This is a genomic window from Blastopirellula marina (assembly GCF_002967715.1).
GTDB lineage: Bacteria > Planctomycetota > Planctomycetia > Pirellulales > Pirellulaceae > Bremerella > Bremerella marina_B.
Genome location: NZ_PUIA01000057.1, coordinates 115,343 through 173,013, shown reverse-complemented (window position 1 = coordinate 173,013; position 57,671 = coordinate 115,343). Strand labels below are relative to the sequence as shown.

Genomic DNA, 57,671 nt, shown 5'->3' with positions numbered 1-57,671 from the left:
ATGGCCCAGGCGGGATGGCAATCGAGTGCGTAGGGCCGATCGAAAATCGGCGAAAGGTGAACGTCCATATTTCGTCCTTCTTGACCAACTTACCGAGGGTCATCCAGGGAAGCGTACCACCAAAGGATGCAAATGCCGTAAGTCGTTTTGAATCAGGTTCCACCTTGTCAGAGCGGAAGAGAATGACGTCGCCAGCCAGGCGAAAGCCGAGAAGCATTGTGCGTAACGATCGCTCGAAAGTAATCAGGGATACGATCAATATGGGGAGAGCAATTATGCCCCCCAGAGCAGGATGGATCCAGCACGCAACATACATGACCAGTAACACACCGATACGACTGACGCGTAGGAACGTGTCGACCAGCGGGAATGGGTTGATGAGGATCAGTACTTCAAAGACGTTGCTCAGCACCCAGACACTGGTATAGAAGGCAAACATGAGAATGATAATGGCGACCGTCAATATGGTGCCTAGCGGGCCACTGTCTGCCGCAAGGTTGATATCCAGAAAATGGTAGATGAGTCGGAAGCCAAGCAGAAAACCCATCAGGTGGAATAGTATGCCTAAGATATCCAAAGGCATCTTCAGATAGCTGGCAAATGTTAGCACCGTGTCCTTAAATGCCATCAGGAGCGTTATCAGGATAATAGGGATGAAGAACCACGGTTGGTAAAGGAAGATCAACTCTTGACGCCGGTCTGCTTCGGTCATGAAGTAAACCACAGGAGAGGCAATTGAAAGCACCATCAACGGCGACAGGCCTGTGGCTGTGATGCCAACCAGGTCTTCCAGCCCGTTCACCACCATGCCGGCTCGACGCTTTCCGAAGAAGTCTGCCAAGATACTTTGGGGAGACGTATAGACTTTGTCACGTGCATCATCATCCAGCGAATCAACCGGCACGGAGTAATGATCGCCATCCGCTTCCTGGGCGGCGGCCAGGGGGAGTTGATCGAAAAGGCCCCAGCCAGCTACGAGAACTAACAGGCAGCCAATCCAGTTTCCGGAGTTACGATGCGTGAGATACGTCATGTGAGTTGGCTTGGATTCACATTGTTGTCAGTCTTTATCTGGCCCATCATAGCGTTATTGTGTGGTCGAAATTGAATATTGAGGGGAGTACGCAAAAAAATGGATTTCGCCGACTGTCGACTCGTGCGATATGGCCGATCAATCGTTCTAACCCCGGCAAGTGGGCTTCATCCCGTTGACATAAATCCCGCGGCCCGTTAGCGTTAACGAAGATAAGAGGAGGCGAGCCGAATTGGTTAGGGAGCGGATTTGAAATCCGTCGCCGGTTACGCCGGTTGCAGGTTCGAGTCCTGTCGCCTCCGCTGTGTCACAAGATGACACGTGATGACAGACAGCGTCAAAATCGACGCTGTCTAAGGGTTTACGAGAAGTGGCAATCGTCTTCTCGTCGTCCTCTTCCAAAATGTTGTCGTATGCCACATTGGCAGGCGATGACACGAAATGACCCAGAATGTCATCCTCCATGGGCCAGTTTTGGGCCAGTGGCGGTAGCAAGTTCACGGCTTGCGCCTGATCTTCCATGTTGCTGTGCGTGTAGTTCTGCATGGTCAACTTGATGTCACAGTGACGCGCCAACTTCTGAGCCGTTCGGGGATGAACACCTGCCTTGGCAAGCCCCGTCACGTACTGCGATCGCAGCGCGTGAAAGTCGGCTGTCCCATCCTTCGTTGTTGGTTGCAAGAAGGTCGATTTGCTACGCTCTTCCTGTTGCTCGTCGTCCTCTGCTTCCTTGATCCAAGTTGCACGTGCCACGGCCATATCACGTTGAAGAATCTCGGCTGCCTTGTTGTTCCAAGAGCCGGGCCAGAGTTCACCCTCTGGCAGTTGAAGTAATGGGACAATCCAATCGGGCAGGGGAATAGTATCTAGCTTGCGATGCTTGGAAGACTTGGCCTCCACGGTCACCGTGGGTGGCGATGACGTGAGGTTGAAGCTATGGCCAGTGAGAGAACGCAACTCAGACGCGCGAAGTCCGGTAACGCTTGCGACAAGATAGAGCAGGGCACGTTGCACGCCGGTCAACTTGCGAATGGTTTTCCCGGTTCGGGCAGCTTCGATCAGTAGCGTGAACTCTTCAGACGTGAGAACTCGCCTCTGGACTCTGACGTCCACTTCGGCATTGAGTGGTTCAAGATGGGCTACCGGATTATCCGCTGCACGTTTGTTACGAACCATCCACCGGCAAAGCTGCTTGATCGCACCCAAGTAGTAGTTGCTTGTCTTGATGCCGCATTCTGGGCCGCGCTGGTTCGCTAACCATTGCTCCACTTTGACCGGGTCAATATCTCGATAGAAAGTAAATTCGCAGCCCTCAATGATTCCATTGATTCGGGTGAGCGTCTGCCCGATGTGGTTGTCCGCGCGGTCTTTGGCTTCCAGCGAAGCACGGAAGTCGGCAACGTGTTCGGAAAGCGGACGTTTCATCTGCCTAGCGAACTTGTCGGGGCCTTCGGCTGCTTTGGCTTCAAGTTGAGCCGCGAGAGTCCTTGTCTTTTCTTTGGTGGTATATCCTTTGACCCTGACTTCCTTGCCGTCACCGTCGCGATACTTGATGTAATAAACCTTGGTGAGTTTCTTCTGACCGGTCTTGTCTTTGTACGAACGTCGATAGATAGAAGCCATTTAGAGCAACCTTTCGATTTCTTTTCGATCCCATCGCACGGTGCGACCAATGCGACGGCCCTCTGGTATTCTACTTTGAGCTTCCCAACGCCAAAGCGATCTCAAGGAACAGCCAAGTAGTTTTGCTGTCTCTTCCGGGGTGAGTGAGTCCAGGGGGTCGGTTTCCACTTCGATTCTATTTGCAGCCCCCAGGCAAGCCGCCAAGATACGACGGGCAAGCCCGATGCCTATGCCGCCCTCCCGTATCTGGCAGGCTTCTACAGCCGATGGCAGCCCGGCAGATGCCGCGCGGGCTTCGGCCTCTCGGATCATCTCGCGTAGGTCGTCGGCCTCAATAGGTCCGAAGTCGAGATTATCTAATTCTCCAAGGCGTTGCTTAATCCAAGTCTTCATAGCTTCTACCATAAAACAGCCCCGGCCCCAGGGAACTGCAAGAAGGGGGACCGGGGCTGCGGTCATGTCATTACTTCGATTCCCACGATCGACTGGGCAAAAATCCCAGAAATTTTTCCGGCCTAGTTTGCACTCACCATCTAGCTAGATTCACTTTGGCAACGGTCCGGTGATCGCAGCACCGCGCAAGATGAACTAGCAAGTCATGTAGCAAGTTCGTCGCTAGTTCCCGTTGCCGTTATGGTTGATTTTGCCACTTGCCAAGGTCGGAACTTGGAGCATGCTTCGAGTAGATCACCACTTCACCCGGAGCAATCACCAATGACTGACGAACAACTCTACACCGCTGGAAACCTGGAAGCACTAAAAGCCCGTTACACCCCTTGTCTGGTCGATTGGGCGACAACCAAGGCCACGCCTGAAGTTGTCGAAAGGATCATCAAACGAACTTGGGCAGCCATTGAAAGGAACACCCTGCCAGACGGAAGGCCCTTCAAGGTGTGGCTGTTCTTAATCGCTGCCGAGATCGTCAAGGAGATCGCACCACATACACCGGAAACGCTTACCGTCATCGGTGCTATGGTGGCCACGGGCAACACCCACTTTGAAGGCGATATTGTGGAGGTCGCCCAATTCTTGGAAGGTTACCACCGAGAGGAAGAACCGTACCACCCCGCGCTGGCGTCGATCAACTGGGAGCGGGTCGATTGGTTCGACGTTGCCGAAGCGGTCGGCGCATGAAAAAACGGCAAGGTTTTACCCTTGCCGTTTTCCCTATTCAAAACAGCCTTCCGGCTGGTTAAGCCACAAGTCTTGACGCGCGGACAGCGTCCTATTCTGGACGCTATCCCCGTCCTGTTCTCTGATCATCCGTGCGATGTGTGCGCGGCATTGCTGCTTGCACTCTTCCCGGCTGATCAAGTCGCTTTCGATAAACTCGGTCCAATCGATTAGGCAACGATAGCCCCGTCGTAGTCCCCGCTTAATGGGTGTGATAAAGCGATCCATTTTCTATCTCAATCTGCCGGTCCCCCGGCGTAGCTCGCGGTTTAGTTTGTCGAGAACAGCCCGCCCGGTAGATTCCGGGTCGCGTGCTGCGTGAATGTGCAGATCGCCCACGCTGTTGTTGATCACTGTCCCGCCTGTTTCACGGTAGGTTTGTCCGGCGTTCATCGCCTGCAACTGCGAAAAGAACTTGCGGGACGAGGCCGCATTCACCACGAACTCACCCGGCGAGAGCATAGCCGGGACGCTGTCGGTCCCTCTCGCAACGCCACCGGCGGCCCGATAGGCAACACCACCGAAAGCCCGCCCCAAGTCAGGGCGTTTGCTTGCGGCAGCCGCAGCCCGCTCCAGGCTATCGGCGTAGCTCTTGGCATGGCCTGCCGTGGATGACATGAGTTGATCTAATCCAACCAGTTCGGCCTTTAGTTCCACTGCGTTGCTCGCGGGTAGCTGCGCGACTTCCCCGAACTTGGCGAAAATCTCGGACAGGTCATTCAGCGTAGAACGGAAGCCAAGTTGCCCCGGCGTGTTGCTGTTGGCGACGTTGTCCGCGAACTGCTGGAGGATCGGCTGAAGGCTGTTGACCTCGTCAACCGTCAAGGTTGCATCGCTCCGCAGCCGCTCCAGGAAGCCGCTGATAGATTGAAACTGACTTTGCAGTTCGCCAACCTCAGCACCACCGAATAGGTTTCGGCTGCCCTCATGGGAGTCTAGCTGCGTGAACAGTTGGTCTAGTTCTGCTGTGAGAGTGACCCGCTTTTGATCTGCCACGGCTGCGGCGTCGATCTGTGAGCGGATTTCGGCTTGCCGTTCCGCAACCTTATTCATCGCCTGCAATAGCTGATCGGGGTCCCCAATCTTGCCACCGGTGAAGGCTTCCAGGCCGCCAAGGTCAAAGCCCGTGCGGCCGCGCAGTTGCTCGAAAGCTCCCTTAACGTCGGAGAAAATTTTACTAGTGTCGATGTCTAGCTTGATGCCGGACAGGCTGCGAATTTCGTCCAGGGCACCGGCGAGACGCTCACCCCGTAACGCTAGGTCCGTATCGGAAAACAGTGAGTTCCCGTCAAACGCGCTCACGGACTCGGAAGCGATCTGAACTTGCTTTTCTAGTAGCCCCAGAATGCGTTCCTGCTTCTTGATTGCCTCATCTAGGACCGGTCCGCGTTCGGTCTGGAGCTTGGCGAGTTCCTTTTCTGCTGCGATCTGCTTGGAGTCGATTGCGTCTAAGGCTGCGGACGCACGCGACTCGGCAGCCCGATTCCCAGAAGCCAGGCTGCCAGCTTGATCGGCGAGCCCTCGCGCCCGCTCGAATTGCTTTAGGGCTTCCTGGATCGATTCCGGCGTGACTGCATTGGCCAGCTTGGCAGCGGCTTCCGCTGCGATCTGCTGCGCCCGCTCGGCTAGTTTGACGGCCTGCGCGGAATCGTCGAAGCCTGCTACCGATCGGGAGAACTGCCGGTCTTCACGGTCTGCGGTGAGATCGGCAATCCGGCGTTGTGAATCCTCAATGATATCCACGGAAGATTCAGCCGCTTGGCGTAGCTGGTCGATAGCCTTCTTGCGTTGATCGACAACACGCTTGAGAGCATCCTTTGAACTCTTCACGAACGCATCGTTCGCGCTCTTGGCGTTGTCAACGTCTGCCAAATAGGTCCGGTTCAATTGACGGACAACTTCACCCGCAGCCTGGAGCCGTTCGCGGTTTGATTGCGAAATGAGATCGCGCTCGGTTCCGAGTCGTTTCTCCAGAGCATCGACAACGGATTGGTTATCCCGCTCCAAGCGTCGGAGGTCAACGAACTGGGCTTCGTTCAGTTGCTCGCCAATGTAGGAACCGATGGAATTTCCGAGACCGGCGGCCAAGGGGATAGCGGACAGCAAGCCAAGGGAACGCCCAAGGGTGAGGGCTCCGGCATTGGTCGCTAGGATCGAACCCCGAAGCGTAACGAACGAGGCAGCAAGCCCAAGGACTGCGGGTCCGGCGGCCTGCGAAATCTTAATGACTTCATCAGCGCCGCCCACGAAGTCAGAGAGATCGACAGCCGACTTGAGGACCGATTGCCCCAGGTCCACCGTGAAAGCGTTGGAAAGCTTGTTGATTTCTTTGGTTAGTCGCTCGGCATCCGTTGCCGTGGCTTGGAGGAATTTCTCCTGAGAGAAGTCTCGCGCGGCCTGGGTCATCGCCTGGGTGTTTTTAATGAGAGTATCGAACTCATCGGAAGCGAGAGACGAAACGCCGGACAATGCACGGACATTCGGGAAGAGCTTTGCTAGTGCTTCGGAGCTTCCCCCGGTCTTATCCTTCAGGGCTTGGAGCGTGCCCGACAGGCCCAACGTCTGGATAGCAGTTTGGGCACTGCTGAAACCTAGCCCTTTCAAAGTGGCTTCCATTGCATCGGAAGGCTTTTGCAGAGCGGTAAGAGTCGCGCGGAACTGGGTAAGAGCTTCGCTAGTTTTCGTACCGCGAACCGAGATAGCCGCAAGGGTGGAAGCTGTTTCTTCAAGACTGACGCCCAAGTCGGCTGCGATCGTGTTGACTCGTCCAAAACTATTGGCAAGCTCGCTCGCGGTGATACGGCCCTTGTCGATCGCAGAAAAGAAGATCGACGAAACCCGGTCGGTATCATCGACGGACAAGCCGTAACCAATGATGGCAGCGGACAGGAGGTCTACCGAGTCCGCCAAGCTACTGTTTGTGGCTTTGCTGAACTGGGCAGCCTTGGCGGTAAACGTGAGACTTTCGCCAAGGTTTCCAACCTGGTTGGACAAGGCTTGATAGACGCCCGCTCCGGCATCGTCCAAGCTCACGTTGAAGCTGTCCGAGAGATTGCGAACGCTGGTAGCCAGCTTGTCGAAGCTCGCGCCGCTGTTGTCGATCGTCCGAATCAATGCGACTTGACGCTGGAATCTTACAGCCGCTTCCCCGGTTTCCTCAAACGTCCTACGCATCTGTGAGAGTGCGCGAACGATCAATTGAGTTGTAACGATTCGAGCCATGAGGCCCCACGACACGGTCAGGCGTTCGACAGCCTGCGTGGCCTGGGGAATGTCTCGCTTGAATGCCGCGCCAACAGCCTTGGAGCCGTTCGCCACGTTCTTCATTGCCGAGACGGTCCGGCCTGCGTTCTTGTTGAAGAGGCTCATCCGCTGGTAAACGGAGTCAAGACGCTTTTCAAAGGTCTGGAACCCGGCGTCTAGTTTGGCGAGAGCTTCGAGCGCCTTGGTTGCGTCGATCCCAATTTCTTGGGTAATTTTGTCAGTCATTGGAGATCACGGCGCAGCGTGCGCCGGAAGAGAAGAGAGAAGAGCGCCGTAGAGTGCGCCGTAAATAGAAAGACCCCTCGGAGCGAAGTACAGAAAGCTCGGAGGGGTCAACCCAACAACTATTTTTGTTCGGGTGGTTGTCTTCGTTCGGCTAACTCAAGCAAAAGCTTGTCGTTCTGCCAAGCCTGGAGGAAGACTCGCTTCTTGCGGCTGTCAGTCTCGGCTAAATATCGCTGAAAGGCAGCTTCGGCTTGGGATCGTAGATAATCAATGTTCATTTTGGATTGCTTGAGAGAGTGTTTTTCGCGTGCTTCGGTCGATCGGGTGCCACCGTTTGCGTGGCGATTCAGAGGGGCGACCGGCGCGAATGGAGAGGGGATGGACGCACCACCAGCCGGGAGCCGGAACAGATTCCTCTAACCCCGTCATGCCCTTGGGAAGTGTCCAGATTCGGCAGCGCCCGTAGTCGGTCCGACTGTACGCAACGAGTAGACGACCGGGAAACGAGTTCGGCGTGAATTCGGTGTGTGTTCCGCTCGCTGTTTCGTGCAACCAGGTTGCACGCTTGAACTCTGGTAGAAGCCAGACAATTTCCGTTTCTTGTTCGGCGACATGGTGGAGGATGTCGCTTGCGTGCGCGCGTCGCTTCGGTCCCGGTTCGGCGTGGATGATATCCGACATTTGCCAAAACTTTTGGAAAGTATCGTGATAGAACTGGGATTGCTGGCAAACGTCATCCGTTGGAATGCGTTTCGGATATCGACTTGGGTGCATGGCCCCTATCCCAACGTCCAATCGTGGGAAGACGGCATCCTCGGGAATGTCGTCAACCTCGCACCCTTCCGGCCTTGGTTGCATCACATTGCGGTAGAGAATCCGGCTCACCTTCTGCGGTGTGTAGACACCGTGAACTTCGTACGCTCGCGAGATGCTGAAAGCGACGATCTGCGAGCCATGCCAAGTCGTAGGCGTGACTTGCATCTCGGTATCAACAGTCAAGCAACGGACCCACGCCCATTGGCGCGCAGGCTCATGGAGCCAGCGCACTTTGGTTTCGTAGAAAAGCTCACTCATGGCCGCCACCCGGCAAGGACTCGCGGCGTTGCTTGGCTTCGGCGGCCTGAAGCTCTGCCTTAGTGGCCTCAGCTTCCAGGCGGTTCGCTTCAAGACGCTTGTCGCTGGCTTCCTGGTTGGCTCGCTTGATCTCGGCTTCCTCAACCTCACCAAGCAGTGAGAAGAACTCAGAACCGAACGAGTCCGGGTCTGGGTATTCGTGGCGAACATCCGCCATCGAGATCAGCCGGTCTAGCTGTTCCTGAGTGGCCCCCGGATACAGTGCCCGGCCAGACTTCTTGATGAGGTCGATTGAAGTCATCGCGTTTTGAGCCGATTGGCTGCGGTCGAAGTCGGCTTGCCACTTTGCTTGGGATTGCTCGGCTTCCCATTTCTCTTGAGCGGGCTCAAGCATTGCCAGACGGCGGTTGATGCCTTCACGATCTGCGGGTGTCGCGTACTTCTTTTGCGCCTTGAGTTCTGCAATCCGCTTTTCGTAGGGGGAAGCTTTCGCGGCGTCTCGCTGCCGTGCTTCGTCCGCTGCCTTCTTGGCACGCGAGCGGTTCAGGTCGCGCTGATCACGATACGCTTGCCGCTCGGCTGAAGTTTTGGCTGTTCCGTCAGGATGGAAAAATTCGTTTCGGTCGTAGCTCATTATCGCTGCCCTCGCTGATAGGCTTCGTTACGGGCCTGGAGCATCTGACGGACTCGCGCCAACGCATTGGCGTTAAAGCCGCGCGATGCGAGATCGTCAAGGACAGCCTGGTAGGGGTTTCCATTGGCGGAAACGCCGAAGCCTTCGCCGAGAACCAAGACGCCGTGAAGCCAGGCAAGTTCGTTGTGTTGGCTATGGGGATCGACGAAGAGGTCGGAGAGTACGTAGGAGTAGGGATTCATAGCGTTGGGTTTCCTTGGTAGGAGGTTGAAAAAGCCCGCTGCCCTTGCTGGAAGAGGGCAGCGGGGAAACGATGGCGGATGTCTTAAACCGCCAAAGTGATTTGCAAAACTGGTCCCCACGTCGCTGACGTTCCGCGACGTGGGGCCAGGGCGCCGCCGGATTCTTTCTTCTCAAGGAAAGAATCTCACGTGAGACTTTCGCCTCAGTGATCGGTGGACCGCTCCCCCATCAAGAAAAGGGAGCGGTCCAGAGCCTCAACCCGAAGGGAGGCGAGCCACCTGCGGTGGTTGTGCGAAAGCCGATCAGCCATGGACTTACTGACCGGCTCGCCTGGGTCGGTGGCAGTACACCGATCCTGGTAGATGGGACCCAGGACACGAGTCCTGGGAAGACCGCTGCCACTACACTAGCGGTGTGCGGGGACGAGACGACCGGAGTCGTCTACAGTGAGGGATTTTGGTGTTAGGCTGAGGTTGCCAACGGCTAGTTGCGTCGAAGTTCGTCCGACTGGATAGCCAAGTCCACGGATGGCTGACAGGATCGCTCGGCGTCTGGGGGCAGTGCGGCTTCGGTCGCGGCACCATTGGCGAACCGCTCCCACGAAGTCGGACGCGGTCACGGTTGAGCCGGGAACCGTGTGGCCATGTTCAGCCAGAAAGGTTTGGATGAGTGAGTCGGTTTGCATATTGGTTCTCGCATCGGGTGCGCATGATTGTCTTACCCTCTTAGTATCCGCCAGAATACGGGCAAAATTCAGAATTCTTGTATTGTCCAGAATATATCTGGCATGCGCCGCGTTATTATCTTTCTAGTTTGGTGTCGATGCCAGAATCTTGCAACCTGTCATCGACAGCACCCCTCCAGACGCCTCAGATTGCCCCAGGATCGCCCGTTACTGAAAATTCGACCCGGAGGCCCGTTCTCGTCGCGAGGCTGTTAAATCGCCTCTCAGGAGCTTGCTGTAATATGGCCGCAATCCACTTGTGGGCAGGGAGTTAGGGCTTCTTGAGGTCGCCCAAAAGGCTAATGGCGAACGCAGGACACGCAAGTCGTTTCTTGGTCACGACTTAGGCTCTTACGATTTGACAAGAGTTAGCAGTTTAGCCAATTAGTGTTCTTCTTGGTTTAGTTTTATATTTAGAACAATGAAGAAACTCATCTATAGGGTGTCAGTCTGTAGATTAACTCACTAACTCGCTAACGTTATCATTCTCTTTCTCTATTTTTTTAACTAAGCTCTCTCTCTCTCTCTCTCTCTAACTTTAAAAACAAACTACTACTAGATTTAGAGCGTGCGCGTCCCTTATTGCGGGCCGACGCGGTGGACCCCGTTTTGCGAGTTAATGGCGGAAAAATAAGGCTATCTCTGAGGTAGTAGTCCTAACTGAAATCGGCCAAATCAGCCAAAATGGACGATCAGCCATGGCCCTGTCCGCGTTAATCGGGTGCCGCATTTACTCAGGCGCGACCCCATTGCGGCGTTGGTCAACGCGGACGAGTACGCCGCAATTGCTCTACCTTCGAGCCATCTTCCGCGAAAGCTCCCTCATTCGTGCCGCAATATTCTCGCGGATTTGGCCAGGATCACGCCAAACCAGTCCCGAAACGACATCGCCCCTCACGGTAGAGACACCATCCTTGGAGTAAGGGCAGGGCTTTTGGCTGAAGATCGCTTCGCAGATCGTATATTTCCGAGAAATGATCTCACGGAACCGGTGAATGTTGGGCATTTCCAGGTGCTTGCCATACATCACCGATTCCCCACGCACCCACTCAGCAAACTCGGTAGTCATCTCATCGACCTTGATACGGTCATCATTGTGGCACTCGGGGAACTCCCTGGTCATCTCGCGAAGGAACCAATCTGTATAGCTCGCGCCGTCTGCATGCCTCCAGCCGTACCCGTGGTGCTGTTGAGCTTCCCCTGCGAGGCAGCGGTGAACGGACTTTCTGACGTGGCCAGCTTCGGCGAGTGCGGTGAAACTGTCGAAGACCTGGATAGGCCAGAGCGTTGTCGGGTCGAAGGCTTCGAGTGGGATTCTTTTGCGCCCCATTGGTGGTTCCTGGGTACGGGTGACTTGATCGGTAGTATTTATTCGATCTTTGGTGGTGGTTGGGCACTTACTACGACTCGATTCTTTCGCTGGGCAATCAAATCGGCACCGATCCGCGCGCGGTTGAATACTTGTTTAAACAAGTATGCTTTGTGAAAGTCGCCACAATCCCTACACCCCATCGACCGCGTCAATCAGCACAATCGGAACAGCCCGCACGACCAACTCAACCGCGTTAATAGGCACAATCGGACCTATCGCCTGCCAGATGCCTGAGCCTGCCTGCCAGACGCCCGAATCTCGATTCTGTCAATTCTGAGTATTCGCGACCGAACCGGTCGTAAGTCGTTTATTTTTGGGGCTCCAGGCTGCCAAGAATGTGGAAACTTTAGGCTAAAGCCTAGACTTGACAACTGCTAGGCGTGAAGCATGCTTGAGGTAGGAGACAAGCACCATGAAGTACGTCGCAATCTACGTCCGAGTCAGCACCAACAAGCAAGACACCCGCTCCCAGGAAGCGGACCTCAAGCGATGGGCCGAAGCTCAGGAAGAACCGGTAAAAATCTATCGGGACAAGTTCACCGGCAAGTCAATGGAACGCCCCGGCTGGGAGAAGCTTCAGGAAGCCCTAGAACGGGGCGAAGTCTCCAAGGTGGTCGTCTGGCGTCTGGATCGACTAGGACGCACAGCAAAGGGGCTGACGGCCTTGTTTGACGATCTAGTCAGGCGTGGTGTCTCTCTGATCTCCCTGAAGGACGGCGTCGATCTAAGCACCCCTGCCGGGCGCATGCTGGCCAATGTGCTGGCCAGTGTCGCGCAGTTCGAGACCGAAGTCAGGGCAGAACGGGTTCTGGCAGGCCAGCAAGCCGCCAAAGCCAAGGGAAAGCAGATTGGAGGCCGTCAGACTGGAGCAAGAGGACAGAAGGTCCGCGAGCATGAGGACACAATCAGGACCCTCCACGCCGCTGGTAAGTCGGTCTCGTCGATCGCTCGAACCCTCAACCTCTCGCGACCGACGATCTACTCCGTCCTGCGGACGGCGTGAAGCCTGCGCAATCTCGCAACGAACGATGCAAGGTTGGATTGTATCGATTGTCCGGGTGGGGAGGGTCAAATCGAGCACCCCGCAGAACCGGCACAACCCGCGCAACCGGCAGCCCTTTCGGCTGTGTGCGCGGTTCCGGCGTAGAGGCGCGCCGCGTCCAAATCTATGCCCCAGGAGCCCCGCTCGTCTTCTCGGTCCATTGCTTCTGGAGTTCGTCGTGAATCTTGGTGGCTTCCTCATCACCCGCCACCACACTGAGCATCAGACGAATGAATAGCATGTTGCCCGATTCAATCTCGTTCTCGTCGATGTCGCCAATATCAAGCTCGTAGTTGATCAACCACCAACGGTCGATCTTGGCGACCAACTCAAACAGCTTGATGAACAGATTGACATCCACTTCGTAGCCGGCAGACAGGAACTGTGGCAACTTGTGCCCGATATCGTTTCGGTGCCCCCTCAATTCGTCGGCCAAGTCAAGGTCCGCCTGACTTAAGGCTCCCATCTCCTGGAACCATAGCAATGAGGAGCGAAAAGGGCTCTTGTGACGATCTAGGACGCGAGTCTTGTATTCCGGGCTGATCTTGTCACCCTTCTCGTCGAACCCCATGACGTAGAACCCCTTCAGGTGCTCAATCACTGAGTTTTTGAGGATTTCCCAGGCAGCCAAGTACATAGAGCAAGCTATCAAGTTCGCTCGCAGGGAATCGGGATTGAGGAACTTCATCCACCCGTCGATCGCTGCCTGTTGCTGCTTGTCCATCCTGTTACCCTGATTAGTCCTTGGGCCGGAACTGCGGGAACTCATTGAGTCCGTCTTCGTGCTCCAGACAATATAACTCTTTCAGAAGTTCGTCCGCTCGCGCAACTGGATCACCATTTTCAGGCGTGAGGTCGATTCCATCCAATTCGGTGAACCTGCCAATCTTGGTAAAGATTACGCAGTTTGTCCCAAATTGATTAGCCAATTACTGCCAAATAGGCAGGTGCTTACACCCAAGAGCAGTGAAAATCCAGGATTTAGGGTGTTTACAGAATAATTTTGGTTTGGCGCGCCTCTTGCGTAGCGAATGCTGACACCAATCCAGGTGGGTTGATGTCACCACACTAGTAGTTTCGCAAGGCTGACTAGCGTGGAATTCAAAGTTGGGCAAGGAAGCGACGAATGTTCCCTGGGTTTTATTCGCTGCCGGGCCGCGTGTCAATCACTTCTACCCGGGGAGAAACGGATTTTTTTTATGGCAGTCAAGGAAGTCGATGACGTAATCATCGCGGTCTACGTGATGGTTGACGTCCCAGCGGATCAGGTCGTTGCGGACCATGATGTAGCAGAACGCTTCTTGAGTGAAGTGAACAGCCGCCTAAGCGGGGCTCTTCACCTGGACCAGAAAGCTCTCAACAAGCGGCTGATTAACCTTCGTCGACGAGGCGAAGACAACGGCGGTCTCCCCCGGCTGCGTAACAACTACCACGGGCGAGGCCCAAACCGGCCACGATAGCCGCGATCTAGTTCCAGCCCCACGAATGCGTGGGGCTGGTTATTTCATCAACCTGAAGTCTGTTACGAGCAAATTCCTCCGTGAAACGTGGGCGATCGTAACAACGCCTCTGCAGCTTTTCCGCAACATGGTCTAGCCCTAGGATTACCCATGGGATTGTTATTTTCACAGCATTACAAAATCGGACTTACGCAGCAGGATTTGGATTTTGTCGACATCCCATTGGATACCGACATTCGACTCTACGTCGACCCCTACGCTTTCAAAATCAACAATCATGACTGGTACGTCGACTGCAATAATTTGGTCGTTGACTTCTTTCAAACTTTGATCGGACACATTCGCGATGGAAACCATGTGACCGGTCGGATGTTACTTCAAAATTGCGGCGAGCCCAACGAAACACATCTTGGCCAATCCAGCGGTCCACCTCGCGGGCGTGGCGTAGGGGAACTGAAAGGCAGGATTTTGTACGGACGCCTACAAACCAGCGAAGCGGCCAAGACGGGGTTCTTGAAAGACCTTAGTGACTGCGTTTTGATGATTCCAAATTTTGGACCAGACACTATTTCCGACATTACGATCAATGTCGTTCGCGGGAAACTCATTGAATTTACCCAGCAACAGTGCAAAGCACTCGGGGTCCCGATGAGGAAAGTCGCTGCTGGCAAGGTTTGGAACGATTCGACCTCACAATGGGAAAGCAAGTTCGCGGAACTACCTGTGTATAACGGCGCTCCCCTGCTGCTTGTTCCCAGAGATATCGTCCGAATGTCCTTAGCGGTTGATCCTCAATCCTATTATCAGAACGACGTCTTGGATTACCTTGTCCAGGAGCACATGAACTCGAATACCGCGCTCGTGACCGTGCTGAAGGGAGGCAAGCGGAAGGTTTACAAGAAAGACGTCGAGGCTGCTGAGACCAAGCATCGTAAGAAGGGACTGAAGGAGTACCTTTATGACTTCTCGAAAGATCACCTCGACGTTCTTCATCGGTACAAGTCAAAGGCGGAAAAGGGAAGCCTCCCGATTCCAACGGAAAAGTTAACCATTATCCTCAATAAGCACACGGAGAAGACCGTAATCATGAACGGAAACAATTCCAATTATGTCGGTGGCGATAACATCGGGGGCGTTGTCGGTTCCGGCACGATCAATGCCCGAGAGATCACTGCATTTAAAGGCCACTTGCAAAAGTCCCAGCTTGACGACACGGTCAAAGAAATTCTCATTCAGGCACGCGAGGCCGTCGACAACGAAAAGCTGTCGGAGGGAGACAAGATTGACGTTTGCGATGAGCTGGGCAAGATGACCCAAGAGTTGGAAAAACCGGAACCCGACAAGTCTCGGCTCTCCAAACTCTTCGACCGAATTACGGAAGGGGCCTCATCGGTGGGGAAGTTGCTGACCGGTATCTCGGCAGTAGCTGAAGCTATTGGTGGCTCGTGATTGTCATGGCATCAATTCCCGTGCTCGGAATGCAAGCTCTCGACCATGGCCAACATTGCCCGTTTGATCGCATCAGGCAGTGTGGGCCATGCCTGAACAATCTTGGCTAAATCCTCCAAGCTTGGGCCAGTTTTTGGGCCAGTCGTTTCGGCTGACTCTGGTTTTCCCGGCGTTTTTGTGTCATTTCCACGGATTTGAAATCCGTCGCCGGTTACGCCGGTTGCAGGTTCGAGTCCTGTCGCCTCCGCTTTTAAGGCTTTAAAACCTAACGATTTACGACAACGCCTTACGCATCGTAGCGTAAGGCGTTTTTTCGTTGCTGGGCTTGGTTGCACGGGATTCTGTGCAACCACGGTGCAACCAAAATAAGCGTCCTCGTTGGTCGCTTTCACTCTCTAATTCGGAGACGAAAGCGAATGAACGTATGGCGAAAGCAAACGGTACGCTACGAACTCAAAGGTAAGTCGGTCCCTAAAGACACGCTAAAAGCAAAGCGGATATCGATACACTCTAAACGTTTCTACGGAACGCTTGGGACATCGGACAACCAGCGAAAGCAAGTTGCCTTATGCGTATTCGTCTATTGTCTGATGGGTTCAGATCGCTATGCCGCTTGGCATTCGTGCCAAAATCGTTCGCTGTAGCTTTCGTTCATGATGTCGCTGTGGTCGGCTGCCTGGCCAACGAGCCAGGTGGAGGGAGCGTAGACGTTCCACTGAAGCAGGCGGTGAATCGCCCCAAAGTGATGATCGACGTGAATCGATCTTTCGCCGTTGGACTTCGACCAGAGGCTTTTAGGGCGAGATAGCACTCGCTTCGCAAAGCGTGCCAACGGACTTGCGCTTCTTTGACGGTATTGGTCGATGGTCGGATAGGAAATTAGATAGTCATATGCCTGTCGGAGATACTCGCCTCGTAGTGCATGGGCATGAGTGCGATGAACCTGGACTCCTCGGACAACGTGAGCGTTGATCGGTGCAGGCGGTTTCATGTGCTCGCCGCCGAAATAGAGGTGATCCCAGTCGTCGGGAACGTGTTTGAGGAATTCAACCATACCCTCGAGTGATTTCGCATTGAGCAAGGCGTCGTCTTCCAGGATCAAAACCGAATCGTGTTGGTCCAGTAGCGTATCTTCCAGGATTCGAAGGTGGGATTGGTAGCAACCCCATGCGCCAGGGCACTCGCGATAGCGGTTACGCACCCAGGAAGGTGGTTGGCAAATCCGGCCGTCGACGGCTCGAAATCTCTCGACTTGGGGAAACGGCCAGTCGAGTTGTCCGAGGTGCTCGCAGATGCGATCCCAGCGATCACTGCGGCTATTCAAATTGATGCAAACGACACGCGAGAATACCGTTTCCAGAGACATCGGTCCGACTTTCTGCATTTGAGGGGGTTGTGCAGTTGTTCCCAGCGAGTAACAGAATATCCTTCGTTTGGGGGTTGTACTGAAAAACCCTGACACGCGTCAACGTGAACTTCGAGGAAGAGGGTTCGATATTCGTAGATTGCGTAGAGAGGTTGGTCTATGCGACTCGCAATAGAAAGGGCCTAGCTGGTATAGATCAATTTGAGCTTCCTCCCCTGAAGATGTTCAAAGGGTAGCGAGGCTTCAGTTCTCCGATTGGTGATCAGGTAATCGAGCTGATCCAGGTTCGCGATATGCCGCATGGCGTGATGCCCGAACTTGGACTCGTCCGCGAGAACGGCCACTCGGTCGGCGTGTTTGATCATGAGTCGCTCACTCTCGACAACATGCTCGTTGTCGTTGAAGATGCCGGCCTCGGTGATGCCTCCGGTCGAAAGAAGTGCCCAATTCGCATGATATTGAGCGATTGAATACTGCGCGCTTGGTCCCACCAGCAGACCGGTTCCGGGAAAGAGATAGCCTCCGGTCAGGAAGACTTCCCACGGCCCACGTCCCATCATACGGCGTTCGATGGCAGCCGCCAGGGTTAAGGAGTTGGTGATGATACGAAGCTTGATTGGTGGAAGACTGTGGGCCAACTGAAGTGTCGTGGTGCCACCATCGACGAACACAACATCTCCCTCGCTTAAGAACACGGTGGCCCGCCGGGCAATTTCCAGCTTCTCGTTCGCGTTCTTAACCTCGCGGGCACGAAATGGAAGCAGGTCGACTTGATTGACCAATTTGATCCCGCCGCGAATGCGTTCAACCAGTCCGGCTTCGGTCATTTGATTGAAGTCTCGACGGATGGTCGCAGGACTTGCCGCCAGGCGGGTTACTGCTTCCTCGACATGCAACTGACCTGATTCGGACAGAAGTCGCAAAATCTGCTCTTGGCGGGTTGGTTTCATGGGAGATCGTGTCTGATCAGAAGTGATCAATAGTGATCAAAATGATTTATCGTTGTTGATTGAATTTGAGTCGACGGCTTCATGGAATAATTGAATATAGTAAAATATGCGAGAAATAGCAGCAGACTGCAAGTGCTCGTAGTTGATTGATTATGATCATTTCGTACGATACGGGCGATTAATCAAATGGCTTCGTTTTCCTTGTATGCGTATATTCCGGAACGCCCCGTCATGCCCCTCAAGCTGAATCTTGGTGTTAAGACCGATCCAATCGAGTATCGGTATTCCTTTCCCTGGCTTTTTCGGTTGCTGGCTGAGGAAGGCATTCAGCTGGTTCAACTGGGGACCTGGTTTGAACTGTATCAATTGCCGGATGAGTTCTTTGTCAATCTTCGTCGGGAAGCGGAAGACCACGGGATTCGCATCGCCAGCATGTTTACGGCCCATCGTGAACTGGGGGGCTTCTTCCGTACCGAGGACGGTTTCGAGCAAGTGGCCAGGCGGAACTTCGAACGCCTGATCGAAGTAGGTGCTCTGTTGGGGGCGACGTCGGTGGGCTCCAACCCTGGAGCCGTTCTGCGCGATCAGATGGGAACAAAGGCCAACGGCGTGAACTGCTATGTCCGTCACATGAAGGAACTGATGCACCTGGCACACGAGAAAGGCGTTTCATGGCTAACGATTGAGCCGATGTCGTGCTTGGCCGAACCGCCTACCTTGCCAGCAGAAGTTGCTGACATGGGGCACGAACTGACGGAGTATCATCGTCAGAATGCCAACTCGACCTCTGCCATAGGCTATTGCGCCGATATTGCCCATGGTTATATCGATCAGCAAGATCAGGTCGGCTACGATCACATCCAGCTTTTTGAAGCCACCTATCCCTGGCTCTACGAGGTCCACTTAAAGAATACCGACTCGCGATTCAATTCAACGTTTGGGTTTGGACCGGCTGAGCGAGAAAAGGGAATCGTCAATGTTCCCCACTTTCGAGAACTGCTAAATAAGAACGCCGACAAGCTGCCTGTTCAGGAAATGACCGGCTACCTCGAAATCGGCGGGCCGAAACTGGGGCGTGACTACAGCGATCATCAGTTGGCCGATCAACTGCGTAATTCGCTTCGCTATCTAAAGGAAGCGTTTCTGGGTGAAACGGAAGCGGCGTCAGTAATTCGGGGGAGACATGAGGAAGCGGAACAAGCTCCCGCGAAAAACCGAGTCGAGATCGCACCTTCGATGATGTGCGTCGATGCCCTTAATTTCGAGTCAGCACTTCGACAAGTAGAAGGACTCGGCGTCGATATGCTGCACATGGATATTATGGACGGGCATTTCGTCCCCAACATGCCCATGGGGCTGGCGGTGCTTGAACGTCTGCAAGATGCCACGCAGTTGCCACTAGACGTGCACTTGATGGTTGCGAATAACGACTTCTTTGTCCAGCAACTGGCCAACTTGCGAGTCAGTCAGATCTCGGTTCATTTAGAATCGGCCCTCCATTTGGACCGAACCCTGTCGCACATCCGCGATCTAGGGATCAAGGCCGGCGTGGCGATCAATCCAGGCACGCCGTTATCGGCGATTGATTACGTACTGGAGCGGATTGACTACGTGCTGGTGATGACCGTGAACCCAGGCTATGCCGGTCAAAAGATGACGCCTGCTTCGCTGCGAAAGATTGCCGATTGTCACGAACTGCTGGTGGCTCGTGGTTTTGACTTACCGATCCAAGTCGATGGTAACGTCAGTTTCGAGAACATCCCGGGGATGGTCGCCGCTGGTGCCACGAATCTTGTGGCAGGCACCAGCAGTATCTTCCACAAATCGGGGTCCATGCTTGAGAACAAGCGGAGGATGCTTGACGCGATCGAGGTGGGATTGGCCGCTCGAAAGAATCCAGAACTCGCGGCAATGTAAAGTTGTTGCCGGTAGTTTACTCACACGACTCCCAAGATATTCTCCCCTATTTGTGAATTGCCATGAGTTCAACTGAAGACAAGAAGATGGAAGCCATCGTCCTGCACGCCGTCGGCGACTTGCGGTACGAGCAAGTCCCCGTTCCCGAAGTGGAGCCCGGCAAAGTTCAGGTGCGTATTGGTTTCTGTGGTGTTTGTGGTTCCGATATTCCGCGATGTTTCTCGAAGGGTACGTATCACTTTCCCACGATTTGTGGCCACGAGTTTGCCGGCACGGTCGAAGCATGTGGCGTTGGCGTACAGAACTTCAAGCCAGGGGACCGCGTGGCGGTATTTCCTTTGCTGTGGCGAGATGATCATGCCGCTTGCGAGCAAGGGAAGTATGCCCAGTCAGACGGTTACGACTACCTTGGCTCGCGGAGCGATGGCGGTTTCGCGGAATTCGTGATCGCGCCGGAACGAAATCTGATTCGAGTACCGGATAACGTTTCGCTCGAAGAAGCAGCGATGACCGAACCTGCCGCCGTGGCGCTGCATGCGGTTCGACGGGCCAACGTGCGCCTAGGCGATTCCGTCGCCGTATTCGGGCTTGGTCCGATCGGTTTAATGGTGGCTCAGTGGCTGAAGGCTTCCGGGGCAGGACCTATCCTGCTGTTCGATATCCAACCTGAAAAACTCGATATTGCCAGGCAGCTTGGCTTTGAGAATACGTTCGATAGCCGGACCTGCAGCGTGAGTGATGTCGTCAAGCAGCATACCGATGGCCATGGCGTTCACGTGGCCATCGAAGCGGCCGGCGTGCCGCCGACCATGTTAGCGGCGATTGAAGTCGTTCGCCGATCTGGCCGTGTGGTGTTGCTCGGGAATCCCGCGGCGGACGTCACCTTGCCGGCGGCTCTGATTTCTCAGGCGATGCGTCGCGAGATCGACATGCTGGGGGTCTGGAACTCCGATTTTAGTGTCTTCAGCGACGACGACGACTGGCGAACCGTTCTCGCCGCGATGAGTAGTGGCATCCTCAATTTGAAGCCTCTGGTCACGCATCGTATCCCGTTGGTAGATGGAATTGCGGCGCTGGAAATGATGCATCAGCAGTCCGAGTTCTTCACCAAGGTTCTCATTCATCCCCAAGCTAAATAGCCCCAAGCAATACGCAAATCACATGAATGCACAGATTCATTATCTCGATCAACCAGGCGGAACGTTCACCGCGAGTTCGCAAGAGATCGCTACCCCGGGTCCCGGCGAAATTCGCCTGCGTACCGTTACGACTTCGGTTTGCCAGTCCGACGTGGTGATCTACAAGCAGGGCCTGCCTCGGATTAAGAAGTGGCCTGCGATTCTGCTTCATGAAGCCGCTTGCTACGTCGATGAGGTCGGTCCAGGGGTAACCCAGTTTGAACCAGGTGATCTGGTTGGCCTGGGCTGTGATATCCCTTGTGGCGATGTTGGATGCATTTATTGTGGGGAAAATGGAACCGGTGATTGGACCAGTTGCCCTAATACCTGGGCGACCGGCCACGAGTTTGACGGCTTTGCCCGATCGCATGCGATCTTGCCTGATTGGTTCGTCAAATATGGCCCGATCGTAAAATTTCCGAAAGGCTTCAACCCTTCGCATGCTTGCCAGCTAGAGCCGCTGGCATGTTGCTTGGAAGGGATGACACGCGTCAATCACTGCATCGAGAATCGGATCGTGGTTTTGATTGGAGCTGGATCGCAGAGCACGTATGCTCTGCAGTGTGCCCAGGCCATGAATGCACGTAAGATCATTGTGATCAACCGAGGGCTGGAACGGCTCGAACGTGTCCTGCGAGATTTCGGCGATGATAAAGTCGTTGGTGTTCGCTGGGATGAGAACGTCGTCGAAAACGTCTACAAGGAATGTCAGCCGTTCAACGAGCCGCACTTCGTCATGGTGAATGCACCGGTTGCAGCGGCGTATGAACTGGCCCCAAAACTGATGGGCTATGGCACGGTGATGGATGCCCACGCAGGTGTTAAGGGGGCTAGTGGCAAGCCGCGTCTAGCCCATGAAGTCGACTTGAATAACGACATCCACTACCGTTTGCAGTGTTATCAGGCGACACATGGTTCCAGTATGCGGGGGATTCGGCTGGCCCATCAGTTTCTCTCGGAAGGACGGCTACCGAAGATCGACCTGATGACCAACGACACCGAGCGATTCGGTAGCGATGAAATTCAGGCAGCCATTGCGCGGGCCGCTGATTCCGACAGCTTGAAGGTGATTGTTCACTGGGATTAGTCGTTACTTCTTTGGCAAAGGAGATTTCAAGAACTCGAGCAAATTGGCCATTTGTTCCGGGGGAATCTCCTTTTCCAAGCCATCCGGCATGAGCGAGCGATCGCTCGTATGAAACAGTTCAATCTCACTTCGTGCCACCTCTTGCGTCTTGCCATCGGCCATTTGCAAGACAATCGATTGCGGCGATTGGTGGGAGACGATCCCGCTATAGGTTTGACCATTGACCGTCAGAATTTGGCTGGCGGCGTATTTGGGTTCCACCTTGCCACTCGGGTTGAGGATGTCGAACAAGATAGCTTCCCGCGGTCGATTCGATGAATCGGCCAGGTCCGGACCAACGCTTGGCTGTCCGGCCTCGTCTGGCACATGGCACTTGGCACATTGCTTCAAGAACACTTCGCGGCCTACCAAAGGGCTGCCAATCGTTTGCGTTGCCGGCGCATACTGTTTGAGTACGGCGACTCGATCGGCACTGGCCCCGCGACCAAGTAGTTGCTCGACACGCTTGCGAATCGATTCGTCGCGGTGTTGACGCAGTTGTGTCTGTTGATCGAGGCTCAACGCAGCACTGCTCAGGGATCCTTCCTGAAGACCGTTCAAGATGAATTCGATTCCCCGCGTCGACTTCAACAAAAGCGCGAGTGCTGTTTGTCGGACCGATGGCTCGAGTTCAGGCCAGAGGCTATTCAGTAGTTCTTCACGATGGTCGTTCAACGAGCCGGCAATCGCCGTAACGGCGGCTTGTTGCACCAGAGACGGCTCGCGAGGGGAACAGAGATTGGCAAAGAAGTCATCCTCGGTGAGTGATGCCAGGCGAAGAAGGGCAATGGCATCGCTACGGTTTGAGGGCGATTCGTTTTCCGCTTCAGCCAGTGTGAGAAGCAATTGGGTTAGCTGCTGCTTGCCGTTGGGGATGCCGGAGACTAAAGCATCGAATTTCTTTACTTGGGCGATCCCATCGGCTAGTCCTCGGAAAAGTGCGAGCTGCTGGCTTGAATCCTTTTGCTCTAAGGCCATGCTGAAGATTACTTTTAGGTCACCTTCGTTGGACTTGGCCCCCACTACTTTGGCCAGGCGGTAGGTCAGATCATTCATGTCGCCATTATCGCTTTTGACAAGAACCGTTGCGGCACAGTCTTGCGAGGCAGCGACGATCGCGTCGGAAAACGTAGGGTCGTCGCCATCGCTCGAGACTAACGTGGAGAGTACGGTGGCCTTCTGGATGGCGTCCGTTGATCCCATCGAAAGAGCAAGCTGGAAGCGAACCCAAGGAGAGGTGTCTACTGCCATCGCGAGGACGCTTGGCAATGTTGCTGGGCTATCGTGCCAATGGCGGGCTGCAAGACGAATCGCAGCGGCTCGGACTTCGCTGTGATCATCCCGAAGAGTCTTATTGATGGTTTCATCATTCAGTTGATTGAGCCCTTCTAAGGTCCACAGGGCGTGGACTCGACCGAGCGGGGAGTTTGACGTTGTGGCCAATGCGATCAAGGCATCCGTTGCATCGGTGTTCTGCCCTTCGACCAGAAGCTGTTGTGCAGTTATCCGCCGCCAACCGTTTGCATCTTCCAGCATCGCGACGAGGTCATCCGTGGTTTTCGGCAGTACATAGTGGGACGGAGTCGTCGGCTTTTCTGGTACGACTCGCCAGATTCGCCCTCGATCTTCACCTGCTCGCCAGTCGAGTTGAGCGGCGATTTCAGGCGGAAGAAACTTGGGATGCTCGACCCAAAGTCGGTACATGTCCGCCAGGTAAAGCATGCCATCTGGTCCGTTGGCCAAGCTTGCCGGGCGGAACCAGGTATCAGTCGAGGCGATAAAGTCCGCGTCTTCTCGGGCACGCTGCGATGTTAGCCTGGCACCGTCGCGGGTCACGATCGCTCTGGTAACCAAGTGCCCGATTGGCTCGCAAGCCAGGACACTGTTTTCCATTGCCGGTCCTAAACCATTACCAACATACGCGGTGGTGCCACATGCCGATGTATGCGTTCCGGCATGGGAAAGCCAGTTACTTTTCATGGCAACCAACGGAAAGACCTTCGAATCGCCGCCAGAGGGGGCGACGTCGTATTGCACGCGATGAATAGGCGAATAGCGGTTCCGGTTCGCTTCCTCCGTCGACATTGTCGTTGCCATGATCGGATTTCGGTTGGTGCTGAATAGCCGATCACCCCAGGCTGTGAATGTGTTACCGTACTGTCCGGTTCCACTGGCGGAACCGAATTCGTAGGTCAGCGGATCGATCCAGAACTCGGTACGTCCAATCGTCGTCGGTTCCGTCTGGCCGGGCCCTACGATCTTTCCTACTCCGTAGTTGAAGTAAATGCGATTGTCCAAGCCCCAGCGTGGACAGCCGACTTGCATTTGCGGATGCGCTGGTTGGAAGCCGCTGAAGAGCACTTCCCGAGAGTCGGCAACGTTATCGCCATCCTGATCCTTTAACAGGATCAACTCTGTTTGAGCACACGCCAGGATGCCTCCCTTGAGGGGCATCAGGCTGTGGCAGAAGTTGAGCTTGTCGGCAAAAACGGTCCGTTTGTCCATCTGCCCGTTATTGTCGGTATCCTCGAGAAGGACGATCCTCGACAGCGGGGCTGTTCCTTCTTCGGACGGGCCGATGGGGTAGTCTCCATATTCCGCTACGAACATTCGTCCCTTCGCGTCGAAGGCAATTGCCACAGGATCTTTCACGAGAGGTTCGGTGGCAACCAACTCCAGGCGGAAGCCAGGTTCGACTTGGAAGGTTGTGAGTTGCTCGGCGGCCGACTTGGGGGGCGGAGTCGCTTCATCGACCCAATGGCGTCCTCCTTTGGTCTTGTCCTCTTCGCTAAGCGCGGCGGCCGTGTCGCTGGGTTTGGCTCGGCCGTCATCCGCAAGGGATTCGATTTCTGCGATCGTCAGAGCGCGATCGAAAATCGCGACTTCGTCGAGGCGGCCTTCCCAGTTATTGGTGTTGTTTGCATGTCCCCCGATGTAAACATGATCGGTCGTAGCGATGGAGTCGGCTTGGGCCTCAATTTCAAGCTGTCCATTCAGATAGACACCGACGTCTTTCCCTTTGCGGACCAGGACAACGTTTGCCCAGGTCCAACGTTGGATCGGCGTCTTGCCATAGGCAAGTTTGATATCCGAGGTTTCCAGAACTAGCTTACCGGCGTGGTCTCCCTGGCCAGCTATGCCAAGCGTTACACCATGGGAGAGGAACCAGCCGGCGATAGGGCGGGCCTTCAGGTCGTGGCCATTCCAGATCCACTGGCTGATAGTGTATGTTTCGCCAAGATTGGGAACATCAGCAACGATTCGACCGTTGGCAAAATGTGCGGCTCGATTCAGTTCAGTCGCGGTTGCAAGAGCCGGTCCATCGGCACCTTCCAGAAAGAAGACGACACCATCTTCGATTGCTGCGGGTTTCGCCTGAAAAGAGAAATCACGGGCACTTGGTCCTTCCATATCGTGTAGTGGAAAGTAGCGAGTTGGCTTTAGCTTCTGGATCGTGGCTGCCATCTTGCTATCCGGGGGAAGCGACTCGCGGCGGGGTTTGCCGGCAACCTTTTCCAGTAGCTTCAGGTCTTCTTCAACGATCTTGGGTTCCGCGGTTGTCTCCAAGCCAGCGGATCGAGCTGCCCAGGTGTTGTAGCCACCCAGGACATGCTGTTCGGGAGGTGGGATATAGCCATCCCCACCGTTGGCCAACTCGATCACCATGGTCTGTGGCAGTGGGCTACGGCGTTTCAGTTTGAGCCCGGTCAATGCGTAAGTTTCATTGGGCGTGGTTGCGATCGCTATTGAGCCGATTCGTAGAGCTTGCAGGACGATCTCGGTCGATTGACGTTCGTCGAGAATAATCTGTTCGCGGGCGTAGACTTCCGCTGGTGTCTTGGGGCCGCGATCGCCCATCTCGGCAACAACGCCTTGGGCCCACTCTAGTCGTTCGGCACCAGGCACCCGGTAGTTCAAACGCATGCGAGTTTCGGCCATCGCAATTGGCGTATCGCGTTGGTATTCAATGCCATCTAGTGCCTGATGCGTTTTCGCAACCATCCCATCGACGAAGCCATCGAAGGTTTGGTCTGTGCCGTTGCGATAATCAACGCGCCAGATGTCGCCGCTACAGCCGTGGGACATCACGGCGACGAACTTGGTTTGGCCCTTGTCTTTCTTTCCCAATGCTTCTTCGAGCTTTTCGCAGTATGCACCAAAGTAGTCGGCTGCCCCTCCGCCACTGAAGTAGTGCATCGAGAAATTCGCCAGTAAGGCGATGGGTTCCCCTTCAAGTGTTTGAAATGAAATGACAGACAGCAATGGGTCTTCCGGGCCGGACTCGCCGGTGACGTTTTCGAGATTGTTTTTGGCCGTGTGCATGCTGGCACGGACGGTCTTTTCGCCAAAGGGGTCTTCGCGTTCCTGGCCAGGACGCAGAATCCATCTGCGGAGGGCAGTAAACTCATTGGCATCGGTAGTGCCCCAGCCAATCTGTGCGGGTTGCAGGTTCTTTTCGGCTTCGAGAATGGCTTCCGCCAACTTGATACGCAGGTACGGCACGTAGGTCGGATCTGCGTCCGTGCCCAGGGCCCCCATCGAGGATGGTGCCGTATGGGTATGAGTCGCTGAAATGAGCATGTGATCGGGACGGATCTTTGCCCTTTGTGATGCGAGTTGCTTGGCGCTATCGACCAAGTCCTTGGGAAGCATGCAGCTATCGGTTACGACGATGGCAATCCGAGTTTCGCCGTCATCCGCAACAATCGCCCGGGCATGAATGTTCTTCGGTTCCCCTTGGCGGGAATAGAAGCCTCCATTGATTAAGACGGGAAAAGACTGAGGCGTGATGTCGATCGAAGCCGCGCCTACTCGCAGTTCCGCTTGAAGAGAAAGTGGAAACATCAAGAAGATGAACAACGCAATGGCAACGCAACCACGAAGTCGCATAGTCTGATCTCCGGTCGAGGATACCGAAATGTCGGAAGGAGGGGTGCGAAGTCAATATGCCACTTCACGCACGCTGACGCAAACATTCTTTTGGCTCTGAAAGCGTTTGCAGAACAAAAAAGTCGGAAATATGATGTCTCGTGGTATGTTTTTGCAGAAACGCCGTCCCAAAACGCAAGCAATAACCGTTCATAAGAGGGGTAAAGTAATGGCACTTGCCAGTTTTCCGATGGATAAGAAGAGTGACAATCGAATGCTCTGCAAGGCTTTTTTAGAGCATTTCGTGGGGCAACTTCTCGCGTTTTTGGCCGTGGTCACCATTGGTGTTTGTTCCATCAAAGCGGATGATCCTGAGCCCATTTCAGCGACCTCTGTCGACGTCAATGCGACGGTCCGAACATTTAAAGCGGTTGGCGATGGTGTGAACGATGATACCGACGCCATTCAAAATACGATCAACGCCGGCTCAACTGCGGTGCGTCTGCCGCGAGGAACGTACAAGATTACTAGACCGCTGATCGTGGACCTCGATAAAGTCGGCGTCACGTCGATCGTTGGGGATGGAACCGCCCGCATCATGATGACTGGGGCAGGGCCAGCCATTCGATTCGTGGGAACGCATCAAGGGACGGCATCCCCGAAAACCGTCAAGCCGAACGTATGGCAAAAAGAACGCACACCGATGGTCGATGGAATCGAGATCATTGGCACGCACGACGAAGCCGACGGTATTGAAGCCGTGCGGACCATGCAGCTGACAATTTCCCGCGTCGTCATTCGCCATACCCGTCATGCGATTCGCCTGACTGAACGCAACCGCAATGTTATTCTTTCCGACTGCCACCTATATGAGAACCACGGCATCGGTGTGTTTCTCGATAATGTTGATCTGCATCAGATCAACCTTTCGGCATGTCACATCAGCTATAACGACGGTGGCGGTTTTGTCTCGAAAGGGGGCAATGTCCGCAATGTCCACATCAGCGGCTGTGACATCGAAGCGAACGTTCAGAATGTTTTGATCGACAGTAATGGTTCCAAGTATGGGACGGCCGAAGTTGCGATTACAGGCTGTACGATTCAGCATTCCGGAGGACCCGATTCAGCGAACGTTCGGTTTATAGGAGCCAACCCCGAGGGAGAGCCTTGCTGGGGACTGGTGACCATTGCCAACAATATTTTGAGCGACGTCGAGTCAAACATCGATATTCAGAAAGCCCGCGATGTGATCATCATTGGTAATACGATTTCCAGTGGGTACAAATTCAATCTTCGTGTCGAAGACAGTATGAACGTGGTGGTGGGACCGAATGTCTTGGCTCGAAATCCACCCTACCGGGATGTAGATACTTGCGATAATGCGGTGCTGTTTCGCAACTGCGATAGGGGGACAATCACCGGCCTGCATGTTCACGAGACGCTTCGTACTCAAGCAGGAATCATGCTAGATGCTTGCCGGCGATTTCACGTGACTGGCTGTACGGTGCTCGATAGCGACCATGCGGGTCTCCTGTTGAAAGATCTAGAGAATTGCCAGGTTTCGGGCAATATGCTACAGCACGGGACCGCAAGTAAGGAGAATTGGCAGCCCATGATCGTGATCGGAGGAAGCGAAAACAAGATCTCTCCCTAGGGTTAGTTCTGTGCCTGCGTGACCGGCGCGTGGGACTCGGTAGAATGGTAGGTATCGCCTGGTGTTCTGCATGAGTTAACTTCCTACGCACATAAGATGGGCATTGATGATATACCGCTTCCTTGTGATTGGTCTGGTGATTGTCGTTCTGGGCGGGCTGGTCGCTTACAGCAAGTTTGTGCCTGAACCGAATATTGTCTCAGGTTTCCTTGAGGCGGATGAAATTAGGATTGGTTCTCGCGTCGGCGGCCGCGTGAAATCAGTGTTTGTGAAAGAGGGGCAATCCGTTGCTAAAGGGCAATTGCTCGTTGAGCTCGAGCCGTTTGATCTTCTGCAGCGAGAGCAGGAAGCGGTCGAAGTTCTGGTCCAGCGAGAAGCCGACTATCAGCGTCTGAAAGCCGGGTTTCGCGCCGAAGAAATTGCCCAGGCCGAAGCGCGGTCGCTGCAAGCTCAGGCATATCTTGACAAGCTAAAAGCCGGGCCACGCGAGCAAGAGATCAAAGCGGCTAACGGACGGGTCGAAGTCGCAGAGGCGGCCCTAGTTCTCGCGAAACAGAATTACAAACGCCGTAACGAACTGTTCGAGAAGAATACGATCTCGCGTGAAGAGTTTGACTCGGCCAGTAAGGAACTTGATGCCGCCAATGCCGAGGTTGCCGTTCGCAGGCAAGAGCTCGACCTGCTCGAGGCCGGGACACGGGAAGAAGAAATTCGTGAAGCGGAAGGGCAATTGGCCGAGGCGAAAGCGGCGTGGGATTTGGTGAAGAATGGATCTCGCGCGGAAGACATCGCCGCTGCCAAGGCTGCACGCGATGCGGCCCAGGCATCGGTGGAAGTGATACGCGAGCAGAAGAAGGAATTGCAGATCACCAGCTCAGTCGATGGATTTGTTGAATCACTCGATCTACAGCCGGGTGACCTCGTTGCGGCCAGTGCACCGGTACTTTCGGTGCTCGATCAAGAGAACCTGTGGGTGCGGTGCTATGTTCCCCAAAATCGGCACGCAATCGATGTTGGTGAAAAGCTGCGAGTGACGGTCGATGGTTTGCCTGATGAGGAGTACATCGGAGAGGTTGTCTTTGTTGCCCGCCAGGCAGAGTTTACTCCCAGTAATGTACAAACGTTGGAAGATCGATCGAAGTTAGTGTTTCGCACGAAAGTCGAGCTAAATGAGCAAGTTGGGCGTCTTCGCCCAGGGATGACGGTCAATGTGTCGCTCGATCCGGTTGGGGACGCTCCATGAACGACAAAGATGTGGTCATCGATGTTCAAGAGCTTACGCGAAGATTCGGCGATTTTGTCGCGGTACGGAATGTCAGTTTTGCGGTCAAACGTGGAGCGATCTTTGGACTGCTGGGTCCGAATGGAAGTGGCAAGTCGACCATTATTCGAATGCTGCTCGGGATCTTGCCGCCTAGCGAAGGCGGTGCGATAGTACTGGGAAAAGATGCCTACATCGATTCGGAAAGCATCAAGCCGCGAGTTGGGTACATGTCCCAGCACTTCAGCCTGTATGCTGATCTGACGGTACGAGAAAACCTGGAGTTCTACGGCCGCATTTATGGGCTGACTTCCGAGCGGCTGGAACAGCGGAAGAAAGCGGTCATGGAATTGACCGGCATCAACGACTTTGTGAATCAGCTTGCCGGAACACTTTCGGGCGGCTGGAAGCAACGTTTGGCGTTGGCATGTTCGCTGATTCACGAGCCCGATCTCTTGTTCCTGGACGAACCGACTGCTGGTATTGATCCGGTCGCCCGGCGGCACTTGTGGGATTTGCTTTTTGAACTTTCCGGTCGCGGCGTCACCCTGGTAGTAACGACGCACTACATGGACGAAGCGGAACGTTGTACGGACGTTGGATATCTCTATCTTTCTCGCTTGCTGGTTTTGGGAAAGCCTGCCGAGTTGAAGTCGCTGCCGCAGATCACGCCTGACGGAACAAGGCGATACGAGATGCGTGTGCCCCGCGCGACTGAACAACTCTCTAAGTTGCGTCAGCAAGAGGGTGTTCGTGATGCAACGCTGTTTGGCGAGACATTGCATGTCTTGATCGACGAAACCGTTTCCCCTGAAAAGGTGAAAGAGCATCTCGGGCTGACGGATCATGAGGTCGAATTTCGCCCGATTACTCCTTCGTTGGAAGATGTTTTCGTTACGCTAACGGCGAACGCGGAAAAAGAGGGAGCAGATGAGCTCCAGGAGGAGATCGAAGAAAATCTGCCGGCTGGATCGGTAGGAGCCAGTGTTGGCTCGTTATCTGGGGCAAAGTCGGTTGCCAAAAGAAAGCCGGGGAAGACTCTGTTTGGACTCTGGGCGATCTTGATGAAGGAGTTCTTCCATATCCGCCGCCAACCGATCACTCTGTTCTTCATGTTGGTGGTTCCGGTGATGCAGACCATTATCTTTGGGTACGCCATAGACACCGAAATCGAAAACATCCCGATGGTGGTATTGGACCTGGACGGTCGGCAGCAAGCGCGAGAGGTCGTTACGGCATTCCTCAATACAAGAAAGTTTCAACTTGAGGAGCGTGTCTACGATGCCGAGTCTTTTCATCGCGCACTTACGTCTGGCCGGGCGAAGGTTGGGTTAAAGATTCCTCCCAATTTTTCAGATCAACTGCTGCGAGGGGAGCAAGTTCAACTTCAAGTGCTGATCGATGGAAGCGATTCACAAGTTGCCACGACGGCTCAAAGCACGGCCCAACTGTTGGGGCTGAATCTTTCAATGGGAAGAGCTAAGAACGTCGCCGAGTCTCTCAAGGTTGCCCCTGCCCGCGATGAAAACGGGAAGATTGCACTTCCCATCGATACTCGTACAAGGCTTCTCTATAACCCCGACCTCGACAGCGCACACTTCTTTGTGCCGGGATTGATTGGCATTATTTTACAGCTGGTCACGTTGTTTCTGACCTCTTTCGCGATCGTACGAGAACGCGAGCAGGGCACTCTCGAACAACTCTTCGTGACGCCAGTTGGTCGTATGGGACTGCTGCTGGGGAAGCTGTTTCCCTATGCCATGATTGGCTTTGTCGAATTACTGATCGTATTGTCGGTGATGATCTACGCGTTTGGCGTACCCGTGAACGGCAGCATTCCTCTTTTGCTTGTGCTGTCCATGTTGTTCATGGTTTGCTCGTTGGGCCTGGGTTTGTTTGTCTCAACGGTGGCGACCACGCAGCTAGAAGCTGTTCAATTTGCATTCATCATTATGCTGCCTTCGGTATTGTTGTCCGGGTTTATGTTCCCGCGAAGTGAAATGCCTCTGCCCATTTATGTGATCACGTTTGCGATCCCGGTGACTTACTTCATCGAAATTCTTCGTGGTATTGTTCTTCGAGCCGCTGACTTTTGGGACTTGATACCGTCCGTACTGGGGTTAACCCTTTGCGGCCTGGCGGTTATTTCGGGAAGTGTGATGCGTTTCCAGAAACGACTCTAAAAGCGGCAATCAGGCGTCACAGAGGACGAAGGCCGCCTGACCGCCGGCAAGTCATGTGCGTTGATCAGAACTGTTCGTCGCCCGAAGGTCCGTACAAAGCGGGAACCGGTATGTCGTTCATGCGGAAGTACACCGTCAGAATCGCCCGATGATGAATAAGATGGTTGATCACCCACGTACGAATCACCATGCGTTTCGGGATGGTGAAAATCGTCTCGCCGCCGCTGAGTAGCGTCCAGGGTTGATCGAGCGTGGCATCATCGACTGTCTGAAGGGTGGCCACTGCCTGGGCGACATTCTCGTCGAATATCTTCAGGTTCTCCGCGCAATTTGAAGGAGTGGGAGGATTGAAGTTAGGCCCATCGGCAGGGTTCAAGTCGAGCGATTCCCGGTCGAAGGTGAACATCGTCCAGCTGGGAATCCGACCCAGGTGCGTCGCCAACGAGCCGATCGTCAGAGACTTTTCGTGAATCTTCCAGTCCCATTTGTCGTCCGGCACGCGTTCGAGTGTTTTCCGGGTACCAGCAAACTCGTGCTCCAAGTCTGCAAAAAGTAATTGGCTGAGACTCATGACAATTGTCCCTAACTTCAGAGTGATTGGGATAGAACAAGCTTCTGTCCTAGAACGCCTGAAGTGTATACAGGTGTTCAGTTGCATGCAACAGGTTCTACCAAATTTCTCGATGAAGTTTAGGGGCGTGGATTTTTCAGCTGAGAGGTGTCACCCACGGCCAAGGCATAGGCGACGGCATGCGTGCGGCAATGGCTGATGCTGATTTGAACTTCTTCAATCCCGCGTCGTTTTGCGGAATCCAACGCGCCACCGTAAAGATGAATAATTGGCTTGCCGCCGAACTGATTGGCAACCTCGACGTCGCGCCAGGTGATCCCTTTGATCCAGCCAGTGCCGATGGCTTTGAGCACAGCTTCCTTCGCGGCCCAGCGACCAGCATAGTGCTGGGTCGCCGCTTTGCGCTCGCTGCAGTATTCGATTTCGTGCTGAGTGTAGACCCGATTGATGAACATCTCGCCATGACGTTCGATCATTTGGGCGATTCGCAGGCACTCGATGATGTCGGTTCCGATTCCGATGATTTCCATAGGTATGATTGTCTGTCTACTTTAGTTTTGCGTGCCAGCTGGAAATACCGGAGGCCTCTTGAGCCCGGGTGAGAACTTCGCGGGCCTTCTTGCGCGCGACCTGGGCACCATCTCCGAGAATCTCTTTCAAGCGAGCCGGATTGGCAACCAGTTCAGCACGGCGCTGGTGAGCCTCGGCGAAATAGGCTTCGGATGCATCGGCCAAGGCCTTTTTTACGTGGCCATAGCCGAAGCCTCCTTTGCGATAAAGATCGGCCATTTCCTGCAGCGGTTCCGGCTCGGCAAACAGCGAGTATAGCTGATACAGGTGGTCCGTTTCCGGATCTTTGGGGTCTTCCATCGGTCGCGAGTCGGTCACGATCCGCATAATCTTCTTGCGTGCCTGCTTCGGTGGCTCGAACAATTCGATGATGTTGCCGTAACTCTTGGACATCTTCTCGCCGTCGGTGCCAGGGACCTTGGCCGAAGCGTCCAGCACTTTCGGCTTGGGTAGCACAAAGACTTCACCGAACTGATGATTAAAGCTTTGGGCAATGTCGCGCGTGACTTCGATGTGCTGAACCTGGTCTTGCCCGACGGGGACGACGTCAGAGTCGTACCCCAGGATGTCGGCGGCTTGCAGCACAGGATAGGTAAACAGACCTGCGTCTGCTTTCAGTCCCTTGTCCTTCTTGTCTTTGTAACTGACGCAGCGTTCCAAGAGGCCCATGCCAGTTCCTGTCATTAGGATCCAGCACAGTTCACTGATCTCAGGGACATCCGACTGTACAAACAGCGTTGCCTGATCGGGGTCCAGGCCGAGGGCCAAGATATCGAGGGCCATGTCGATGGTGGCCTGCTCGAGCTTGTCGCGGTCACGAACCGTGGTCAGGGCATGCAGATTGGCGATGAAGTAGAACGACTGCTCGTTGCCTTGCAGGTCGATATATTGCCGAATCGCACCAAAGTAATTGCCCCAGTGGGGACGTCCTGTCGGCTGAATACCGGAAAGAACACGCATGGATATTGTCAGATTACTGGGAGGAACAAAGTCAAAAGCAGCGTGATATTATGACGGACAAAGGGGGAAAGTGTCACCCCTGGGGAAGCGAACGGGGCCGCGGTTATCACGGTGGTGAAGAAATGCCCGAGGGCTACGAGGGGAGTTGTAGCGTTCCGACGATTTCCTTGACGCTAGATGCCCCAAGCGTGCTGAGTGCGCCAGGCAACTCATCGATCACGCGATTGCAGAGCGTGGGATCGAAATAGTTTGCTGTACCAATCTGCACAGCCGTCGCCCCTGCAACCAGGAATTCCATGACATCGTCTAAAGTGCTGATCCCGCCGATGCCAATGATCGGGACGTTCGTTGCCTTGGCAATTTGAAAGACACACCGCAGGGCGACCGGCTTGATTGCCGGCCCCGATAGGCCACCGATCACGTTGCCGAGCATGGGCTTCTTTCGTTTCCAGTCGATTGCCATCCCTTGGACGGTGTTGATAGCCGAAACCGCGTCTGCTCCGCCAGCTTCGGCTGCTTTGGCGATCGCTGCGATACTGGTGACGTTGGGGGTTAGTTTGGCAATGATCGGATGAGGGCATGCCGCTCGAACCTCAGCTACCAGCTTTTCGCAAGTTGCTGGATCGGTCCCGAAGTCGATGCCACCGCTGACATTGGGGCACGAAATGTTTAATTCAATGGCCGCAACCTGGGCGTGCTCACCTAGCTGGGCTGCCATGCTGACGAAGTCTTCTTTCGTTTTACCGGCGATACTGACGACTAGCGGCGAGCCAAGCGACCCTAAATAAGGCAGGTGATTGGCAATGAAGTAGTCGATGCCGTCATTGTCGAGACCGATGCTGTTGAGCATCCCACCGGTGGTTTCGACCGTCCGCCAGGGCTTGTTGCCAGGACGCGGGCTGCTGGTGATTGTCTTCGGCAAAATACCGCCCAGCTTGGCCAGGTCGACAATGCCGGCCATTTCCTTCGCGTATCCGAACGTACCGGAGGCGACCAAAACGGGATTGGGGAGCGTGAGACGCCCCAACTGAACGGCAAGATCAACAGACATGCGATTACGTTGGCGAAAGAATCGATTGAAAGCGGTTTTTACCGCAGAAAGCTAAGCCAATCGTATCGGGGCAGGGTAAATCTCGCAACGAGGGCCGAGTAACAGAACGTAAACGAAAAGACACCACCCGTCTGCGCAAAGGCAGACCGGTGGTGTCTCGTTTCACGGTTTCGGAGATTTTCGTGCGGTACGGCGTTAGATAATGCCGCCGTGGGTACGATATGGAGCCAAGTGGCTAGGCTGGTCGAGGAACCAGATGCGTTGCCATTCTTCCAAAACGTGTCGCAAGTTTTCCGAGGTGTAGATCAATTCGGTCGTACGAACACTTGGGTCAGCCGAGTAAATGGGTAAGAAGCAACCGGTGTTGCTCATCAGGGCGAATCCAAGCAGCAAAGCGATGATGAAGTTACGCATCTCATTTCCTCCGTGAAACTTATGAAGCGGTCGTCCTGACCGTTTGCGTTCATTTATCGATCGTCCAAGGGTATTGAATCTTGGAGAGTTCGGAGAGACCTGACTTTGCCTGAATGGCTGCGGCAGCTTAACTGCCACTGAGCCTAGCTACCGTAGTCACCGGGCCCAGAGCTCGGTGGATTAGGGTAAGCCGATGGGTAACCAGGCGAGTCATTCGACTGGGGAGGGGAATAAGGCTGCTGCTGGGGTGGTGCCGATTGTTGCTCGGCTTCGAGTCGGCCCTGTCGGTCCTTCTCTTCCAGCTGTCGAACCCTTTCTTCCATCTCCTTGCCAGGCTTGAAGGTGACGACGTACTTTTCGTCGACATCAACCTTTGCACCTGTTCGCGGATTGCGGGCTTTGCGAGCAGCACGCTTCTTGACCTCGAAAACCCCGAAGTTCCTCAGCTCAATGCGGCCATCCTCAACGAGGGTAGTCACAATGGCGTCGAACGTCTTCTGGACGATCTCTTTTGTCTTGAGTTGTGTGAGCCCGATCTCTTCAGAAATCGTCTTCACAATCTCTTTTTTGGTCACGAGGCGACTCCCACACGAGGATGAATAGAGTTGTCGTAAGTTTTCCAGACTTCCGTCAGCAATTGCTCCAAGTGTAAGTGCCACAAGCACTAGAGTCAAGCTCATTCTCAGCTTGCGCATATTTAACGCGATGCAGGCAACTTGACTTTTACCCTTTTTCAGGCTTCTCCGAACTATCCAATTTTCAAAGATCCAAGGTACCAGAGGCCGTAATTTCAAGCGAATATCAAGACTTTTCAGTCTCGCCGTTCGAACGTACCGGTCTCCGTGCAATCGTTATCGACGGAATAATCGGTAAATCTTCAATCGAAACCGGTCAGTTGGACCCGAAAATTCCTCAAATTCGGATCTCGCTCGCTCGGTCCTGGATCTCTTCGAGGCTATAGAGACGCCCCTTACCGCTGCCAGGGCAGAAATCGCAGGTAGCCTGCCAATCTTCCGGCGTTTTGATGTTTGAGTCCCAGAATGGCCAGGTTCGGCACTGGCGGGGCCGTGCAGAATAAACGGTACAGCCCTTACTTTCCGTATCGAGAAAAACACAGTCGCCGGTTGAGTATTCCTTCAAACTCTTTCGCAAACCGACTTCTCGGACGTAAACCGATTCGAATTGCTCGACGGTCATACCTGCAAAGTCTGCCATGGCTTGGATTTCGGCCGCATTCACCCAAACGTAGCCTGGGCCGCCGGTACAGCATCCGCCACATTGGGTGCATTCGAATTGAAGGCCATCCTGATACCAAGGTTTGCTCTGATCGGGTTTCTGGCTCATTGCGATTGATGCTGTCTTGAAATGCTTCCGGTGGAATGACTGGTAGGCGAGTGGCCTGTTTCTGCTGTCTAGCCGAATTGCTATCGCACGATTGCCTGCATTGCTTCCAGGGTGCGATCAATTTGGTCGGCCGTGGTAAAGATGCTTAGGCTGAATCTCAGTGTACCGCCGGAGCCAAGCGTGCCCAGGTGCTGGTGCATTAGGGGGGCACAGTGCAGCCCTGCTCGGCACTGGACACCAAAAGCAGAATCGAGGGCCGTAGCTAGCTCGTGTGGGTCAAACGCTTCGACCTGAATGCTGACAACACCAGTACGATGTTCCAGGCTCTGGGGGCCCAGAATGCGTACCTTGGGCATTGATTGCAGACCTTCGATAAGTCGACTGGTATTCTGCATGGTGTGTCGATGCAGCGCAGTAACGGTTTGCTCGCGAATATATTCAACCCCTGCACGAAGCCCCAGAATGCCGGTTACGTTCGCATTGCCGCTTTCAAACTTGGCGGGCAATTCATTGGGTTGCTCGTCCGATTCGCTCTTGGTGCCGGTTCCACCCTGTCGTTGGCATTGCAGCAATTCAGCTATTTCCGGCTGCAAGATCATCGCGCCTGTCCCTAGCGGACCGAGCAGGCCCTTGTGGCCTGAAAAGGCTACCATGTCGATGGGGGTCTCCCCTAAATTCAGGTCCAGGTGACCGGCCGATTGGGCCGCATCGACCAGCATACGGACGCCACGATTCTTGGCGACTTGATAGATTGCCTCAATGGGCTGAATGGCACCGGTAACGTTGGAAACGTGCGTGATGGCAATCAGGCGTGTATTGCCTTGGATTGCGTTTTCGATGGACTCGACCGATACGCGACCATCTTCACCGGCCGCGACATGGGTCAACTCGATTTCCAGCGTCTTTTGCATGGTGGAAAGAGGGCGCAGAATCGAGTTGTGTTCGACCGTGGTAGTGATCACGTGGTCGCCGCGTTTTAGGTATCCGTGCAAGCCCAGGTTGAGCATGTCCGTCCCGTTGTAGCCAAAGATGACATGCTCTTGCGAATGAGTACCGAACAGATAGGCGATTTGCTTGCGGGTGTCGCCAATGAGACGCTCGACCTCATTCGCCTCACGGTAACCACTTCTTCCGGCACACGCACCCAGTTCCGTCAAATGATGCTGCACGGCTTCCACGACACTGGCAGGCTTGGGCCAGCTAGTCGCTGCGTTATCAAGGTAGATTCGTTCTCTTGCCACCGTGAGTTCGTTTCCTTCTTGGCCAGGCATTCCCAATTCGCGTCGTAGCGTGGGGATGGCAGTGTGAAGTTTTCAAGGTTCGTTTTTCCGAACAAGTCGCACCACTAGGCGAATACGTCGCGACTTGTTGAAGGCTAGAAGCTCATTTCTAGCCCCCGATTTGGTACATGGCTCGTTCCGGCGGAACGAACTCAGGAGAGTCCATTCCGTGTGATGGCTTCTTGGCCTGGACACAGTCGTGCAGTCGTTCTGACAGGTCGACATCCGTACCGCCATTTCTCAGGATCGGCCTTGTGTCCCATTCTTCCACGCCAAACAAACAGTTTCGCAGTTGTCCTTCCGCCGTAATCCGAAGTCGATTGCAAGTGCCGCAAAATGGCTCGGTCACACTGTTAATGAAACCAACGCGTTGGCGACCATCCACATATTGGTAATCGATTGCAGGTTGGCTCTTGTCTGGGCGATCGTCATCATGCAACGGAGTGACTTCACGAGAAATTATCTCGCGGAGTTGGCGACCGGACAGAACCTGATTCCTGTCCCAAGCTCGATCCGCATCCAAAGGCATGAATTCAATAAAGCGTAAATGGAGGTCGTTTTCACGCGCAAAATTGGCCAGAGGGACAATTTCGCCTTCCGTGAGATTTTGAATTGCCACGGCGTTTAAGCGTATATCGCGGAAACCAGCAGCCTGCGCCGCCACGATTCCATCGATTACCTTCTGCACGCCTTGCCGGCGGGTGATTCGCTCGAACATCTCTTCGCCGAGCGCGTCAAGACTGACGTTCAATCGGTCGAGGCCGGCGGACTTCAGATCCGCGGCCTGATCGGTTAGAAGGATGCCGTTGGTCGTCAGGGCAATTTCCTGGATCCCAGGCACTTGTTTAAGCATCCGAATGAGTTGCGAGAGGTTTGATCTGACCAGCGGTTCTCCACCGGTCAGTCGTAGCTTGTTGATCCCGTGTCCGGCGGCCACACGCACAACTCGCGTCATTTCCTCGAATGTCAGCAACTCGTCACGAGGCTTGAAGCGAACATTCTCTAGCGGCATGCAATAGAAGCACCGAATATTGCAGCGATCTGTCACACTAATGCGCAGGCTCGTATGCACACGTCCGAAGCGGTCGATCAGTGGTGTATTCGGTTCGATTGACATACTACTAGTGTAACGTATTTTCGTCCGGTCGCTGAACCAATCCGGGATGAACCCAATCGGTTGATCCACTGGCCCAGTGTTCTTTTTTCCATACGGGAACTAACTCTTTGAGGCGATCCATTAACCAGCTTGCAGCCTCGAACGCGTCACGCCGGTGAGGCGTGGAAACAGCCACCGCGACACTTGCTTCACCAATGGAGACTTCGCCGAGTCGATGGATGAGCACGCATTGATCGATCGGCCAGCGTGCTTTTGCCTGGGCCTCGAGCTTTTCCATCTCGCTAGTTGCCATGGGGGCATACGCTGTATAAGTCAGGGTGACGGTCTCTTTGGCGTCAGTGAATTGGCGGGTCGTGCCTAGAAATAGAACGACTGCTCCCGACTTGGGGGAGGTCACCATACGTGTAACCACGGAGGCATCAATTGGCAGTTCGGTGAGTTCAACCATCGCGTAGAACTATCCTCCACTTACCGGAGGCAAGCAGGCAACTTCGTCCGTTTCGTGGACTTCGACCGAGTTCAGCGCATATTCGTTGTTGACTGCAAAAGCACAACTGCCGAGAACAGGCTGCAAGGCAGGGATCGTTGCTCCCAGGCTCTGGCGAATTGCTCCAACGGTGACAGGTTCGTCCAGGTCGAGCGACACTGCCTCGCGTCCTGCCAGATCTTGAGTCAAGGCAAACAGTTTGACGCGTATCTTCATGTCACAAACAGATCATGAGGTGAGGGAGTGAAAAGGTCGACATCTGGCTCGAGGACACCATAGGACTTAGCCAAGAGCTTGATCGGATGAACAACCGCCTTGTTGCCGGCTTGTTCGATCTGCATCTTACAGGAACTGCATTCCGTGGAACCAATTTGGATCTGCTTGGCACGCATCGCTACGATCAGGTCCCAGCCGATACGCAAACTGCTACGAAAGTTGCTGCGTGTCAGACCAAAGGTGCCGGCCATGCCGGAGCAACCCTTTTCGATAGGACGCACCGATAAGCCCGGTATCAATTGCAGAATGCGTTGTCCGTACGAAACTTCGTGCAGGGCGCGTAGATGACAAGGGACATGAAACCCGACGGTAAGATTCATCGGTTTTAAGTCGAGTTCCAGCTCTCCGTGATGGTGAAGATCCCACAGGAATTCACACGCTTCGCGGGTATTCTCTGCCACGATCTTGGCGTCGTCGGAATCCAAAAGATTGAGGTATTCGTGCGTTAGCGCCATCACCGCAGAGGGTTCGGTCGCCACGATCGTGTAACCTTGGCGAACGGCTTCGGCGAGTGCTTTCACGTTTTTGTGGGCGAGCCGCGCAGCCATGGTTACGGCCCCTTGCGAAATCGAGGGCATCCCGCTGACTTGCTGGTTCGGATGTACGTACACCGAGATGCGATTGTGATCCAACACGTTCACAAATGCTTGGGCAAGTTGCGTGTCGAAGAGATTCGCATAGAGGTCCACGAAGTAGAGCACCTTGCGGCCGCTTCGGCGAGTCGCTGTGGTCAGGCCTCGACGTGCCGCTTGCTTTACGAAACTGCGATTGGCCAGTCGTGGTAGTTTGCGCTGTTTGGCCAGACCGATGAAACGTTCCATCAACCAGCGCATGACGCGGTTTCCCAAGGCCCAGTTGGCAACACGGGGAAAACGATTTCCCCAGAGGGCCCAGCGGTGGATCTTGGCCTGAAGCGACCCGTCCTGCGTAAGTCCATTGGCATCGACATTTCGGGCTCGCATCTCGAGAACGATGTTCGGGATGTCAACGTTCGAGGGACAATCGATACGACATTGATGGCAATGGAAGCAGGTATCGAGGATCTCCTTGGTTTCTGCCGAATCTAAACTTTCCGGAGGAAGCTGGCCGGAAAGCACGCCGCGAAGCAAATTGGCTTTGGCTCTCGGCGAGGCATCTTCACGCGAATCGAAGCGAAAGATAGGACACATCCGCGTATCCGCCCCGTACGTTCGGCATCGACCACAGCCGTGGCAGCTTCGGGCCGTGGTGGCCATTTCCTGCGGCGTCCACGTCAAAATGGGAAGTTCGAAATCGCTGGGATTTTGGTCCTTCTTGTTGCTTGAGTTTTGGGGCTCTGGGCTGATATCTGCTTGGGGAACAAGCTCGACGCGCCGCACGAGTTCCATGGGAGAGAATGTCGAGGAAAGGACCTTCTTGCCGGGATTTAAAATTCCGGCCGGATCGAACAAGCGTTTGATTCGTCCGAAAAGTTCGTACAGGGGACCGTATTGTCGAGGGAGATAGGGTGTACGGCTGATGCCGTCGCCAGATTCGCCACTCAAAGAGCCACCGACTTTGAATAGTTCTTCGTAAGTCTCGTCGGCTATGCGTTCGAGCTTCGCGAGGTCGCCTCGGTCGGCCATATTCAAAAGGGGACGAACATGCAGGTGCCCGTGTGCTGCGTGAGCAAAGATCGACGCGATCGTTTCGTGCCGCTTCATTACATCTTGGACTTTCGTCAGAAAGTTCGGTAGCTGTGGCGGCGGGACGGTCATGTCTTCAATAAACGGAAGTGGACGCGTATTTCCCTTCAATCGATAGAGGATCGGCGTCATTCGACGCGCTAGTTCCCAGTACGTTCCAACCTCATTCGGACTGGTGGTAATCAACGAATGAAAAGCCAGCTTGCGACGCCGGCGAATTCGATCGGCGATCTTCTCTAGTTCGGTGTGGACTTCGGACTGCGTTTCGCCGGAGAATTCAACCAGAAGCATGGCTTCGGTGTTTTCGGGAATCAGGTTCGAATAGCGTGGATCGGTTTCACGGGCAATGGCCAGAATACGTCGATCCAGCAAATCGCACGCACTTATCCCCGCGGTACCCAACTGAACGGCTGCCTTGGCGGCATTATCCAGACGTTCGAAGAAGAGCAGCACCAGGCCGCGAGCCTTAGATCGGGGAGAAGTCCGGAGTTTGGCCTGCGTGACCAATGCCAAGCTTCCCTCAGAGCCCGCAAGTAGCTTGCCCAGGTCAATAACTTCGTTTTCGACGACGCCTGAGAGTCGGTATCCGCTTCCCTGGTTGAACGTATTGGGCAAATGGCCGTGGATCTTGTCGGCATGCGATTCCATCAACTCGGCAATACCAGAGGTGATTCGTACCAGTTCCGGCGATTCCAAGTGAGACACGCGGTCGAGGTGAGTCGGCTTGATCGTAACGACTTCGCCGTTCGCCAGAACGACCTGCAATTCCAAAATGTGATCGCGGGCCGATCCATGTTGTGGCCAGTGACTACCTGAGGCATCTAACGCAATGACGCTTCCCATTGTCGTTACGCTGCGCGTCGCTGGGTCGGGGCCGAAAATGCGATCACGCTGAGCAAGATGCCGATTCAAGTTCGCCAGAACGACTCCTGGCTGAATGCGTACCCAATCGTCGCCAGTTTCCAGGATTCGCCGCATCGAGTGGGCGAAGTCGAGAACGATCCCTGTGCCTAGCGATTCACCGGCCATGCCTGTGCCGGCACCTCGCGCATGAATCGGAATTTGATTCTCGGCTGCATACTGGACAGTTGCCGAGACATCGGACGTCCTGCGCGGGCGGACAACGGCGAGTGGTTTGACTTGAAACAGGCTGGCGTCAGTGGAATAGAGTTCCAGGAACGTATCATCACAGCGGATCTCACCATCGAGGACACCACGGAGATCGGCTCGTATTCGTTCTCGTTCTAAATCCATTCGGTTGCGAGTCGGACGCGACCCGTCATAGAGCGGCACCCCAAAAAGTGCCTACGACACTGGTTCAGACTGGTTGGAAGCCAAATGTGGAACGGATAAAGCAGAAAACGATATACCGCCCCACGACGCTTCAATGGTAATCCCAAGAGGCGACTCTGCACAGGGATCCCCTTACGGCAAAGCAAGTTACGTCAGCCGATAAGGTTTAGCCTGATCACCAAGCTTGTTGGGCAATTATTCCCGCTTGGTGATCAAATTTCCAGTGGATCAGGGAGTTTTGCTTACCCGTAGAACTTCTTGGAAATCAAGCTCAACCCACCAATTGCGACGATGGCACCCCCAACGATGTAGATAATCGGGTAGCGTTCGTACCACGGCTCGACGGGAGGTCCGGTGCCTGGGGTAACCCATTCTTCCAGGAAGACATTGCACCGCGGGCAGTGGTCGCCAGGGCCGACACCTTGGGGAAGTTGCAAGCGGCAATTAGGACAGTATCCCGGTGGAACACCGTTCGAATTGTTGTTTCGGAACCGACTGCTAAACCCAGGGGACGAATCGCCGCCGGCCTGCGAATTAGCGTCGGTACCACCATTGTTTGGTGTGTTGGCAGCGACCATTCCAGTTCCAGAAGCACCTTCACCACTGCCTGGGGTGTTGGTGGAATTGTTGTTCCCGCTTTGGTTGGGATCGAAGGGTGGGGTAGGGTTCGAGGATGTTGTGCCGGCAGGATTGCCACCGGAATTCATTGTCGCGGTAGGCGGCTGGTAAGGTGCCGACGTCGGAGGCACGTACGCCGGTGGTCGCGAATCGGTGGGCTGGGTGCCACCGGGTTGGCCACTGCCGGTAATACTAGAGCGTCGCACGACGTATTGATCCATTTCTTTGTGGACGGTGGGGTCGTCCAACTCCATCTCTTCGCGCGGGATAATCTGATCTTCTTCGCCGCGTTTTTGCAGGTGAGCCCTGAGCCAATCCTGGTCCTTCTTGCTAAGGATATAGAAGGAGACCTTTTGCGCATTGGCACCCTGCAACAGGATTGCGTAGCCTTCGTGCATGCGGACGAACTTGGCCTTGATGGATTCGTCTTTGTAGTCGCTCCAGTCTCGGTTCTCGAACAGCGATTCGTCGCTCTTGTCGACTCGAGGTTTGGTCATCGGTTTCGGCTTGCTGGCGTTGGCCTGCTGCTGCTTGGCGTACTGTTGGTCTGCCTCGATAAAGGCCGTCAGCGGAATCACAAAGATCTCGCCGTTGGAATCAATCCGAACGTTGTTTTCGGAGGTTAACTCCAGGAATTTGCCGCTCAAAGTGCGGCCATTGGCATCGGTCCACTCACGTACTTCTTGCGCACTTGCGGTTAAGGCAAAAAGGCAGATCAGAAAGGGGACGTATAAAAAATGTCGGCTGGCCAACATCGGTAGGACTCCCAACTTCAGGGATGGATTGTCAGGTTGGTTGGATAACTGAGTAGGTTGGAATCGGGCTAAGCCCTCTGTATAGGTTTAACTCGGCTCGTGAAGACAAGTCTTCAAAAAAGTTAACCAATCATCAATGTTTCGGCTGAGTCTAACTTACACCCATCAAGAGGCCAAAGCCCCCCAGGGTGAGGCAGATCCCAAGTAGCATTCCCAGCAGGGGAACACTCGACTTTTCCGTGTCAGAAAATCCGTGGACGATGGCCATCCCTGGGATCAGGCTGCGAAGGCCAACCTCAAGGCTTTCGAGAAAGGCCAAGGCGATCAGCCACAGGTAGCCTCCTGCGATCATCAAACTGCCCAGCGCCAGTAACATGACGCCAAACATTTGCAGATTCCAGTCAGCCGTTGTGAACTCGCGATCTTCAACGACTTGGAGCGGTTGGAAATCCGAACTTGGGGTATAGGTATGTGCTTTAAAGTCCTGATCCGAAACGGCTGGTTTGTTATTTCCGCTGTTTTGCGAGGGCTTTCTGCCGTTATCGGAAGAGCGTGGTGGGGTTCCGCCTGTTGATGTTGGGGTTGTCATGCCCGTGTTGCCAGTTGGCTGAGGTGAGGCAGATGGTTGACCACTTTCCCCTTGTGCAGAGCCAAAGCCAGTCGAGCGACTGGGCACGGAAGCGACATCGAACAATGGACGCTCCGATTCGGCTGGCGGAGTATTCGCGTTATCGGTAATGGTCGAGGAGGGAACTCCCACTTTCGCAGAAGTCATCGTCGATGGATCGGGAACGGAACCGGTCGATCCTTGATCTTCCGTCGCCTCGGCTGGCTGACTCACACTTCCAAAGCCACCGGAAGGAAGTTTCACGTTCGAATTTGACGAAGAGTCTTCCTGATTCGAGGATGGAATTGTGCCAAACCCAGAGGGTGGCAATTTGACGTTTGGCTCCGAACTGCTTCCCGAAGCACTTCCAAATCCGCCTGGCGGGAGTTTCGTCGTTTCCTGAGCGGCACCAAAACCGCCAGGTGGAAGCTTGACGTTATCGTTGGCACTACCAAAGCCATTATCTGGTAGATTCACTTGTGTTTGATTGGGTGGTGATTTCACTGGGCCCGGCATTGGTGATGAAGGGACCGGCGGATGGTCACGATAGGCAGGGGGTTCGTTCGTTTGGGGTTCGGCATCCAAGAGGTCGGGACGAACCGGTGGAATTAACGCGGACTTGCCAATCGCTTTGTGGGCATCGGAAAGAAACTGGCGGTCGTCGACCGAGAGATCGTAGAATTGAATACGATGGTACCGTGCCCCTTCGCGTAAAACGATGGTTCCTTGAACCATGCGGACAAACTGTGCCTCGACAGCCACCCCTTCTCGCGAACGCCAGATTCGTTTCGCTGTCAGACGAATTGGATCGGTATTATTTTCATTGACTCCGCGTTCATCGTCTGAGACGGCCTGGTCAATCTCTTTCTGCAGTTCAGCATCCGAGAGCGTTGGCATCGTGTCCTCAAGTCCCTGGACGTACGCGCGATCTTTCGAGGATAGCCGCTCGAGGGGGACCGTGAATCGATTTCCCTTCACGTCCAAGATGACCGCTTTACCATCTTGAACAACTTCGACAAGCTCAGCTTCGACTTCTTTCCCCTCTACCGTTGTCCAAGTGCGCGCCTGTGCCGTGGAAAGATAGGTAAGCACCGCGCATACTGCGATAAGAGCCCAGCTAAATCGCCAGAAGTAGGTTGGTCGCCTGAACATGGGAATCTCTTTTATGCTGGCCAAGGGGATAAATGCCGCGCACATTTCCCCCTGATATCATTCGTTATACCATCGTTCCGATAGTTATGACGAAATTGCCTGGGAAACAGTTTTTGTTACACCTCCATAGAGGTATTCGATGATATTCTTTGTGGTGACCGCTCGTCAATCGGAAAATTCCATTCTTAGCGCGGGCATTTCACGCAAATCTTTAGATAATAACGATATTCGCGAATCGTCCGCCGTAATTTGCTCCAGAAACGAACTTTTATGGATGTCGCCACAACGGTCAAGAAAATTCTAGGGAATGTTGAAAAAGTCATTCTCGGTAAACGACAGCAAGTTGTCTTTTCGCTCGTAGCTTGGCTTTCCGAGGGGCATGTTCTGATGGAAGACGTGCCGGGGGTTGCGAAGACAATGCTAGCAAGGGCTCTGGCGAAAAGTGTCGGATGCACCCTCAAACGCGTCCAGTGCACGCCAGACCTATTGCCCAGCGACGTCACTGGGACGTCGATCTTCAATCAGAAGACGTCGGAATTCGAGTTCCGTCCTGGGCCGGTCTTCACTAACATTCTTCTCGCCGACGAGATTAACCGGACAACTCCTCGCACCCAGGCCGCTTTGCTGGAAGCCATGGCTGAGTCGCGCGTCACCATTGATGGTGAGACGCATCAACTCGATCCGCCGTTCCTTGTATTAGCGACACAAAACCCAATCGATCATGAGGGTACCTTTCCGCTGCCTGAGGCCCAACTCGATCGTTTTCTGATGAAGTTCAGTTTAGGCTACCCCAGCCTGGAAGACGAGCTCAAGATGCTTACCGCTTCGCGGAAGCAGCATCCCTTGGAAACCATCGAGGCTGTGGTTACCAAGGAAGAATTGCGTGCCTGTCAAAAGGCGAGTCGTAGTGTCAAGTTACACGAGAAGGTCCAGCGTTACATCGTTGAACTTGTCCATGCGACACGCCGGCATGATCAACTGATGCTTGGGGCAAGCCCTCGTGCCTCGCTGGCGCTGTTTCGTACCAGCCAATCACTGGCAGCGATTTTGGGACGCAACTACGTGCTGCCAGACGACGTCAAGCGAGTGCTGACGCCAGTGATGGCTCATCGACTGATCTTGCGTCCCGAAAGTCGACTTCGCAAAGTAACCCCCCAAGACGTGCTGGACGATATTCTGCAGGAAGTCCCTGTCCCTATGCTGGACGAGGCAACGGTTTAATGCGTTGGGTCTTGGGAGCCGCGATCCTGCTTGCTCTATCCTTGGCGTTTGGCTTGGGATTGATGACCTATGCCATGTACGCATTGGTCGCGGTCATGCTGGGCTCTCGGGTGCTCGTTCGCTACTGGCTACGAAGCTTATCGGCGACTCGACATGTCAGTCAGGTAGATGCTGAAGAAGGGGATGTGATCACGGTTGCGCTGACCGTCCATTATTCGGGTGTCATTCCCATGCCGTGGATGCTGATCGAGGATCTGCTGCCCAGACATGCCGTGATAACTCGTCCAGCGGCATTGGAAGTGGATGGAAAGAGGATCTTCCTGGCGATGTTATGGCCGCGGGCCACCAAACTATTTACGTACCGAATTCAATGCAATCGCCGCGGATACTATCAGATCGGACCGGCCGTGCTCGAGACGGGGGATGTGTTCGGCCTATACAAACAATTCAAGGTGATTGCTGAGCCAGAGTTCATTACGGTCGATCCGGCGATTATTCCGCTGGACGGATTCGATCTCGTTTCCAAGCGTCCCTTGGGCGAAATCAAAATGCAATCGCGACTTTTTGAAGACCCGTCGCGTATTGCCGGCATTCGTCGCTATCAATTGGGAGATCCCCTGAACCGGATTCACTGGGCCTCGACAGCCAGAACCGGCCAACTGCATAGCAAACAGTACGAAGCAACCTGCATTGCAGGCGTAAGCATTATTCTCGACCTTCATCCCGATAGCTTTCCGGAAAAGGATGAACCGATTCGGAGCGAGTTGGCGATCAAATGCGCGGTAGCCATTGCCAATTCGGTTCATTTGATGGATCAACAGGTAGGGATCTTTACCAATTCGGTCGATGCGGCTGAGCGGATGAAATACGAAGGCTGGGACTTCGATGCCCGGACGCGCGACGCAGCCAGAAAGAGTGCAGGGCGTATCGATCGTGATCCCCGCTTGAATCCCCAGAAGGTGCGAACCAAAAGAGGTGCCCATCAGTTTCAGCAGATCCGACATATGATGGCCCGCAGTGAAAAGAATGAAGGGCTCGCGCTGCCGTCGCTGCTCTTGGAGATTGAGAGTGACCTGCCACGCGATGCGACGGTCGTTCCGATCCTTAGTAAGGTTACCCCTGAGATAGCGATGACGCTGGGTAACCTGGTCCGCGGAGGTTACGCCGTGACGCCCATCGTCAATTGCTGGGACGAGTACGAATTCGCCCAAGCCGCCGGATTGCTACTTGCCGAACGCATGTTGGCCAAGCAGTTGAAATCGATGGAAACCATCAGTCAGATCTGTCAGGAACAGGCCTATCCGTTGTTTTAGATTGGGTGTGAAGTGTTTGGTTTTCAGCGAGATTGACTTAGAGCTGACGACTGTTTTCGTCATGGATTGAGAGCAAAAGTTTCATGCGTCCCCGACTCACCGAACTCGACTATGCCATCATCGCCGTTGCGCCGGCGTTAATCATGGTATTGGTGGGAAGTTTGGTGCTGTTTTCGGTGGGGATCTTCTACGACGGTCCCCATGTCTGGCGGCTCAATTTCATCATGTGCATGTTTGTACTGGGGATCGTGGCGAATGCTCGCGTGGGGATCGAAGAGGGGGGAACGCGAGCCGCAATTCTCGGAGGAATTCTGGGAGTATGCGTCCTCGCTGCGGTGATGAGATTCGTTCCCGAGGCGATCATCTTAACAGCAGTGCTGCTCGCGGTTGTGTGGTGGCTGAGTACCCGCCTGGTTTACGATTGCACTGTCATGGCCGGCTCCGTCGATGCGTCTCAAAAAGGGCTAATGCAGTGGATCCGGGGTGAAGTACCAGAAGAAGAATCTCATGAGCAAGAGATCACCCAGCCTGACGATCAGCTTCAGGGGGTTACCGGTCAAGCAGAAGAAGATACGCAGCAGTCGAAGACATTTCTAGAAAAGCTCGACGCTTGGATCAATCCTACGAATACGAAGTTTGCCCCAGGGGCTTGGGTGGTCTATTTCTCGTTGGCAGCCCTTCCCATATTTGGCTTCGGCCAGGCACTAGCCGGAAGCAAAGTTGCCGATAAGAAGTGGTATCTGTTCACGTTGCTTGTCGCGTATGTCTTCGCCGCACTGAGTCTATTGGTGACGACCAGTTTTCTTGGGCTTCGCCGTTACCTTCAAACGCGCGGCCTGGTCATGCCGCTCAGTATGACCGGTACCTGGCTGGGGGTGGGCTTTGGTGTGGTGGCACTGGTGCTGATCGTGGTGTCGATTTTGCCGCGGCCCAATGCCGAGTACGAACTGGCTCAACTTCCTTTCTACCAAGACGAACAGCAACGCAAAGCATCGCAGGTAGCCGTCAACAAAGACGGTACGAACGACAATCGCCAGGACCGTTCGAAGACCACTGAAAACCAGGAACGAGCCGACGAGAATTCGCAAAAGTCAGACGAGACACGAAAAGACGGAAAAGAGGCCAGCAACCAATCCGACCCCAATGCTCAGAAAAAGAAGCCTGGGGAATCGAAAGAATCCGATCAGCAGCAAAGCGAGAACTCGAAGACGAACGACAAAAACCAGAGCGAAGGGCAGAAGGAATCAGACTCGCAGGAGAAGTCGTCCGATCCATCGAAGTCTCAACAGGGAGAAGCGGAGCAGCGGCAAGGTGATCAATCCTCTGAGAAATCCGACAAACCAGAGCAAAAGCAGCAGGATGACACAAAGCCAAAGCCGTCGGAAGAAAAGGACTCTCAGGAAGACGCTTCCAATGAGCCACCCCAAGATCAATCAAATCAATCGCCTTCACAAACACCGGCATTCTCCTTTCCCAACCCACTGGCTTCGTTGGGGGACTTGCTCAAAGTTCTGGTCTACGTGGTCGTTCTTGGCATGATCGCGTTTTTGGTGTGGAAGTTCTGGGACGATATCGTCAAGGCATGGAATGAGTTCTGGGCGAGCCTCTTAGGTGAAAAGAAAAAGGAAGAGGTTGAGCAGGGGGTGGCCCCCGAACCGCTGAAGAAGCCGCGCATTGCATTCTCAGCGTTTCGCAATCCATTCCAGGACCCGAGTTGGAAGGGAAAGCCACTGGAAGAGTGGGTGCGATATTCGTTCGCGGCGCTGGAAGCTTGGGCGGCAGAGCAGGGGAGCCAACGCCGGGAAGAACAGACGCCAGGCGAATTTGCCACTATGCTCGAAAACGAGCACCACGAATTGGCGAGTACGGTACGTCCCACGGCCGATCTTTACGGCCAGGTTGCCTACGGAAGTGGAAAGGCCCCTAGGGAAACGCTCGAAATTCTGCGAAAACTGTGGGAGCGATTAAAGAGTTAGGAACGAATACTCCTCGCTTGTTTTCGCTCTCATTGAAAACGTATCACTCCAAGCTGAAAAACTATTCCTGCATGATCGAAGACCTCCAAGAGCGGAAAGCCCAGGCCCGCCGCGTTGTTCGGCAACTGAAAAAGGATTACGCGGGCGCTGAGTGCGCCTTGAATTACGAGACCCCCTTTCAACTGTTGATTGCGACGATTCTGTCGGCGCAATGTACCGATGTACGGGTCAACATCGTGACGAAGGAGTTGTTTGCCAAGTATCCCGATGCCGATTCCATGTCGCGGGCCCCGGTCAAGACATTGGAGAACCTGGTCAAGACGACGGGATTCTTCCGGAACAAAGCGAAGAACATCCATGCCGCCTCGCGGGCACTGGCCGACGAGTTCGATGGCGAGGTGCCCAAGGACTTAGCAACCCTGGTGGCCTTGCCCGGAGTCGGTCGAAAAACGGCCAATGTCGTGCTAGGGACCGCCTACGGAATCCCTTCCGGTATCGTCGTCGACACCCATGTCGGGCGGCTGACCAAACGGCTGGGACTGACAGATAAAGGGGACGCAGTCCAGATCGAACGCGAATTGATGGAGGTGGTTCCTAAGAAAGAGTGGATCGATTTCTCGCATCGACTGATTCACCACGGTCGAGCGGTTTGTGCGGCCAGGAAACCCAAATGTGAGGGATGCCATTTCCTTAAGTTCTGCCCGCAGATCGGCGTCGTGTAAATCTGAAGAAAAAAGTGACCATCTGTTTGGCGCTTTTCGCGTTGGTAAACGAGGGATTTGTTTTGGCCTGAACGATTCTTGGGCAATTGTCTCGTGGAACCAATGCCATGGAAACGAATAAGCGAATTGTCAACTTCGGGAGAAACGTCGATTTTCATTCCGCTCATTATTATGAGCCAAGTTCCGAGGAAGAACTGCTCGAAATTCTGAATCGGCACAACACAGGGAAGATACGTGTCGTTGCATCGAAACATGCCTGGAGCGGTGCCATTGTTTCCGCGGACGTGATCGTCAATATGCGGAACTTCAATGAAGTAAAGGTTGATGATTCGTCCGAACCGCCACTCGCAATCGTGGGGGGCGGCACTCAGATGAAGAAGGTACTCGCTGAACTCGCCAAGCGAGGCCTGACGACTCCGTCGATTGGATTGATTACCGAACAAACCATCGCCGGGGCAATCTCGACCGGTACGCATGGTTCCGGGAAAAACAGCCTCTCGCACTATATGGAATCATTACGGATCGCATGTTTCGACAACGACGGTAAGGCGGAGATTCGGGAGGTCAAGTCAGGTGAATCATTACAGGCAGCCCGTTGCAGTCTAGGGTGCCTCGGCATCATTTTGGGCGTGACATTTCGCTGTGTGCCCCAGTATTGGGTGACCGAAAAAGCGACATGGTGCACGATGATCGACGACGCCTTGGTATTGGAGGATCAGTCTCCCCTGCAGCAGTTTTTTCTGCTTCCCCACAGTTGGCGGTATGTCTCGCAGGAACGACGCGTATCGGATCTTCCCCAGCCATCTTGGTCGGCTTGGCTGTATCGGTGGTATTGGTTTCTCAGTCTCGACATCGGTTTACACCTGGGGGTAATTGCTTCCGCGAGATGGCTAAGGAGCCGGTCGTTGGTGCACGCATTGTTTCGCTGGGGCTTGCCGGCGTCCGTCTTTTCAAGATGGGTGGTTACAGACCGTAGCGACCGAATTCTTGTCATGGAGCACGAACTGTTCCGGCATCTTGAGATCGAATTGTTTGTCGCCCAATCGAAAGTGCGAGAAGCTGCTGCGTTTGTTGCCCAGGTTCTGCAATTAGCCGATGGTCAACGTGACTGCCTGGCCGCTCTCTGGCAAGATAGGCTCGGTGAGATGGGAATGAGTGAGGAACTCCAGGCCCTGCGCGGTATCTACTGCCATCATTACCCAATTTGTTTCCGCCGGATTCTTGCTGACGATACGCTGATCTCGATGTCGGAAGGAACCGAGCCATGGGTCTATTCCATCAGTTTGATTACCTACGTCGAGCCCAGGGAGCCCTTCTTCCAGGTCGGCCGATTTCTGGCTCGAAGCATGGCTAAGTTGTTTGGGGCACGCCCCCACTGGGGAAAGTGGTTTCCTCTGTCCGGGGGCGAAGTCGAAGAACTTTATCCCCGACTCGAGGCATTCAGGGAGACGGCCTATGAATTCGATCGTAGCGGGGTGTTTCGGAATCCATATGTAGAGGAAGTCTTTTCGTTCCCCACGATGACGACACACCAAGAAGCGAATGGTCGTCAAACTGGCAGCGAGAGTGGGGTTTGACGTGATGGGAGCACGCGAATTTGGCCGCCAAGAACAATACCTTGCGTGGAAAACTAGTCCGTTTTAATTTCGCAAATACCCTCTATAATCAGCACTTCGGTATCATCCAGGACTTTTCGCCTGCGACGGCTCATGACGACCGTTGTGGACAACCCAAGGCCCATCCATGATTCTTTCCGGTAATGAGATTCGGAAACATCTCAACAGCAAGATCTTTATCGAGCCTTATGACGAAAGTCGTTTAAATCCCAATAGTTACAATCTGACGCTCAACGAAGAATTGATGACGTACGAGGAGTTGATCCTCGATATGCGTCAGCCTCACCGGATCCGGCGAATTACAATACCGGAAGAGGGTTACGTGCTGAATCCAAATCAGTTGTATTTGGCACGAACCAATGAGATGACCGAAACGCACGGCTACGTTCCCATGATTGAGGGGCGCAGTTCAATCGGGCGGCTTGGTCTTTTCGTGCACGTGACCGCTGGGTTTGGTGATGTCGGGTTCAAAGGATTTTGGACCTTAGAGATGTTTGCCGTCCAGCCGATTCGCATCTATCCGAATGTCCCCATTTGCCAGATCTTCTATCACGAGATCACGGGTGACATTACGGAGTATGTGAGCGACAAGTACCAGAACAATCACGGAATTCAGCCCAGCCTGTTGTTCAAGGAGTTGAACCCCGGGGCCCAGCCTCCGGATGAATCGCAAATGGCATTTCCCTTTGATAACCCTTAAGCCCCACCCTGTATAAATTACGAGAACACTGCCATGCCGCAAAACAAATCCCGCCTATCTCGCCGTGACCTGATTAAGACCGTTGTGGGTACCTCGGTGGCTGGTTTGGCCATGGCCGGCACTGCTCGTGCTGCAGGGTCTTCCGCTGCAACCCAAGTTCCCTCGGAAGACTTCAAGGCAACCGGTAAGAATATCAAGCAGTCGGTCATGGCATGGTGCTTTAATCCAATGCCGATGGAAACCCTGATTCCCGCATGTGCGAAGATGGGACTTCAGGCGATGGAAGGGATCGATGTCAAATGGTACCCCCTGATGAAAGAGCACGGCTTGAAGGTATCGCTATGCTCGGGACATGGCTTCAAGGATGGTCCGGTAAATCCGGACAATCACGCAATGTGTACCGAGAAGCTGAAAGGGGCCATCGATACCGCAGTGAAGTGGAATTGCCCTAGCGTGATCACGTTCACCGGGATGAGCAAAAAGGGAATCGGCTTCGAGCAAGGCACCAAGAATTGCGTCGAATTCTGGAAATCAGTGATTCCCTACGCAGAAGAAAATAACGTTCAACTTGTGCTCGAACACCTCAACAGCCGAGATGATTCGCACCCTATGAAGGGGCATCCCGGTTACTTTGGAGACGATGTCGATCATTGCCTGGACATGATCAAACAGGTCGACTCACCAAACATGAAGTTACTGTTCGATTTCTACCACGTGCAGATTATGAACGGTGACGTTATTCGACGTTTCCGCCAGAGCCTGCCGTACATTGGGCACCTGCACACGGCTGGAAATCCAGGTCGATGTGAACTGGACGATACGCAAGAGATGAACTACTCGGCCATCATCAAGGCCGTGGCGGATTCGGAATACGATGGATACGTCGTCCAGGAATACATCCCTACCTGGGATGACAAACTGGCGTCACTCCGGCACGGTGTCGCGCTGTGCGACGTCTAGAGCCAAGTAGCGGCAAGGGGGCTCATTAGCGAGCCCCGTGCTCTTGCAGGCTTTGTTTGAACTGTGTGTAGAAGGCCCGCTGCTGTTCGTATCGGTCTTTCGGGATCTGGTGCTGGAAATAGTCCAAGTAATCGATCATCTGCTGGGACAGATCGGTGAACGAGTAGTTGGAATCGGCCTGTGGATTGACCCAATTCGGATCGCCGGGCTCGGTATGGCTGACGTAGCGACCTTGGTCGTCGACATGGATATTGGCCAGCAACGTGGGAAGCTTCATCTGCAACTCGTAGAAGATCTTCTCTCTCGGATCCATATCCGCGGTCGCTTCATTCCACGCATTCACGACCGCTTCAGGCGTACGGCTGTCAGGGAAGCGAATCATGTATGCTTCACCGACTTGGGTTAGCCCATCGTAGTTCAGGTCGATTTGTGCTGGCCTTGGGATGAGCAGGTTTAATGCGGCTTCAGGGGTCAGGGAGTCGATGTCGATCGGATCGACCAGTCGATTCACATGCTGCACCGTGGCTAACTCATCGGCAGTGAGGTTTTTAAGAAAGCCATGCGGATCGGCGAAGCCACCTTCGTTGTAGGTGCGGACGAGCAGGTCGCCGTAGTCGCGAGGAAGGGCCTGGGCATCGACTTCGTCGGGATAGTTACCGGCGTTGGTCAACGAGAACCAGTCATTCCAGTCTTCGCGAATGTCGTCCTGGATCGAATTCTCTGACTCGTACGCTTCGGCAGAAGCATAGCCAGGGCGGCCGGCAGCAGTCAGGATCTCGTTGAAGAGGTTTTGTAGCTGCTCGCCTGCGGCATCTTGCTTTTGCTGGCGGGTAGGCGTCGGGGAGGTTTGAGTCTCGATGCGCATAGCGAAGTCTCGAAGGGCCGAAGTTTGCATTTCCTTACAATCTTCGGCCACCCCGATGGTGCGAATTGAGTTTGAATCCCCTCTGCAGCGGATGACTGCTAGGATGCAGGCTCGGCGCAGATTAGGGAAGCTATCACTTGCCCTGCAAGCGAGTTTTTGCGGTATACGCGGATTCTATTGCTGCATCGACCGTGTCCGCAGTTACCGTCATGTGCCCCATCTTTCGGCCTACTCGAGGTTCGCGCTTGCCATACAGATGCAGTTTCACGTCTGGGTTCGAGCATGCCGCTGCCCAATCAGGTATACTTGGTTCCCAGACATCTCCCAGCAGATTGATCATCGCGGAAGGACGAAGTTGCCTCGTTGAACCCAACGGGAGGCCACAGATTGAGCGAACTTGCTGCTCGAATTGACAGGTTACGTGCGAATCGATGGTCAGGTGGCCTGAGTTGTGGGGACGTGGGGCTAGTTCATTGATGAGCAGCGCATCACCAGGAGCGAGAAAGAACTCAACGCACAAAACGCCTACAACATCCAACTCGGTCAAAACGGCCTTGGCGATTTCCATGGCTTCAGCCGTGGCCTTCTCGGAGAGGCGACCAGGCGAAACCGAGACATCCAGAATGTGATTCACATGGATGTTTTCAATCGGCGTGTAGCACTCGACATTGCCATCCAGGCCGCGGGCAGCGACCACCGAAAACTCTTTTTCGAAGTGGACCAACTGCTCGAGGATGGCTTCCTGCTTCAGTTCGTCCTGCCAAGCGGTAATCAGCTCTTCGCGATTGGCAACTTTGACTTGCCCTTTGCCGTCGTAGCCCCAGGCCGCCGTCTTTAGCACGCCTGGTAGTAGCTCGTCTGGGACTGTGTCGAGGTCGGCGGCTTCACGAATCGGATGAAAGTTGGCGACAGGAAAGCCATGATCACGGAGAAACGATTTTTCTCGGATACGATGTTGCGTCGTATGCAGAACGCGGCCGGCTGGCCGGACAGGTACCTTCTCGTTGACGACATCGACCGTTGTCAGCGGGACGTTTTCAAACTCAAACGTTACGACATCGACTTGTTCAGCAAAGCGGGCGACTGCGTCCAGGTCGTTGTAGCTGGCCGTCACTTCGACATCGGCAACTTGCCCTGTCGGAGTATCCGTTTCAGGAGAAAGAACATGAACGCGGTAGCCCATGCGGCGCGCGGCGATGGCAAACATGCGGCCCAATTGCCCGCTGCCCAGCACTCCGAGGGTTCCGCCGGGAAGAATGGTCTTTGTCACAATTGCGAATCCTCGAGAACTTTCTGCGTTTGTTCTTCCTGAAACTTGGCCAGCCGCTCTTGGAGATCGGTGTCGGTGGTTGCCAGAATTCTTACGGCCAAGAGGCCTGCGTTCTTTGCACCGGCATCGCCGATTGCCAATGTGCCAACGGGAATACCGCCAGGCATCTGCACGATCGAGAGCAACGAGTCGAGACCATTCAGGGCACGGCTCTTTACTGGGACGCCCAAAACCGGAAGTGTCGTTTGGGAAGCAACCATGCCCGGCAAATGAGCGGCCCCGCCTGCACCGGCGATAATGATCTTGATTCCGCGGCTTTGCGCGGTGGTGGCATATTCGTTCATCCACGCCGGGGTACGATGCGCGGAAACGACCCGCTTTTCGTACGGGACCTTGAACGATTCCAAAATCTCGCAGGCATTCCGCATGGTTTCCCAGTCGGACTTGCTGCCCATAATCACGCCAACCAGCGGCTGGTCTGCTTGGGACATTCCTGGCACTCTCCATCGTCGGTTTCGGCTAAGCATCAGCGAAACGTCGCGATGCTCCTAAGGTCAAATATTACCCCGAAACGCGACTTCTCGCACGGGGATATGGTTCGCCAAGAGGGCCATTTCCGGTACCGTCCCCAGCATTTTTTGGAAAAGACGCAAAGAATGCAGGTTATAGATTTTCCGTGCCTTGCACAAAAAAACAGTGAAGGCCCGGGGGGAGCCCTTCACTGCGAGGGGGAGAGATTCGGGGCTTCTAAAGTTCTGAGTGCGATTTCGTATCTGGTATATCGTTTGAGACATGCAGCACAATCTTTCCAACGACGTGCCCTCCTTCGCTTTTTCGGTGCGCAGCGGTAACTTCATTGAGTGGAAATACGGTATCAATCACCGTTCTTAGTTTCCCTTCGTTTGCCAGTGCAGCAAGAGACTTCAGGATGTCACCGTCAGGCCGAGCCAGAACGACATGACACGATTGCTTTTGAAACTTGGAAATCATTGTCATGCCCACGCTTTCCACGGATGGAAGGGTCGCGATGTAATGCCCTTCGGGCTTCA

47 protein-coding genes, 1 tRNA gene and 1 pseudogene (2 of these 49 running past the window's edge) are annotated in these 57,671 nt (G+C 54.3%); 19 read left to right on the top strand and 30 right to left on the bottom strand.

Annotated elements, in window-relative coordinates; translation table 11 throughout:
- Positions 1 to 1,033: the 5' portion of a hypothetical protein gene (locus C5Y96_RS17795; RefSeq protein ID WP_105356091.1), read on the bottom strand. 239 nt of this gene lie to the left of the window's left edge; the window shows 1,033 of its 1,272 coding nt (coding positions 1-1,033); it begins with the start codon at positions 1,031 to 1,033; its stop codon lies off the left edge, out of view.
- A 218-nt stretch (positions 1,034 to 1,251) separates the two neighbouring features.
- Here C5Y96_RS17795 and C5Y96_RS17790 point away from each other — a divergent pair.
- Positions 1,252 to 1,335 (top strand) — tRNA-Ser (locus C5Y96_RS17790).
- Between the two features lie 226 nt (positions 1,336 to 1,561).
- Here the strand turns inward: C5Y96_RS17790 and C5Y96_RS28180 are convergent.
- Positions 1,562 to 2,209 (bottom strand): annotated as a pseudogene (locus C5Y96_RS28180) (tyrosine-type recombinase/integrase); the annotation flags it as partial.
- Between the two features lie 84 nt (positions 2,210 to 2,293).
- Between C5Y96_RS28180 and C5Y96_RS27845 the strand changes: the two are divergent.
- The gene (locus C5Y96_RS27845) at positions 2,294 to 2,776 is read left to right on the top strand and encodes a hypothetical protein (RefSeq protein ID WP_233199011.1); all 483 of its coding nucleotides are present in this window, start codon (positions 2,294 to 2,296) and stop codon (positions 2,774 to 2,776) included.
- On the opposite strand, the gene C5Y96_RS28175 is transcribed toward C5Y96_RS27845, so the two are convergent.
- Positions 2,657 to 2,968: a helix-turn-helix transcriptional regulator gene (locus tag C5Y96_RS28175; RefSeq protein ID WP_409994427.1), complete on the bottom strand. Its 312-nt coding sequence runs from the start codon at positions 2,966 to 2,968 to the stop codon at positions 2,657 to 2,659. The genes C5Y96_RS27845 and C5Y96_RS28175 overlap by 120 nt on opposite strands.
- A gap of 402 nt (positions 2,969 to 3,370) precedes the next feature.
- Here C5Y96_RS28175 and C5Y96_RS17775 point away from each other — a divergent pair, with 402 nt between their 5' ends.
- Positions 3,371 to 3,790 (top strand): hypothetical protein, encoded by a 420-nt coding sequence (locus tag C5Y96_RS17775; protein WP_105356087.1) that lies wholly within the window; start codon positions 3,371 to 3,373, stop codon positions 3,788 to 3,790.
- 270 nt (positions 3,791 to 4,060) lie between these two features.
- Here C5Y96_RS17775 and C5Y96_RS17765 read toward each other — a convergent pair whose 3' ends face one another.
- The 5 genes from C5Y96_RS17765 to C5Y96_RS17740 all read right to left on the bottom strand — a co-directional run bounded on the left by C5Y96_RS17765 (position 4,061) and on the right by C5Y96_RS17740 (position 11,323).
- A complete protein-coding gene (locus C5Y96_RS17765) occupies positions 4,061 to 7,318 on the bottom strand; it encodes a phage tail tape measure protein (protein WP_105356083.1) in 3,258 nt (1,085 codons plus the stop codon).
- Positions 7,319 to 7,585: 267 nt separating this feature from the next.
- Complete coding sequence (locus tag C5Y96_RS17760) at positions 7,586 to 8,392, bottom strand: hypothetical protein (RefSeq protein ID WP_105356081.1); 807 nt, start codon at positions 8,390 to 8,392, stop codon at positions 7,586 to 7,588.
- The gene (locus tag C5Y96_RS17755; RefSeq protein ID WP_105356080.1) at positions 8,385 to 9,026 is read right to left on the bottom strand and encodes a hypothetical protein; all 642 of its coding nucleotides are present in this window, start codon (positions 9,024 to 9,026) and stop codon (positions 8,385 to 8,387) included. The genes C5Y96_RS17760 and C5Y96_RS17755 overlap by 8 nt, the downstream gene beginning before the upstream one ends.
- The gene (locus C5Y96_RS17750; RefSeq protein WP_105356078.1) at positions 9,026 to 9,268 is read right to left on the bottom strand and encodes a hypothetical protein; all 243 of its coding nucleotides are present in this window, start codon (positions 9,266 to 9,268) and stop codon (positions 9,026 to 9,028) included. The genes C5Y96_RS17755 and C5Y96_RS17750 overlap by 1 nt, the downstream gene beginning before the upstream one ends.
- A gap of 1,515 nt (positions 9,269 to 10,783) precedes the next feature.
- Positions 10,784 to 11,323, bottom strand: coding sequence for a hypothetical protein (locus tag C5Y96_RS17740; protein WP_105356074.1), 540 nt, complete (start codon positions 11,321 to 11,323; stop codon positions 10,784 to 10,786).
- Between the two features lie 454 nt (positions 11,324 to 11,777).
- Here C5Y96_RS17740 and C5Y96_RS17735 point away from each other — a divergent pair, with 454 nt between their 5' ends.
- The gene (locus tag C5Y96_RS17735) at positions 11,778 to 12,368 is read left to right on the top strand and encodes a recombinase family protein (RefSeq protein WP_105356683.1); all 591 of its coding nucleotides are present in this window, start codon (positions 11,778 to 11,780) and stop codon (positions 12,366 to 12,368) included.
- 163 nt (positions 12,369 to 12,531) lie between these two features.
- Here the strand turns inward: C5Y96_RS17735 and C5Y96_RS17730 are convergent, their stop codons facing one another.
- A complete protein-coding gene (locus C5Y96_RS17730; RefSeq protein WP_105356072.1) occupies positions 12,532 to 13,131 on the bottom strand; it encodes a hypothetical protein in 600 nt (199 codons plus the stop codon).
- A 475-nt stretch (positions 13,132 to 13,606) separates the two neighbouring features.
- Between C5Y96_RS17730 and C5Y96_RS17720 the strand changes: the two genes are divergently transcribed.
- Both C5Y96_RS17720 and C5Y96_RS17715 read left to right on the top strand, forming a co-directional pair.
- Complete coding sequence (locus C5Y96_RS17720) at positions 13,607 to 13,867, top strand: hypothetical protein (RefSeq protein WP_105356068.1); 261 nt, start codon at positions 13,607 to 13,609, stop codon at positions 13,865 to 13,867.
- A 150-nt stretch (positions 13,868 to 14,017) separates the two neighbouring features.
- A complete protein-coding gene (locus C5Y96_RS17715) occupies positions 14,018 to 15,316 on the top strand; it encodes a hypothetical protein (RefSeq protein WP_105356066.1) in 1,299 nt (432 codons plus the stop codon).
- Positions 15,317 to 15,920: 604 nt separating this feature from the next.
- Here C5Y96_RS17715 and C5Y96_RS17710 read toward each other — a convergent pair.
- Both C5Y96_RS17710 and C5Y96_RS17705 read right to left on the bottom strand, forming a co-directional pair.
- The gene (locus tag C5Y96_RS17710; RefSeq protein WP_158261299.1) at positions 15,921 to 16,682 is read right to left on the bottom strand and encodes a glycosyltransferase family 25 protein; all 762 of its coding nucleotides are present in this window, start codon (positions 16,680 to 16,682) and stop codon (positions 15,921 to 15,923) included.
- 182 nt (positions 16,683 to 16,864) lie between these two features.
- Positions 16,865 to 17,632: a DeoR/GlpR family DNA-binding transcription regulator gene (locus C5Y96_RS17705; RefSeq protein ID WP_105356060.1), complete on the bottom strand. Its 768-nt coding sequence runs from the start codon at positions 17,630 to 17,632 to the stop codon at positions 16,865 to 16,867.
- A 186-nt stretch (positions 17,633 to 17,818) separates the two neighbouring features.
- On the opposite strand from C5Y96_RS17705, the gene rpe reads away from it, so the two are divergent.
- The 3 genes from rpe (at position 17,819) to C5Y96_RS17690 (ending at position 21,814) form a co-directional block, all read left to right on the top strand.
- The gene (rpe, locus tag C5Y96_RS17700; RefSeq protein WP_105356058.1) at positions 17,819 to 19,549 is read left to right on the top strand and encodes a ribulose-phosphate 3-epimerase; all 1,731 of its coding nucleotides are present in this window, start codon (positions 17,819 to 17,821) and stop codon (positions 19,547 to 19,549) included.
- Between the two features lie 62 nt (positions 19,550 to 19,611).
- Positions 19,612 to 20,688, top strand: a complete 1,077-nt coding sequence (locus C5Y96_RS17695; RefSeq protein WP_105356055.1) for a galactitol-1-phosphate 5-dehydrogenase — start codon at positions 19,612 to 19,614, stop codon at positions 20,686 to 20,688.
- 22 nt (positions 20,689 to 20,710) lie between these two features.
- A complete protein-coding gene (locus C5Y96_RS17690; RefSeq protein WP_105356053.1) occupies positions 20,711 to 21,814 on the top strand; it encodes an alcohol dehydrogenase catalytic domain-containing protein in 1,104 nt (367 codons plus the stop codon).
- Between the two features lie 3 nt (positions 21,815 to 21,817).
- On the opposite strand, the gene C5Y96_RS17685 is transcribed toward C5Y96_RS17690, so the two are convergent.
- A complete protein-coding gene (locus tag C5Y96_RS17685) occupies positions 21,818 to 26,743 on the bottom strand; it encodes a PVC-type heme-binding CxxCH protein (RefSeq protein WP_105356051.1) in 4,926 nt (1,641 codons plus the stop codon).
- Positions 26,744 to 26,951: 208 nt separating this feature from the next.
- On the opposite strand from C5Y96_RS17685, the gene C5Y96_RS17680 reads away from it, so the two are divergent.
- The 3 genes from C5Y96_RS17680 (at position 26,952) to C5Y96_RS17670 (ending at position 31,820) form a co-directional block, all read left to right on the top strand.
- Positions 26,952 to 28,376, top strand: a complete 1,425-nt coding sequence (locus tag C5Y96_RS17680) for a right-handed parallel beta-helix repeat-containing protein (RefSeq protein ID WP_158261298.1) — start codon at positions 26,952 to 26,954, stop codon at positions 28,374 to 28,376.
- 106 nt (positions 28,377 to 28,482) lie between these two features.
- The gene (locus tag C5Y96_RS17675) at positions 28,483 to 29,619 is read left to right on the top strand and encodes an HlyD family secretion protein (RefSeq protein ID WP_105356045.1); all 1,137 of its coding nucleotides are present in this window, start codon (positions 28,483 to 28,485) and stop codon (positions 29,617 to 29,619) included.
- Positions 29,616 to 31,820, top strand: a complete 2,205-nt coding sequence (locus tag C5Y96_RS17670; protein ID WP_105356043.1) for an ABC transporter permease — start codon at positions 29,616 to 29,618, stop codon at positions 31,818 to 31,820. The genes C5Y96_RS17675 and C5Y96_RS17670 overlap by 4 nt, the downstream gene beginning before the upstream one ends.
- 64 nt (positions 31,821 to 31,884) lie before the next feature.
- Here C5Y96_RS17670 and C5Y96_RS17665 read toward each other — a convergent pair whose 3' ends face one another.
- From C5Y96_RS17665 to C5Y96_RS17600, 14 genes are all read right to left on the bottom strand, one after another.
- Positions 31,885 to 32,391 (bottom strand): DinB family protein, encoded by a 507-nt coding sequence (locus C5Y96_RS17665; RefSeq protein ID WP_105356040.1) that lies wholly within the window; start codon positions 32,389 to 32,391, stop codon positions 31,885 to 31,887.
- A 119-nt stretch (positions 32,392 to 32,510) separates the two neighbouring features.
- The gene (gene acpS / locus C5Y96_RS17660; protein WP_105356038.1) at positions 32,511 to 32,921 is read right to left on the bottom strand and encodes a holo-ACP synthase; all 411 of its coding nucleotides are present in this window, start codon (positions 32,919 to 32,921) and stop codon (positions 32,511 to 32,513) included.
- A 16-nt stretch (positions 32,922 to 32,937) separates the two neighbouring features.
- Entirely contained in the window at positions 32,938 to 33,921 is a 984-nt protein-coding gene (gene trpS / locus C5Y96_RS17655; RefSeq protein WP_105356035.1) for a tryptophan--tRNA ligase, read from the bottom strand.
- A gap of 133 nt (positions 33,922 to 34,054) precedes the next feature.
- Complete coding sequence (locus C5Y96_RS17650; RefSeq protein WP_105356033.1) at positions 34,055 to 34,972, bottom strand: dihydroorotate dehydrogenase; 918 nt, start codon at positions 34,970 to 34,972, stop codon at positions 34,055 to 34,057.
- A 195-nt stretch (positions 34,973 to 35,167) separates the two neighbouring features.
- The gene (locus tag C5Y96_RS17645) at positions 35,168 to 35,386 is read right to left on the bottom strand and encodes a hypothetical protein (protein WP_105356031.1); all 219 of its coding nucleotides are present in this window, start codon (positions 35,384 to 35,386) and stop codon (positions 35,168 to 35,170) included.
- Positions 35,387 to 35,529: 143 nt separating this feature from the next.
- Positions 35,530 to 35,961, bottom strand: coding sequence for an HU family DNA-binding protein (locus C5Y96_RS17640; RefSeq protein WP_199188731.1), 432 nt, complete (start codon positions 35,959 to 35,961; stop codon positions 35,530 to 35,532).
- A 337-nt stretch (positions 35,962 to 36,298) separates the two neighbouring features.
- Positions 36,299 to 36,730, bottom strand: a complete 432-nt coding sequence (locus C5Y96_RS17635) for a YkgJ family cysteine cluster protein (RefSeq protein ID WP_105356029.1) — start codon at positions 36,728 to 36,730, stop codon at positions 36,299 to 36,301.
- Positions 36,731 to 36,810: 80 nt separating this feature from the next.
- The gene (locus C5Y96_RS17630) at positions 36,811 to 37,971 is read right to left on the bottom strand and encodes an aminotransferase class V-fold PLP-dependent enzyme (protein WP_158261297.1); all 1,161 of its coding nucleotides are present in this window, start codon (positions 37,969 to 37,971) and stop codon (positions 36,811 to 36,813) included.
- 148 nt (positions 37,972 to 38,119) lie between these two features.
- Positions 38,120 to 39,127, bottom strand: coding sequence for a GTP 3',8-cyclase MoaA (gene moaA / locus C5Y96_RS17625; protein ID WP_105356024.1), 1,008 nt, complete (start codon positions 39,125 to 39,127; stop codon positions 38,120 to 38,122).
- Positions 39,128 to 39,131: 4 nt separating this feature from the next.
- Positions 39,132 to 39,575 carry a molybdenum cofactor biosynthesis protein MoaE gene (locus tag C5Y96_RS17620; RefSeq protein WP_105356022.1) on the bottom strand — a complete coding sequence of 148 codons (444 nt, stop codon included), beginning with the start codon at positions 39,573 to 39,575 and terminating at the stop codon, positions 39,132 to 39,134.
- Between the two features lie 9 nt (positions 39,576 to 39,584).
- Positions 39,585 to 39,830, bottom strand: a complete 246-nt coding sequence (locus tag C5Y96_RS17615) for a MoaD/ThiS family protein (protein ID WP_105356019.1) — start codon at positions 39,828 to 39,830, stop codon at positions 39,585 to 39,587.
- Positions 39,827 to 42,808, bottom strand: coding sequence for an FAD-binding and (Fe-S)-binding domain-containing protein (locus tag C5Y96_RS17610; protein ID WP_105356017.1), 2,982 nt, complete (start codon positions 42,806 to 42,808; stop codon positions 39,827 to 39,829). Before C5Y96_RS17610 ends, C5Y96_RS17615 begins: the two co-directional genes overlap by 4 nt.
- 281 nt (positions 42,809 to 43,089) lie before the next feature.
- On the bottom strand, positions 43,090 to 44,220 hold the full coding sequence (locus tag C5Y96_RS17605; RefSeq protein ID WP_105356014.1) for a hypothetical protein: 1,131 nt from the start codon (positions 44,218 to 44,220) through the stop codon (positions 43,090 to 43,092).
- A gap of 151 nt (positions 44,221 to 44,371) precedes the next feature.
- Positions 44,372 to 45,979, bottom strand: coding sequence for a hypothetical protein (locus tag C5Y96_RS17600; protein WP_158261296.1), 1,608 nt, complete (start codon positions 45,977 to 45,979; stop codon positions 44,372 to 44,374).
- Positions 45,980 to 46,249: 270 nt separating this feature from the next.
- Here C5Y96_RS17600 and C5Y96_RS17595 point away from each other — a divergent pair, with 270 nt between their 5' ends.
- The 7 genes from C5Y96_RS17595 (at position 46,250) to C5Y96_RS17565 (ending at position 54,487) form a co-directional block, all read left to right on the top strand.
- The gene (locus C5Y96_RS17595) at positions 46,250 to 47,200 is read left to right on the top strand and encodes an AAA family ATPase (protein WP_105356010.1); all 951 of its coding nucleotides are present in this window, start codon (positions 46,250 to 46,252) and stop codon (positions 47,198 to 47,200) included.
- Positions 47,200 to 48,513, top strand: a complete 1,314-nt coding sequence (locus tag C5Y96_RS17590; protein ID WP_105356009.1) for a DUF58 domain-containing protein — start codon at positions 47,200 to 47,202, stop codon at positions 48,511 to 48,513. The genes C5Y96_RS17595 and C5Y96_RS17590 overlap by 1 nt, the downstream gene beginning before the upstream one ends.
- An 83-nt stretch (positions 48,514 to 48,596) precedes the next feature.
- Positions 48,597 to 50,489 (top strand): DUF4129 domain-containing protein, encoded by a 1,893-nt coding sequence (locus tag C5Y96_RS17585; RefSeq protein ID WP_105356007.1) that lies wholly within the window; start codon positions 48,597 to 48,599, stop codon positions 50,487 to 50,489.
- A 71-nt stretch (positions 50,490 to 50,560) separates the two neighbouring features.
- On the top strand, positions 50,561 to 51,211 hold the full coding sequence (gene nth / locus C5Y96_RS17580) for an endonuclease III (RefSeq protein WP_105356681.1): 651 nt from the start codon (positions 50,561 to 50,563) through the stop codon (positions 51,209 to 51,211).
- Between the two features lie 107 nt (positions 51,212 to 51,318).
- The gene (locus C5Y96_RS17575) at positions 51,319 to 52,788 is read left to right on the top strand and encodes a D-arabinono-1,4-lactone oxidase (RefSeq protein ID WP_105356004.1); all 1,470 of its coding nucleotides are present in this window, start codon (positions 51,319 to 51,321) and stop codon (positions 52,786 to 52,788) included.
- A gap of 166 nt (positions 52,789 to 52,954) precedes the next feature.
- A complete protein-coding gene (gene dcd, locus C5Y96_RS17570) occupies positions 52,955 to 53,527 on the top strand; it encodes a dCTP deaminase (protein ID WP_105356002.1) in 573 nt (190 codons plus the stop codon).
- Between the two features lie 33 nt (positions 53,528 to 53,560).
- Positions 53,561 to 54,487, top strand: coding sequence for a TIM barrel protein (locus tag C5Y96_RS17565; RefSeq protein ID WP_233199010.1), 927 nt, complete (start codon positions 53,561 to 53,563; stop codon positions 54,485 to 54,487).
- Between the two features lie 25 nt (positions 54,488 to 54,512).
- Here the strand turns inward: C5Y96_RS17565 and C5Y96_RS17560 are convergent, their stop codons facing one another.
- From C5Y96_RS17560 to C5Y96_RS17545, 4 genes are all read right to left on the bottom strand, one after another.
- Entirely contained in the window at positions 54,513 to 55,382 is an 870-nt protein-coding gene (locus C5Y96_RS17560; protein ID WP_105356000.1) for a hypothetical protein, read from the bottom strand.
- A gap of 103 nt (positions 55,383 to 55,485) precedes the next feature.
- Positions 55,486 to 56,622, bottom strand: coding sequence for a 5-(carboxyamino)imidazole ribonucleotide synthase (locus C5Y96_RS17555; RefSeq protein WP_105355998.1), 1,137 nt, complete (start codon positions 56,620 to 56,622; stop codon positions 55,486 to 55,488).
- Positions 56,619 to 57,113, bottom strand: coding sequence for a 5-(carboxyamino)imidazole ribonucleotide mutase (gene purE, locus C5Y96_RS17550; protein ID WP_105355996.1), 495 nt, complete (start codon positions 57,111 to 57,113; stop codon positions 56,619 to 56,621). The genes C5Y96_RS17555 and purE overlap by 4 nt, the downstream gene beginning before the upstream one ends.
- Positions 57,114 to 57,369: 256 nt before the next feature.
- On the bottom strand, positions 57,370 to 57,671 hold the final stretch of the coding sequence (locus tag C5Y96_RS17545; protein WP_199188730.1) for an NAD(P)-dependent alcohol dehydrogenase. It continues 724 nt past the right edge of the window; only the last 302 of its 1,026 coding nucleotides appear in the window; the start codon falls outside the window, past its right edge; its stop codon occupies positions 57,370 to 57,372.

Bases quoted from the DNA above. Each gene is read 5' to 3' on its own strand.
- C5Y96_RS17775 (WP_105356087.1), top strand. From the start codon at position 3,371: ATGACTGACGAACAACTCTACACCGCTGGAAACCTGGAAGCACTAAAA.
- C5Y96_RS17605 (WP_105356014.1), bottom strand. From the start codon at position 44,220: ATGTTGGCCAGCCGACATTTTTTATACGTCCCCTTTCTGATCTGCCTT.
- C5Y96_RS17635 (WP_105356029.1), bottom strand. From the start codon at position 36,730: ATGAGCCAGAAACCCGATCAGAGCAAACCTTGGTATCAGGATGGCCTT.
- C5Y96_RS17705 (WP_105356060.1), bottom strand. From the start codon at position 17,632: ATGAAACCAACCCGCCAAGAGCAGATTTTGCGACTTCTGTCCGAATCA.
- C5Y96_RS17730 (WP_105356072.1), bottom strand. From the start codon at position 13,131: ATGGACAAGCAGCAACAGGCAGCGATCGACGGGTGGATGAAGTTCCTC.
- dcd (WP_105356002.1), top strand. From the start codon at position 52,955: ATGATTCTTTCCGGTAATGAGATTCGGAAACATCTCAACAGCAAGATC.
- C5Y96_RS17715 (WP_105356066.1), top strand. From the start codon at position 14,018: ATGGGATTGTTATTTTCACAGCATTACAAAATCGGACTTACGCAGCAG.
- C5Y96_RS17735 (WP_105356683.1), top strand. From the start codon at position 11,778: ATGAAGTACGTCGCAATCTACGTCCGAGTCAGCACCAACAAGCAAGAC.
- C5Y96_RS28175 (WP_409994427.1), bottom strand. From the start codon at position 2,968: ATGATCCGAGAGGCCGAAGCCCGCGCGGCATCTGCCGGGCTGCCATCG.
- C5Y96_RS17590 (WP_105356009.1), top strand. From the start codon at position 47,200: ATGCGTTGGGTCTTGGGAGCCGCGATCCTGCTTGCTCTATCCTTGGCG.
- C5Y96_RS17575 (WP_105356004.1), top strand. From the start codon at position 51,319: ATGGAAACGAATAAGCGAATTGTCAACTTCGGGAGAAACGTCGATTTT.
- C5Y96_RS17585 (WP_105356007.1), top strand. From the start codon at position 48,597: ATGCGTCCCCGACTCACCGAACTCGACTATGCCATCATCGCCGTTGCG.
- C5Y96_RS17670 (WP_105356043.1), top strand. From the start codon at position 29,616: ATGAACGACAAAGATGTGGTCATCGATGTTCAAGAGCTTACGCGAAGA.
- C5Y96_RS17720 (WP_105356068.1), top strand. From the start codon at position 13,607: ATGGCAGTCAAGGAAGTCGATGACGTAATCATCGCGGTCTACGTGATG.
- C5Y96_RS17610 (WP_105356017.1), bottom strand. From the start codon at position 42,808: ATGGATTTAGAACGAGAACGAATACGAGCCGATCTCCGTGGTGTCCTC.
- C5Y96_RS17665 (WP_105356040.1), bottom strand. From the start codon at position 32,391: ATGAGTCTCAGCCAATTACTTTTTGCAGACTTGGAGCACGAGTTTGCT.
- C5Y96_RS17620 (WP_105356022.1), bottom strand. From the start codon at position 39,575: ATGGTTGAACTCACCGAACTGCCAATTGATGCCTCCGTGGTTACACGT.
- C5Y96_RS17565 (WP_233199010.1), top strand. From the start codon at position 53,561: ATGCCGCAAAACAAATCCCGCCTATCTCGCCGTGACCTGATTAAGACC.
- C5Y96_RS17650 (WP_105356033.1), bottom strand. From the start codon at position 34,972: ATGTCTGTTGATCTTGCCGTTCAGTTGGGGCGTCTCACGCTCCCCAAT.
- acpS (WP_105356038.1), bottom strand. From the start codon at position 32,921: ATGGAAATCATCGGAATCGGAACCGACATCATCGAGTGCCTGCGAATC.
- C5Y96_RS17740 (WP_105356074.1), bottom strand. From the start codon at position 11,323: ATGGGGCGCAAAAGAATCCCACTCGAAGCCTTCGACCCGACAACGCTC.
- C5Y96_RS17645 (WP_105356031.1), bottom strand. From the start codon at position 35,386: ATGCGTAACTTCATCATCGCTTTGCTGCTTGGATTCGCCCTGATGAGC.
- C5Y96_RS17710 (WP_158261299.1), bottom strand. From the start codon at position 16,682: ATGTCTCTGGAAACGGTATTCTCGCGTGTCGTTTGCATCAATTTGAAT.
- moaA (WP_105356024.1), bottom strand. From the start codon at position 39,127: ATGTCAATCGAACCGAATACACCACTGATCGACCGCTTCGGACGTGTG.
- C5Y96_RS17685 (WP_105356051.1), bottom strand. From the start codon at position 26,743: ATGCGACTTCGTGGTTGCGTTGCCATTGCGTTGTTCATCTTCTTGATG.
- C5Y96_RS17755 (WP_105356080.1), bottom strand. From the start codon at position 9,026: ATGAGCTACGACCGAAACGAATTTTTCCATCCTGACGGAACAGCCAAA.
- purE (WP_105355996.1), bottom strand. From the start codon at position 57,113: ATGTCCCAAGCAGACCAGCCGCTGGTTGGCGTGATTATGGGCAGCAAG.
- C5Y96_RS17750 (WP_105356078.1), bottom strand. From the start codon at position 9,268: ATGAATCCCTACTCCTACGTACTCTCCGACCTCTTCGTCGATCCCCAT.
- C5Y96_RS17615 (WP_105356019.1), bottom strand. From the start codon at position 39,830: ATGAAGATACGCGTCAAACTGTTTGCCTTGACTCAAGATCTGGCAGGA.
- C5Y96_RS17595 (WP_105356010.1), top strand. From the start codon at position 46,250: ATGGATGTCGCCACAACGGTCAAGAAAATTCTAGGGAATGTTGAAAAA.
- nth (WP_105356681.1), top strand. From the start codon at position 50,561: ATGATCGAAGACCTCCAAGAGCGGAAAGCCCAGGCCCGCCGCGTTGTT.
- C5Y96_RS17690 (WP_105356053.1), top strand. From the start codon at position 20,711: ATGAATGCACAGATTCATTATCTCGATCAACCAGGCGGAACGTTCACC.
- C5Y96_RS17560 (WP_105356000.1), bottom strand. From the start codon at position 55,382: ATGCAAACTTCGGCCCTTCGAGACTTCGCTATGCGCATCGAGACTCAA.
- C5Y96_RS17695 (WP_105356055.1), top strand. From the start codon at position 19,612: ATGAGTTCAACTGAAGACAAGAAGATGGAAGCCATCGTCCTGCACGCC.
- C5Y96_RS17600 (WP_158261296.1), bottom strand. From the start codon at position 45,979: ATGTTCAGGCGACCAACCTACTTCTGGCGATTTAGCTGGGCTCTTATC.
- C5Y96_RS17765 (WP_105356083.1), bottom strand. From the start codon at position 7,318: ATGACTGACAAAATTACCCAAGAAATTGGGATCGACGCAACCAAGGCG.
- C5Y96_RS17675 (WP_105356045.1), top strand. From the start codon at position 28,483: ATGATATACCGCTTCCTTGTGATTGGTCTGGTGATTGTCGTTCTGGGC.
- trpS (WP_105356035.1), bottom strand. From the start codon at position 33,921: ATGCGTGTTCTTTCCGGTATTCAGCCGACAGGACGTCCCCACTGGGGC.
- C5Y96_RS17760 (WP_105356081.1), bottom strand. From the start codon at position 8,392: ATGAGTGAGCTTTTCTACGAAACCAAAGTGCGCTGGCTCCATGAGCCT.
- rpe (WP_105356058.1), top strand. From the start codon at position 17,819: ATGGCTTCGTTTTCCTTGTATGCGTATATTCCGGAACGCCCCGTCATG.
- C5Y96_RS17680 (WP_158261298.1), top strand. From the start codon at position 26,952: ATGGCACTTGCCAGTTTTCCGATGGATAAGAAGAGTGACAATCGAATG.